Origin of the sequence: Sciscionella sediminilitoris, assembly GCF_000737195.2 — a bacterium.
Lineage (GTDB): Bacteria > Actinomycetota > Actinomycetes > Mycobacteriales > Pseudonocardiaceae > Sciscionella > Sciscionella sediminilitoris.
Window position 1 is genome coordinate 1 of record NZ_JALM01000076.1, and the last position, 57,671, is coordinate 57,671.

General features: G+C 70.2%; 49 protein-coding genes (1 of these 49 running past the window's edge). 13 read left to right on the forward strand and 36 right to left on the reverse strand.

Annotated features, from left to right (window positions below; genetic code table 11):
* The first annotated feature begins 180 nt into the window (after positions 1-180).
* The 3 genes from AD72_RS26225 (at position 181) to AD72_RS26235 (ending at position 3,424) form a co-directional block, all read left to right on the forward strand.
* On the forward strand, positions 181-663 hold the full coding sequence (locus AD72_RS26225) for a nucleoside deaminase (RefSeq protein ID WP_031469262.1): 483 nt from the start codon (positions 181-183) through the stop codon (positions 661-663).
* Between the two features lie 128 nt (positions 664-791).
* Entirely contained in the window at positions 792-2,234 is a 1,443-nt protein-coding gene (locus AD72_RS26230) for an NCS2 family permease (RefSeq protein WP_031469263.1), read from the forward strand.
* A gap of 56 nt (positions 2,235-2,290) precedes the next feature.
* Entirely contained in the window at positions 2,291-3,424 is a 1,134-nt protein-coding gene (locus AD72_RS26235) for a glycerate kinase (protein ID WP_031469264.1), read from the forward strand.
* Between the two features lie 14 nt (positions 3,425-3,438).
* Here AD72_RS26235 and AD72_RS26240 read toward each other — a convergent pair whose 3' ends face one another.
* The 9 genes from AD72_RS26240 to sbnB form a co-directional block, all read right to left on the reverse strand.
* A complete protein-coding gene (locus AD72_RS26240) occupies positions 3,439-3,954 on the reverse strand; it encodes a DinB family protein (protein WP_231644967.1) in 516 nt (171 codons plus the stop codon).
* A 19-nt stretch (positions 3,955-3,973) separates the two neighbouring features.
* Positions 3,974-4,906, reverse strand: a complete 933-nt coding sequence (locus AD72_RS26245; protein WP_031469266.1) for a daunorubicin resistance protein DrrA family ABC transporter ATP-binding protein — start codon at positions 4,904-4,906, stop codon at positions 3,974-3,976.
* 11 nt (positions 4,907-4,917) lie between these two features.
* Positions 4,918-5,112 carry an MbtH family protein gene (locus tag AD72_RS26250; RefSeq protein ID WP_031469267.1) on the reverse strand — a complete coding sequence of 65 codons (195 nt, stop codon included), beginning with the start codon at positions 5,110-5,112 and terminating at the stop codon, positions 4,918-4,920.
* Positions 5,113-5,147: 35 nt separating this feature from the next.
* Positions 5,148-6,401, reverse strand: a complete 1,254-nt coding sequence (locus AD72_RS26255; RefSeq protein ID WP_031469268.1) for a sensor histidine kinase — start codon at positions 6,399-6,401, stop codon at positions 5,148-5,150.
* 74 nt (positions 6,402-6,475) lie between these two features.
* Positions 6,476-7,300 carry an ABC transporter permease gene (locus AD72_RS26260; RefSeq protein WP_082469179.1) on the reverse strand — a complete coding sequence of 275 codons (825 nt, stop codon included), beginning with the start codon at positions 7,298-7,300 and terminating at the stop codon, positions 6,476-6,478.
* A complete protein-coding gene (locus AD72_RS26265; protein WP_051899038.1) occupies positions 7,297-14,070 on the reverse strand; it encodes an amino acid adenylation domain-containing protein in 6,774 nt (2,257 codons plus the stop codon). The genes AD72_RS26260 and AD72_RS26265 overlap by 4 nt, the downstream gene beginning before the upstream one ends.
* A gap of 11 nt (positions 14,071-14,081) precedes the next feature.
* Positions 14,082-21,521 carry a non-ribosomal peptide synthetase gene (locus AD72_RS26270; RefSeq protein WP_031469271.1) on the reverse strand — a complete coding sequence of 2,480 codons (7,440 nt, stop codon included), beginning with the start codon at positions 21,519-21,521 and terminating at the stop codon, positions 14,082-14,084.
* Positions 21,518-22,483 (reverse strand): 2,3-diaminopropionate biosynthesis protein SbnA, encoded by a 966-nt coding sequence (gene sbnA / locus AD72_RS26275; RefSeq protein WP_031469272.1) that lies wholly within the window; start codon positions 22,481-22,483, stop codon positions 21,518-21,520. The genes AD72_RS26270 and sbnA overlap by 4 nt, the downstream gene beginning before the upstream one ends.
* A 13-nt stretch (positions 22,484-22,496) precedes the next feature.
* Complete coding sequence (sbnB, locus tag AD72_RS26280) at positions 22,497-23,546, reverse strand: 2,3-diaminopropionate biosynthesis protein SbnB (RefSeq protein ID WP_031469273.1); 1,050 nt, start codon at positions 23,544-23,546, stop codon at positions 22,497-22,499.
* 138 nt (positions 23,547-23,684) lie between these two features.
* Here sbnB and AD72_RS26285 point away from each other — a divergent pair, with 138 nt between their 5' ends.
* Entirely contained in the window at positions 23,685-24,329 is a 645-nt protein-coding gene (locus AD72_RS26285; RefSeq protein WP_031469274.1) for a response regulator transcription factor, read from the forward strand.
* Here AD72_RS26285 and AD72_RS26290 read toward each other — a convergent pair.
* From AD72_RS26290 to AD72_RS26345, 12 genes are read right to left on the reverse strand one after another with little or no spacing between them, the layout of a single operon-like run.
* Entirely contained in the window at positions 24,318-25,475 is a 1,158-nt protein-coding gene (locus tag AD72_RS26290) for an acyl-CoA dehydrogenase family protein (RefSeq protein ID WP_031469275.1), read from the reverse strand. The two genes, AD72_RS26285 and AD72_RS26290, sit on opposite strands and share 12 nt — an antisense overlap.
* Entirely contained in the window at positions 25,476-26,105 is a 630-nt protein-coding gene (locus AD72_RS26295; RefSeq protein WP_037347389.1) for a hypothetical protein, read from the reverse strand. It lies immediately after the preceding gene.
* Positions 26,102-26,764, reverse strand: coding sequence for a hypothetical protein (locus tag AD72_RS26300; RefSeq protein ID WP_031469277.1), 663 nt, complete (start codon positions 26,762-26,764; stop codon positions 26,102-26,104). The genes AD72_RS26295 and AD72_RS26300 overlap by 4 nt, the downstream gene beginning before the upstream one ends.
* A 4-nt stretch (positions 26,765-26,768) precedes the next feature.
* Positions 26,769-27,053 (reverse strand): acyl carrier protein, encoded by a 285-nt coding sequence (locus AD72_RS26305; protein ID WP_031469278.1) that lies wholly within the window; start codon positions 27,051-27,053, stop codon positions 26,769-26,771.
* Between the two features lie 24 nt (positions 27,054-27,077).
* Complete coding sequence (lysA, locus tag AD72_RS26310) at positions 27,078-28,373, reverse strand: diaminopimelate decarboxylase (protein ID WP_051899039.1); 1,296 nt, start codon at positions 28,371-28,373, stop codon at positions 27,078-27,080.
* Positions 28,370-29,731 (reverse strand): preATP grasp domain-containing protein, encoded by a 1,362-nt coding sequence (locus tag AD72_RS26315; protein ID WP_031469280.1) that lies wholly within the window; start codon positions 29,729-29,731, stop codon positions 28,370-28,372. Before AD72_RS26315 ends, lysA begins: the two co-directional genes overlap by 4 nt.
* Positions 29,732-30,652 carry a 3-oxoacyl-[acyl-carrier-protein] synthase III C-terminal domain-containing protein gene (locus AD72_RS26320; RefSeq protein WP_031469281.1) on the reverse strand — a complete coding sequence of 307 codons (921 nt, stop codon included), beginning with the start codon at positions 30,650-30,652 and terminating at the stop codon, positions 29,732-29,734.
* Positions 30,649-32,292, reverse strand: coding sequence for a phytoene desaturase family protein (locus AD72_RS26325; RefSeq protein WP_031469282.1), 1,644 nt, complete (start codon positions 32,290-32,292; stop codon positions 30,649-30,651). The genes AD72_RS26320 and AD72_RS26325 overlap by 4 nt, the downstream gene beginning before the upstream one ends.
* A 15-nt stretch (positions 32,293-32,307) precedes the next feature.
* A complete protein-coding gene (gene fabG, locus AD72_RS26330) occupies positions 32,308-33,039 on the reverse strand; it encodes a 3-oxoacyl-ACP reductase FabG (RefSeq protein WP_031469283.1) in 732 nt (243 codons plus the stop codon).
* Positions 33,036-34,031: a beta-ketoacyl synthase N-terminal-like domain-containing protein gene (locus tag AD72_RS26335; RefSeq protein WP_031469284.1), complete on the reverse strand. Its 996-nt coding sequence runs from the start codon at positions 34,029-34,031 to the stop codon at positions 33,036-33,038. Before AD72_RS26335 ends, fabG begins: the two co-directional genes overlap by 4 nt.
* Positions 34,028-35,260: a beta-ketoacyl-[acyl-carrier-protein] synthase family protein gene (locus tag AD72_RS26340; protein WP_031469285.1), complete on the reverse strand. Its 1,233-nt coding sequence runs from the start codon at positions 35,258-35,260 to the stop codon at positions 34,028-34,030. Before AD72_RS26340 ends, AD72_RS26335 begins: the two co-directional genes overlap by 4 nt.
* Before the next feature lie 4 nt (positions 35,261-35,264).
* Entirely contained in the window at positions 35,265-35,516 is a 252-nt protein-coding gene (locus AD72_RS26345) for an acyl carrier protein (protein WP_031469286.1), read from the reverse strand.
* Positions 35,517-35,769: 253 nt separating this feature from the next.
* On the opposite strand from AD72_RS26345, the gene AD72_RS26350 reads away from it, so the two are divergent.
* Positions 35,770-36,543: an AfsR/SARP family transcriptional regulator gene (locus tag AD72_RS26350; RefSeq protein WP_031469287.1), complete on the forward strand. Its 774-nt coding sequence runs from the start codon at positions 35,770-35,772 to the stop codon at positions 36,541-36,543.
* A gap of 197 nt (positions 36,544-36,740) precedes the next feature.
* Complete coding sequence (locus tag AD72_RS26355) at positions 36,741-37,925, forward strand: sensor histidine kinase (protein ID WP_037347391.1); 1,185 nt, start codon at positions 36,741-36,743, stop codon at positions 37,923-37,925.
* 7 nt (positions 37,926-37,932) lie between these two features.
* Here AD72_RS26355 and AD72_RS26360 read toward each other — a convergent pair whose 3' ends face one another.
* Positions 37,933-38,538 (reverse strand): response regulator transcription factor, encoded by a 606-nt coding sequence (locus tag AD72_RS26360; protein WP_031469289.1) that lies wholly within the window; start codon positions 38,536-38,538, stop codon positions 37,933-37,935.
* Positions 38,539-38,723: 185 nt separating this feature from the next.
* Positions 38,724-39,395 (reverse strand): ATP-binding cassette domain-containing protein, encoded by a 672-nt coding sequence (locus AD72_RS26365; protein ID WP_051899040.1) that lies wholly within the window; start codon positions 39,393-39,395, stop codon positions 38,724-38,726.
* Positions 39,396-39,577: 182 nt separating this feature from the next.
* Here AD72_RS26365 and AD72_RS26370 point away from each other — a divergent pair, with 182 nt between their 5' ends.
* The 4 genes from AD72_RS26370 to AD72_RS26385 all read left to right on the forward strand — a co-directional run bounded on the left by AD72_RS26370 (position 39,578) and on the right by AD72_RS26385 (position 43,358).
* Positions 39,578-41,086 (forward strand): alpha/beta fold hydrolase, encoded by a 1,509-nt coding sequence (locus AD72_RS26370; RefSeq protein WP_031469291.1) that lies wholly within the window; start codon positions 39,578-39,580, stop codon positions 41,084-41,086.
* 73 nt (positions 41,087-41,159) lie between these two features.
* On the forward strand, positions 41,160-42,086 hold the full coding sequence (locus AD72_RS26375; RefSeq protein WP_197285083.1) for an ornithine cyclodeaminase family protein: 927 nt from the start codon (positions 41,160-41,162) through the stop codon (positions 42,084-42,086).
* A gap of 10 nt (positions 42,087-42,096) precedes the next feature.
* Positions 42,097-42,792, forward strand: a complete 696-nt coding sequence (locus AD72_RS26380; protein ID WP_051899041.1) for a GntR family transcriptional regulator — start codon at positions 42,097-42,099, stop codon at positions 42,790-42,792.
* Between the two features lie 107 nt (positions 42,793-42,899).
* Entirely contained in the window at positions 42,900-43,358 is a 459-nt protein-coding gene (locus AD72_RS26385) for a nuclear transport factor 2 family protein (RefSeq protein WP_031469294.1), read from the forward strand.
* Positions 43,359-43,380: 22 nt separating this feature from the next.
* On the opposite strand, the gene AD72_RS26390 is transcribed toward AD72_RS26385, so the two are convergent.
* Entirely contained in the window at positions 43,381-44,310 is a 930-nt protein-coding gene (locus AD72_RS26390; protein ID WP_031469295.1) for a proline dehydrogenase family protein, read from the reverse strand.
* Between the two features lie 12 nt (positions 44,311-44,322).
* Entirely contained in the window at positions 44,323-45,951 is a 1,629-nt protein-coding gene (gene pruA, locus AD72_RS26395) for an L-glutamate gamma-semialdehyde dehydrogenase (RefSeq protein ID WP_031469296.1), read from the reverse strand.
* A gap of 127 nt (positions 45,952-46,078) precedes the next feature.
* Here pruA and AD72_RS26400 point away from each other — a divergent pair, with 127 nt between their 5' ends.
* Positions 46,079-47,671: a PucR family transcriptional regulator gene (locus AD72_RS26400; protein WP_031469297.1), complete on the forward strand. Its 1,593-nt coding sequence runs from the start codon at positions 46,079-46,081 to the stop codon at positions 47,669-47,671.
* On the opposite strand, the gene AD72_RS26405 is transcribed toward AD72_RS26400, so the two are convergent.
* Entirely contained in the window at positions 47,668-48,453 is a 786-nt protein-coding gene (locus AD72_RS26405) for a transporter substrate-binding domain-containing protein (protein ID WP_031469298.1), read from the reverse strand. The genes AD72_RS26400 and AD72_RS26405 overlap by 4 nt on opposite strands.
* Positions 48,454-48,497: 44 nt before the next feature.
* Between AD72_RS26405 and AD72_RS26410 the strand changes: the two genes are divergently transcribed.
* Complete coding sequence (locus AD72_RS26410) at positions 48,498-48,719, forward strand: hypothetical protein (protein ID WP_031469299.1); 222 nt, start codon at positions 48,498-48,500, stop codon at positions 48,717-48,719.
* 1 nt (position 48,720) lies between these two features.
* On the opposite strand, the gene AD72_RS26415 is transcribed toward AD72_RS26410, so the two are convergent.
* Genes AD72_RS26415 through AD72_RS26445 form a run of 7 tightly spaced genes read right to left on the reverse strand, consistent with a single transcriptional unit; the run spans position 48,721 to position 53,938 of the window.
* Positions 48,721-49,464, reverse strand: coding sequence for a cysteine hydrolase family protein (locus AD72_RS26415; protein WP_037347394.1), 744 nt, complete (start codon positions 49,462-49,464; stop codon positions 48,721-48,723).
* A 3-nt stretch (positions 49,465-49,467) separates the two neighbouring features.
* The gene (locus AD72_RS26420) at positions 49,468-49,989 is read right to left on the reverse strand and encodes a flavin reductase family protein (protein ID WP_197285079.1); all 522 of its coding nucleotides are present in this window, start codon (positions 49,987-49,989) and stop codon (positions 49,468-49,470) included.
* A complete protein-coding gene (locus tag AD72_RS26425) occupies positions 49,986-50,342 on the reverse strand; it encodes a cupin domain-containing protein (RefSeq protein ID WP_031469302.1) in 357 nt (118 codons plus the stop codon). The genes AD72_RS26420 and AD72_RS26425 overlap by 4 nt, the downstream gene beginning before the upstream one ends.
* Positions 50,343-50,358: 16 nt before the next feature.
* Positions 50,359-51,792 (reverse strand): 4-hydroxyphenylacetate 3-hydroxylase family protein, encoded by a 1,434-nt coding sequence (locus AD72_RS26430; RefSeq protein ID WP_031469303.1) that lies wholly within the window; start codon positions 51,790-51,792, stop codon positions 50,359-50,361.
* Positions 51,792-52,466 (reverse strand): DUF2848 family protein, encoded by a 675-nt coding sequence (locus tag AD72_RS26435; protein WP_031469304.1) that lies wholly within the window; start codon positions 52,464-52,466, stop codon positions 51,792-51,794. The genes AD72_RS26430 and AD72_RS26435 overlap by 1 nt, the downstream gene beginning before the upstream one ends.
* 21 nt (positions 52,467-52,487) lie before the next feature.
* Positions 52,488-53,276 carry a carbon-nitrogen family hydrolase gene (locus tag AD72_RS26440; RefSeq protein WP_031469305.1) on the reverse strand — a complete coding sequence of 263 codons (789 nt, stop codon included), beginning with the start codon at positions 53,274-53,276 and terminating at the stop codon, positions 52,488-52,490.
* Positions 53,273-53,938 carry a GntR family transcriptional regulator gene (locus tag AD72_RS26445; RefSeq protein WP_031469306.1) on the reverse strand — a complete coding sequence of 222 codons (666 nt, stop codon included), beginning with the start codon at positions 53,936-53,938 and terminating at the stop codon, positions 53,273-53,275. The genes AD72_RS26440 and AD72_RS26445 overlap by 4 nt, the downstream gene beginning before the upstream one ends.
* Positions 53,939-54,013: 75 nt before the next feature.
* Here AD72_RS26445 and AD72_RS26450 point away from each other — a divergent pair, with 75 nt between their 5' ends.
* The gene (locus AD72_RS26450) at positions 54,014-54,568 is read left to right on the forward strand and encodes a glycerol-3-phosphate responsive antiterminator (protein WP_031469307.1); all 555 of its coding nucleotides are present in this window, start codon (positions 54,014-54,016) and stop codon (positions 54,566-54,568) included.
* Positions 54,569-54,605: 37 nt separating this feature from the next.
* Here AD72_RS26450 and AD72_RS26455 read toward each other — a convergent pair whose 3' ends face one another.
* The 3 genes in view from AD72_RS26455 to AD72_RS26465 are tightly spaced (at most 17 nt apart) and all read right to left on the reverse strand, a layout consistent with a single transcriptional unit that may run on beyond the window.
* Positions 54,606-55,979, reverse strand: coding sequence for an FGGY-family carbohydrate kinase (locus AD72_RS26455; RefSeq protein WP_031469308.1), 1,374 nt, complete (start codon positions 55,977-55,979; stop codon positions 54,606-54,608).
* Complete coding sequence (locus AD72_RS26460; RefSeq protein ID WP_031469309.1) at positions 55,980-57,422, reverse strand: FAD-binding oxidoreductase; 1,443 nt, start codon at positions 57,420-57,422, stop codon at positions 55,980-55,982.
* Positions 57,423-57,439: 17 nt separating this feature from the next.
* Positions 57,440-57,671, reverse strand: the 3' end of a protein-coding gene (locus AD72_RS26465; RefSeq protein WP_031469310.1) for an SDR family oxidoreductase. Its footprint extends 545 nt past the window's final position; only the last 232 of its 777 coding nucleotides appear in the window; the start codon falls outside the window, past its right edge; its stop codon occupies positions 57,440-57,442.

Genomic DNA, 57,671 nt, shown 5'->3' on the forward strand with positions numbered 1-57,671 from the left:
CACCCACATCCTCGAACGCCCCGACCCGCACGCACCGTACGGCGTCCGCGGAGTCGGCGAACCCCCGACCGTCTCGTCCACCCCGGCCATCGCGAACGCGATCCGCGCGGCGACCGGACTGGCCCTCGACCGCGTACCCATCAAACCCGAGCACATTCTCGAACTGTGAGGAGCCGATCCATGTTCACCGATACCAGCCGGGAAACCGAATGGCTCGCCGAGACGATCCGGCTCGCCACCGAAAGCGTCGAGAAAGGCGGCGGCCCGTTCGGGGCGCTGGTCGCGGACTCCGAACGGGTCATCGCCATCGGCACCAACCGGGTCACCGCGAACCTGGATCCGAGCGCGCACGCCGAGGTCACCGCGATCCGGGCCGCCTGCGCGGAACTCGGCAGCTTCGCCCTCTCCGGCTGCGTGCTGGTCTCCTCCTGTGAGCCCTGCCCGATGTGCCTGACCACCGCGCTGTGGGCCAGGGTGGACCGGGTGCTCTACGCCGGAGACCGGGAGGACGCGGCCCGGGCCGGTTTCGACGACCGCGCCTTCTACGAGCTGTTCGAGAAACCCCGGGACAGCTGGAACGTGCCGGTGCGCAAGGTGTCCACAGTGGACGGTTTCGCGCCGTTCTCCGCGTGGCTGAACCACTCCGAGCGCATCGAGTACTGATCATTCACAGGTGCTGACCGGAGCACCAATTGTGTTGGTAGGCAACAAAAACCGAATTCGTCCCGCACATCCGGCGCCGCAGCGGCGCTGGCTCGGTGCGACACGCCCACCGGCAAGGGGAAGGACGCATGACCCGAACCGAATCCGAGCTTCGTCTCGGTAGCCCACCACCACCGCGAACCCCGTTGTTCGAGCGGATTTTCGAGATCCGGGGCCGGGGAAGCACCGTCGGCAGGGAAATCCGCGGCGGCGTGACCACCTTCGTGGCGATCGTCTACATCGTACTGCTCAATCCGCTCATTCTCGGCGCTTCGGCGGACATCACCGGCGCCCGGTTGAGCACCGGCGAACTCACCACCGCGACCGCGCTCTCCGCCGCCGTGGTGACCGTCCTCATGGGACTGGTCGGGAACGCGCCGCTCGCCCTTGCCGCCGGGCTCGGGGTGAACGGGGTCGTCGCCTTCCAGATGGCCCCGGCCATGACCTGGCCGCAGGCCTTCGGACTGGTGATCCTGGAAGGCGTCTGCATCGTGGCCATGGTGCTCGGCGGGCTGCGCGAGCGGATCATGAACGCCATCCCGAAACCGCTCAAGACCGCGCTGACCGTGGGCATCGGTCTCTACATCGCGCTCGTCGGCCTGGTGAGCGCCGGTTTCGTGACCAGGACCCCGGATTCGGCGCATTCCACGGTCCCGGTCCGGCTCGGCATCAACGGGCACCTGGTCGGCTGGCCGATGGCGGTGTTCTGCTTCGGATTGCTGCTGATGATCGTGCTCACCGCGCGCAAGGTGCCCGGGGCGATCCTGATCAGCATCGTGGCGGCAACGGTCCTGGCGATCGTGCTCAACGAGGTGTTCCACGTCTCCGGGTGGCAGCTGGTGTCCCCGAAGGTGCCGGACAGCCTGGTCTCGGCACCGGATTTCAGCCTGCTCGGCCACATCGATCTGTTCGGCGGATTCGTCACCGCAGGGCCGATCGCGGCCACCGTCTTCCTGTTCACCCTCGTGCTCTCCGGCTTCTTCGACGCGATGGGCACGATCACCAGCGTCTCCGACGAGGCGGGTCTTGCCAGGGACGGCAGGATTCCGCGGATGAACCGGATCCTGTTCGTGGACGGGATCGGGGCCGTCGTCGGCGGGACCACCGGAGCCTCACCGAACACGGTGTTCCTGGAATCGGCCGCGGGTGTCGGCGAGGGCGCGCGCACCGGGCTCGCCAGCGTGGTCACCGGGCTGCTGTTCGCCGCGACACTGGCCTTCACCCCGCTGGCCAGCGTCGTCCCCGCCGAGGCGGCCGCACCGGCACTCGTGGTCATCGGCGCCATGATGATGGCCCAGTGCCGCAACATCCCGTGGCACGAATCGGACTACGTCATCCCGGTGTTCCTGACGATCGCGATCATCCCGTTCACCTACTCGATCACCAACGGGGTCGGTGCCGGGCTCATCGCGTTCGTGCTCATCAAGGTGTGCAAGGGGAAGTGGCGGGAAACGGGCTGGCTGCTGACCGTGCTCGCGGTGATCTTCGCCGTCTACTTCGGGGTCAACGGCGTGGAAGCGCTGTTCCGCTGACCGAGAAAGCCGGTAGGGTGATCTCCGCCCACGGACATCCAGGAGGAACGATACCGGTGGAGATCGAGAGCGCTCCCTCGTCCGCGCACGTATTGATCGCCCCGGACAAGTTCAAGGGCTCACTGACCGCGGCCGATGTGGCGGACGCGGTCGCCGGAGGAATCAGCGCGGCCGTTCCCTCCGTCCCGTTACGCCGCCTGCCCCTCGCCGACGGCGGGGACGGCACCGTGGCCGCCGCGCTCGCCGCCGGATTCGCGCGGGTCGAGGTCACCGTGCAGGGCCCGACGGGGGAACCGGTTCACGCGGAGTACGCGGTCGCCGGGGACACCGCCATCGTGGAACTGGCCGAGGCCTCCGGGCTGCGCCGGCTGCCCGGAGGGAACCCGGCCGCGCTGTCCGCCACCAGCGCGGGCACCGGGGAGCTGATCGCCGCGGCCCTGGACTCCGGGGCGCGGCGGATCGTGCTCGGAATCGGCGGCAGCGCGAACACCGACGGCGGGGCGGGCATGATCACCGCGCTCGGCGCCCGGCTGCTGGACGGCTCCGGTACCGCGCTGGCCCCGGGCGGTGGCGCGCTGCGCGAGCTCGACCGGATCGATCTGTCCGAAATGGACACCCGGCTGTCCGCGACGGAGTTCGTGCTCGCCAGCGATGTGGACAATCCGCTGCTCGGTGCGCAGGGCGCCGCCACGGTGTACGGCCCGCAGAAGGGCGCGGGACCCGAGGACATCCCGGTGCTCGAGGCCGGACTGCGCCGGTTCGCCGAACTGGCCGGTCCCGGCTGGGTGGACGCGCCGGGCGCCGGAGCCGCGGGCGGGGTCGGATTCGCGGCACTCGCCCTGCTCGGCGCGCGGATGCGGGCCGGATTCGACGTGCTGGCCGAACTGCTCGGCTTCGATGCGGCACTGGCCGGGGCACGGCTGGTGGTGACCGGGGAGGGCTCGCTGGACGAGCAGACCCTGTACGGCAAGGTTCCCTCCGGGGTGGCCACCCGCGCCCGGGCCGCCGGAATCCCGGTGGTGGCGGTGGCCGGACGCAGCCTGCTCGACCAGGAAACCCTGCACACGGCGGGAATCACGGCGGCCTATCCGCTCACCGCGATCGAACCGGATCCGGCCCGCTGCATCGCCGAAGCGGCCCCCCTGCTGACCGAGGCCGCCACCGCACTCGCCAAGGACTGGCTGAGCTGACCACTCTGCGCTGGCTACTCCCCGATCGTCTCGTCACTGAGTTCGCGGGCGATGTCCAGATGACCGACGTGCCGGACGTATTCCTGCAGCATGTGAAACAGCGTCCACACCAGGGTCGGGCGCTGATCCTCCGGCCCGAAACCGCCACCGCTGGCCGCGATCTCCTCCGGCGGGGTCGCGGCGATGATCTCCCTGGTGCGGGCCCAGCGCGTGCGGAGCTCGGCCAGCAGCGAGTCGAGCGATTCCTCCGCGGGCACCTGCCAGTTCCCGTCCGGGCCGTTCTCCGGCCACGGGTTTTCCGCCGGTGTCCCCAGGAATCGCCACTCGGTCCAGCGCCATTCCATGTGGATCAGATGCTTGAGCAGTTCGATCGGGCTCCACCCGGAGGGCAACCTGCTGCGCCGGGCCTCGGTTTCGGGCATTCCGTCGAACTTGCGGAGCACCGCCTCGTGGTAGAAGTCGAGGTATTCCACCAGAAGCCCGAAGGGATCGGCATTGGTCATCGCCGGTTCGGCCGGCGGTTCGATCATGCGCACCATGGCACCCAGCCTAGTGCTCGGTGAGTTCGAGGAACACGTCGTCGAGCGTCGGGCGGCGCACCGCGAAATCGGTCACCGGTATCCCCGCGGCCGCCAGTGCCCCGGAAACCGCCGCGATGCCGTCGATTCCGTCCTCGAGGTGCAGCGCGATCCGGCCCGCCCGTTCATCGGTGACCGGGACACCGGCGGACACCGTGGCCACCGCGCGCGCCGCGGCCGGGACATCGGCCGCCGCGGCGAGGGTGACCTCGATCCGGTCGCTGCCGACCTTGCGCTTGAGCTGTTCCGGGGTGCCCTCGGCGATCACCCGGCCACCGTCGATCACCGCGATCTGGTCGGCGAGTTCGTCGGCCTCGTCGAGATACTGGGTGGTGAGCAGGACCGTGACGCCCTCGGCGACCAGACCCCGGATGTTGGCCCACAACTGGATGCGGCTGGCCGGGTCGAGACCGGTGGTGGGTTCGTCCAGGAACAGCACCGCGGGTTCGGCGATCAGGCAGGTGGCCAGGTCGAGGCGGCGGCGCATGCCACCGGAATAGGTGCTCAGCCTGCGGTCGGCGGCCTCGGTGAGGGCGAACCGGTCGAGCAGTTCCGCGGCGCGCCGTTTCGCCCTGCGCCGCCCCAGATGCAGCAGGGTGCCGAGCAGGATCAGGTTCTCCCGGCCGGTGAGCATCTCGTCGACCGCGGCGTACTGCCCGGCGAGCCCGATCCGGCGGCGCACCAGCTTGGGTTCGCGGGCCACATCGTGCCCGGCGACCAGGGCGCGCCCACTGTCCGGGGCGAGCAGGGTGGCCAGGATACGCACCGTGGTGGTCTTCCCGGCCCCGTTCGGCCCGAGCACCCCGAGCACGGTGCCCGGCCGGGCCGCGAGGTCCACACCGCGCAGCGCCACGTGATTCCGGTAGGACTTGCCGAGCCCTGCCGTCTCGATCGCGAACTCCACTCCCGCCTCGCCTAGGAACGCAGGCTTGCCGGGCGCATGTCCGTCCAGTGCTCCTCGACGTACGCGAGCGCGCTGAGCCGGTCGGTGTCCTCGAGCGCGACGGTCCAGCCCGCCGGGTTCTCCGCGAAGGCGGGCCACAGCGAGTGCTGTCCCTCCGCGTTGACGAGTACCCGGAAGCTGCCCTGCTCGTCGTCGAATGGGTTCATGCACCCGAGTATGGGCGGGCGCGCTGACAGGGCGCTTACACCGCGGTCCGCTCGTCGAGCTCGCACGGGATGGCGATGGTCACCAGGGTCGGCCCGCCGACCGGGCTGACCACGGTGACGAACCCGTCGAAGGAACCGAGCCTGCGCTCGACGCCCGCGAGCCCGGTGCCGCGCGCGGGATCCGCGCCACCGCACCCGTTGTCGCCGACCTCGACGCGCAGCATGCCCTCCCGGTGGGACACCCGGATCTCGGCGCTGGTGGCGTGCGCGTGCTTGACGATATTGCTGAACGCCTCGCTCGCGGCGAAGTAGGCGGCCGATTCGATCGGCGGGGCGGCGCGCCCGGACAGCTCCGCGGTCACATCCACACGCAGCGGGCTTTCCATGACGAGCGCGCGGATCGCATCGGCGAGCCCGCGGTCGGCGAGCACCGGCGGATGGATACCGCGCACCAGGTCGCGCAGTTCGTCGAGCGCCTTGCGGGAGCTCGCCTTGACCTCGCTGAGCAGGGCCCGCACCGCTTCCGGGTTGCTCTCCAGCAGGTTCTCCGCCGCGTCGATGGTCATGCCCATGGCGACCAGCCGTGCCTGTGCCCCGTCGTGCAGATCGCGCTCGATCCGGCGCAGTTCGCTCGCCTGGCTGTCGGTGGCCTCGGTCCGGGTCCTGGTCAGGTGCTCCACCCGCCTGTTCAGCCGAGTGCGCTCGGAGGGACGCAGCATTCCCGCGGTGAGCGCGGCGTGCCCGCGGACGAACAGCGGGGCGACCGGTACACACACGGCGAGCTGCACGAGGCCGAACACCAGGGCGAGATACGGGGAGGCGGCGCTGTTCATCGGGATGAAGGCGTACCAGTTGTTCGTGCCGAGGTGGATGCCCTGCCACCACAGGGCGGCGAGCACGATGCCGAACAGCCCGTTGAGCGCGAGCGCGGCCGGTACGAATGCGGAAACCGCGCCGCTGACCGGGTTCACCACCGCCCAGCCGAGCTCGCGCCACATGGTCGCGTCCCCGATCCGCCAGTGCAGCCTGCGCAGTCCGGCGGCGACCCCGGGACCGAAATCGGGTTCCGGTTCCGGTTCCGGCGCGGAGACCCCGGACCAGTCGCGGGCGAGCCGCCGTCCGGTGCGGGCAAGCCCGCGGATCGCGCCGAAGGCGGAGGACAGCAGGGGAACTCCGACGCCGATGCAGCTGAACGTGGCCACCACGCACAGCCACAGCACGAGCAGCACTCCGTAGAGCGCGAGCCCGGACAGCGCGATCCCGCGCGCCACATAACCCGCCTTGGTCACCGGTTTCTCCCTCCTGCTGGTGTCACCCCATCATGGACTAGCGGCCGAGCCCGGCACAGTGGTACTGGTACCACTCATCGGCGCGCGTACCGGCGCAGGCTGATGCTCGCGGTGCAGCAGAAGATCACCCCGAGCGCGATGACCAGCACCTGTCCGGGATGGGCCGAGGCGAACCCGGCACCGGGCGGCACCGGGTTGCCCCACAGTCCGCGCACCAGGTCCGCGATCGCGCTCACCGGATTCCACGCCGCGATCGGGGCGAGCCAGCCGGGAAGGGCACCGACCGCGAGGAAGGCACTGGACAGGAACCCGAACAGCACCACGATCAGGCTGCCGATCGAGTCGATGGATTCGGGGCTGCGCACGATCATCCCGACGAGCACGCCCACCCACAGCAGCACATAGCAGAACACCGCGAGCAGGCCGAATCCGGCGAGGAAGGACCAGAATCCGGTGTGCACCCGCCAGCCGAGCCCGAACCCGACCGCAAGGATCAGCACCAGCCCGGCGAGCGAGGCGACCAGATCCGCGAGGGTGTGCCCGAGCAGCACCGCGGCACGGGAGATCGGCAGCGAGCGGAACCGGTCCACCAGCCCGCCGCGCAGGTCCATGGCCACGGCGACCGCGGTCGGCCCGATCCCGGCCAGGCCGAGCTGCGCGCACGCGCCCGCCATCAGATAGCCGACGTAGTCCTGGCTTCCGGGCAGCACCAGCGCGCCGCGGAACAGATACCCGATGCCGATCATCATCACCAGCGGGTTCATCACCAGCCCGACGAGCCGCCCGGGACCGCGGACCAGGTGGCGCAGCCGCCTCCCGGTCACCGCGAGCACCTCGGTGGCGGTGGCCAGCGGGGCGGGTGGCAGGGCAGGCAGGGCGGGCAGTGTTCCCGCGGTCATCGCAGTTCCTCCTCGATCGCCGCGCCGATCACCGCGAGGGGTTCGGCCCGCATGAGTTCCTCGTGCCCGGCATCCAGTGCGGTGCGGTGCACCCGGCCGGTGATCGCCTCGGTCCAGCGCGCGGCCAGTGGTTCCGCACCGCGCGCGGTGAACAGGTGCAGGTCCCCGTCGAAGCTCCCGGGTGTCCACCGCGCGCCGAGCCGGGCGTGCGCGGACATCGCGGTCACCATCCGTTCGAACCGTTCCTCGTCCAGGGCGGCGAGCGGCCCGGATCCGGCGCGGGCGAGTTCCCTGGCCCGCGCCCTGGTCAGGCCCGGTTCGGCCGGGCAGCCGATGGTTTCCAGGAACGAGGCGAGCATTTCGGCCTCCCCGGGGAGCGGATCCGCGGCATGGGGCGGGTAACTGTCCGCGATCCCGAGGTAGCCGACCTGTTCCCCCTCGGCCTGCAGGCGCACCGCGATCTCGTGCGCGAGCATCCCGCCGAGTGACCAGCCGAACAGGTGGTACGGGCCGTGCGGGCGCAGTTCCCGGATCAGCGGCAGGTACTGCCCGGCGAGTGCGGCGAGGCTGCGCGGCAGCGGGGCGCCCTCGGCCACGTAGGGGGACTGGATGCCGTGGATGCCGCGCCCGGGATCGAGGTGTTCGGTGAGCCCGAGGTAGGGCAGGCTGAGCCCGAGCCCGCTGTGCAGGCACAGCAGCGGCGGCAGCGGACCGTCCGCGCGGATCGGGAGCACGGTGGCGAACGGATCGGTGCCGGTGTCCGCGATCGCGCTCTCCGGTTCGGCGACCGCGGCCAGTTCGGCGACACTGCGATGCGTGAACAGGTCGGCGACCCGCAGCCGCAGCCCGGCCTTCGCGGCCCGGTCCACGACCTGGATGGAGCGGATGCTGTTACCGCCCTCGGCGAAGAAGTCCGTGGCCACATCCGCGGGTGCGCCGAGGACTTCACCGACGACCGCGCACAGCACCCGTTCGGCCTCGGTGCGCGGCGCGCGGGCGGCCCGGGCGCGGGGTGCGGGCGCGGGCAACCGGTCCCGGTCCACCTTGCCGCTCGGCCCGGTCGGGAACGCCTCGAGGCACACGATCACGTTGGGCACCATGAACTGCGGCAACCGCTCGGCCAGGTGCGCGCGCAGCTGTTCCTCGATGTCCTGTTCGGCGAGCACGTACCCGATCAGCCGGTCCCCCTGGGCGACCGCGACCGCCGCGCCCACGCCGGGATGGGCGGCGAGCGCGGCCTCCACCTCGGCGAGCTCGATCCGGAATCCGCGCACCTTGACCTGTTCGTCGGTGCGCCCCAGGAACTCCAGCTGTCCGTCCGGGCGCCAGCGCACCAGATCCCCGGTGCGATACATCCGCTGCCCCGGTTCGCCGAACGGGTCGGCGACGAACCGGTTCGCGGTCAGGCCCGGCCTGCCGTGATAGCCGAGTGCGAGCCCGCCGGAGAGGTAGAGCTCCCCGGTCACCCCGGCCGGTACCGGGCGCAGCAGTTCGTCCAGCACCCGCAACCGTTTGCCGCCGAGCGGGCGCCCGATCGGCGGCCTGCCGGGCCGGTCCGGATCGAGGTCATCGGAGATGGTGGCGCATACGGTCGCCTCGGTCGGACCGTAGAGGTTGAGCATCCGCCGCCCGGGCGCCCAGCGGCGCACCACGTCCTCCCCGCAGGCCTCCCCCGCCACCGCGAGCGCGACCCGTTCGGGAATCGTGCACTCGTCGGGCATTCCGGCGAGCACCACCGGGGGCAGCACCGCGAAACCGATGTTCTCGGTGTCCAGCAATTCCGCGAGCGGCGCGCCGAGCCGCTGCTGCTCGTCCAGCAGCACCAGGGTGTTGCCCGCGAACACCGAGTCCGCGAGTTCCCCGGCGAACGCGTCGAAGCTCAGCGCGGAGAACTGCAGCACGCGGTGGTTTTCCGCGCCATGGCGGGCGTTGCGGGCCGCGACGAGTTCGGCGAACCCGGCGTGCGGCAGCACGGTTCCCTTGGGGCGCCCGGTGGAACCCGAGGTGTAGATCAGGTACGCGGGCTGCTGCGGATGGATGGGCACCCGCGGGGCGCTCGCGGGATGCGCATCGAGCTCCAGCTCCTCGAACACCAGGTGCGCACCGGGCAGCCCGGCGGCCGCGTCGGCGAGGACGAGTGCCGGCGCGGCGTCGGCGAGCATGTACTCGATGCGCTCGGGCGGATAACCGGGATCGATGGGCAGAAAGGCCGCGCCCGCTTTCAGCACGGCGAGCACCGCGACCACCAGTCCGGGTTCACGGCCGAAGGCGATCCCTACGAAATCCCCCGCGCTCACCCCGTGCGCGCGCAGCAGATGCGCCAGCCGGTTCGCCCGGTCCTCGAGTTCCGCGTAGCTGAGCTCGCGGCCGTGTTTGCTGACCGCCGCCTTCCGCGGATTCCGGGCGAGCGCGCGGGCGAACAGGGCGGGCATGGTGTCCGGCTGTCCGGGTTCGGTTCCCGCCCAGTCGACGGTCAGCCGCGTGCGTTCGGCCGCGCCGAGCAGGTCGTAGCGGGCGTGCGGGCGGCGTGGTTCGGCGGCGACCGCGCGCAGCAGCCGGACGAACCGGTCCGCGATGGACTGGGCGCTGGCCTCGGTGAACAGGTCGGCGCTGTACTCCACGGCCCCGCGCAGGTGTTCGGGGAATTCGTCGAACAGCAGGGTCAGGTCGACCTTCGCGCTCGCCGAATCCACCAGTTCGATCTGCGGGTCCAGACCGGGAAGCCGGATGTCGGGGTGGTGATAGTTGGCGTAGGCGAGCCCGACCTGGAACAGCGCCTCGCGGGAGAGCGAGCGTTCCGGGTTGCACGCCTGCACCACCTGTTCGAAGGGCACATCCTGATTGGCGAAGGCGGCGAGATCGTGCTCGCGCACCCGGGCGAGCAGCGTGCCGAAGTCCGGGTCCCCGCTGGTGTCGGTGCGCAGCACGATGGTGTTCACGAACAGTCCGGCCAGCCCGTGCAGCCGTTCGTCGGGGCGCCCGGCGACGGCGGTGCCCATCGGGATGTCGGTGCCCGCGCCGAGTGCGCGCAGCAGCAGCGCGAATCCGGCCTGCACCACCATGAACAGGCTCGCGTTGTGTTCGCCCGCGAGTGCGCGCAGCGCGGTGCACAGTTCGGCGTCCACGGTGAACCACACCTTGCCACCGCGGTGCGTGGTGGCCGCGGGACGGGGGAAATCGGTGGGCAGCGCGAGTTCACCGGGCAGCTCGCGCAGTGTCTCGCGCCAGTAGTCCAGCTGCGCGGTGTAGTCCTGTTCGGCGTGCCAGAGCGCGTAGTCGGCGTACTGCAGGCCCAGCGGTTCCCATTCCGGTTCCCGTCCCGCGGCGCGCGCCCGGTAGGCGGTGGCGAGGTCGGTGGAGAGCACGTCGATCGACCAGCCGTCCACGGCGACGTGGTGCAGCACGAGCAGGAACACGTGCTCACGCGGGCCGAGCCGGTAACACCGCGCCCGCAACGGCAATCCGTTCTCCAGGTCGAATCCGGTGTCGGCCTGTTCGGCGAGCAGGGCGGGCAGTTCGGCGGCTGTGGTCTCGGTCAGCACCAGGTTCGGGCTGCCCGCCTCGGCGTCCAGGATCGCCTGATACGGGGAGCCGTCCACGGCCGGATACACGGTGCGCAGCACCTCGTGCCTGGCCACGACATCCCGCAGCGCGGCGCGTAGCGCGTCCTTGTCGAGCTCACCGTGCAACCGGACGGCGAGCGGGATCGTGTAGGTTCCGCCCGCGTCCCCGAGCTTGTTCATGAACCACAACCGTTGCTGTGCCGAGGAAAGCGGCAGCACATCGGGGCGCGGATGCCGGGGCTCGGGCACCGAGCGGGCCTTGTCCGCGCCCGCGATCCGCACCGCGAGCTCGGCCACGGTGCGCGCCTCGAACAGGGCGCGGATCGCCAGTTCCGCGTCCAGGCTCCTGCGCACCCGCGCCACGAGGGTGGTGGCCAGCAGCGAATGCCCGCCGAGCGCGAAGAAGTCCTCGTCGATACCGACCGATTCCCGGCCGAGTACTTCGGCGAACAACCCGCACAGGGTTTCCTCGAGCCGGTTGCGCGGACCGCGCCCGCCGCCGCTGTGCCACTGCTCGGGCCGGGGCAGCCGGGCCCGGTCGATCTTGCCGTTCGGGGTCATCGGGAATTCCCCGAGCACGAGCAGCGCGGAAGGCCGTAGCGCCGAGGGAAGGCGGGTTTCGGCGTGCGTGCGCAGTTCGGCTTCGGTGACCTCGCCGAGGGCGTACCCGGTCAGGCGCACATCCCCGTCGCCGTAGTCGTGCGCGATCGCGGCCGCGGCACGCACCCGATCGTGTTCGGCCAGCACCGCCTCCACCTCACCGAGTTCGATGCGGTGCCCGCGGATCTTGACCTGGTTGTCCGATCGCCCGTGATAGTCGAGTTGCCCGTCCGCGCCGATCGACACCACGTCCCCGGTGCGGTACATCCGCTGTCCCGGTGCGCCGAAGGGGTCGGCGAGGAACCGGCTCGCGGTCAGCCCCGGCCGGTGCAGATAACCGTGCGCCAGCCCGATTCCGGCGAGATACAGCTCTGCGCGCACACCGGGCGGAACCGGGCGCAGCGCCTCGTCGAGCACATAGGCGCGGGTTCCGGTGATCGGGGTGCCGATGGCGGGCGCGCCCGTCCGGGTGCCGTCCTGCGCGCCGGCGGTGGACCAGATCGTGGTCTCGGTCGGCCCGTACAGGTTCACCGGAACACATCCGGCGGCCCGCAGCGCGGCGGCGAGCGGTTCGTCCAGCGCCTCCCCGCCGACCAGGGCGCGCAGTCCGGCGAGCCGGTCCCCCGCGCAGTCCAGCAGGGAACGCCACAGGCTCGGGGTGGCCTGCATGATGGAGGCGCGGGCGGCCGCCTCGGCGAGCGTTTCGGGGTCCCGCACCGTCTCCGGTTCGGCGAGCACCACGGTGGCACCGGCGGCGAGCGGGCAGCACAGTTCGAGGTTGGCGATGTCGAAACCGAAGGTGGTCACCGCCAGCATCCGGTCACCGGGCCGCATCCCGAACCGCGCGGTCATGTCGTGCACCAGGTTCGCGAACGCCGCGTGCGGCACCACGACGCCCTTGGGCCGCCCGGTGGAACCCGAGGTGTAGATGACATAGGCGGGATCCTCGCCGCGGATGGTGATCTCCGGACGGGTCGCGGGCACCTCCCGGTCCGCGTCGAAGTCCGCGCCGGTGAGCACGAGCATCGGTTCGGCGTCGGCGAGCATCATCTCGATGCGCTCGGCCGGGTACTCCGGATCGATGGGCAGATAGGCCGCCCCGCTGCGCAGCACCCCGTAGGCGGCGATCAGCAGCTCGATTCCGCGCGGTGCGGTGATCGCCACCAGTTCGCCCGGCCCCGCCCCGTGCGCGCGCAGCCGGTGCGCGAGCCGGTTCACCCGCTCCTCGAATTCCCGGTAGGTCAGCGCTCCCTGCCCGCAGCGCACCGCGATCGCCTCGGGTTCCCCGCACACCAGATCGGGAACCAGTGCCCGACCGGGTTCGGCGTGCGCACCGCGCAGCATCGCGGGTTCGTCCCCGGCGTGCAGCCGCAGCCGGGCCAGCCGGATGTCCGGATCCGCGGCGAAGGCTTCGAGCAGCCGCCGCAGCCGGTCGAGCAGGTTTCCCGGTTCGGCGAGGGCGCCCGGGAGGTACTGCAGCCGCAGTTCGATCCGTTCCCCGGGCAGCACGGTGAGCCCGACCGGGAATCCCATCGCGGTGCGGATATCGGCATCCGCGACGCGCACCTCGCCCAGTCCTTCGGCGGCGCGCAGCGGGTAGCTCTGGAACGCGAGCACCGTGTCGAACAGTTCGCCGATCCCGGCCAGCCGCTGGATCTCGGCAAGCCCGAGGTGCCGGTGCCCTTCGAGGGCGGACTGCCCGGACTGCACCGCGGCGAGGGTTTCCGCGAGGGTGTCCCCCGGGCGCGGACGCACCCGGACCGGCAGCGTGTTCGCGAACATCCCGACCATGGACTCCACCCCGGCCAGTTCCCCGGAGCGCCCGGAGTGCACCGCGCCGAAGAGCACATCGGTGCTCCCGGTGAGCGCGCCGAGCAGAATCCCCCAGCAGCCCTGGAACACGGTGTTCATGGTGATCCCGAGCGCGCGGGCCCGTTCGGTGAGCGCCGCGCTCAGTTCCGCATCGAGCAGCTCGGTGCGCTGTTCGGGCAGGCCGCCCGCGGTGTCCGCGGCGGCGAGCCTTGTCGGTTCCCGCACCCCGTCGAGCGCGGTGCGCCAGGCCTGCCGTGCGGCCGCGGTGTCCTGACCGGCGAGCCAGGCGAGGTGGTCCCGGTACGGGCGCGCGGGCTCCAGCGGGGCACCCGCGTAGCACGCGGCGAGTTCGGCGAGCAGGATCGGCATCGACCAGCCGTCCGCGACCAGGTGGTGCACCGTCCACATGAGACGGTGCGTGTGTTCCCCGGTGCGCACCAGGGTGAACCGGGAAAGCGGCGGGTTCGCCGGATCGAACCGGGTGCGGCGGTCCCGTTCGGCGATGGCCTCGAGTTCCGCGGGGGCGGCGTCGAGCTCGGTCCAGTCGAGTTCCACCCGCTCGGGCACCACCTGCACCGCCTCACCCTGTTTGCGGTGCCGGAAACAGGCGCGCAGCGCGGGATGGCGGGCGTGCAGCGCCGCGGCCGCCTCGGCGAGCGCGGCGGTATCCAGTGCGCCCTCGAGGTCGAGCAGCACCTGGATCAGGTAGGGATCGGTACTGTCCCGGTCGAACTTCACCTGGAACAGCAAACCCTCTTGCAGGGGGGAAAGCGGCAGGAATTCGCTGCGTCCCATGGTCGGTCCTTTCAGTTCAGTCCCAGTTCGAGCTCATCGGCCTCGTCCTCGGCCAGGGTGAGCAGCGGCTGCTCGTCCTCCGGTGCCGCGTGGCCGGTCTCCCCTGCCGCGGTGGCCAGCGCCTCGGCGGTGCGGTGGGTGAACACATCCCGCACGGTCAGTTCGAGTCCTTCGGCGCGGGCCATGCCGACCACCCGGATCGAGGAGATCGAATCGCCGCCGAGGGTGAAGAAATCGTCCTCGGCACCGATGCCGGGCAGGCCGAGTACCTCGGCGAGGATCCGGCACAGCAGGTGTTCGCGTTCGGTCTCCGGTGCCCGCCCGGCGAACAGCTCGGCGAGGTCCGGATCCGGGGCGGGCAATGCCTTGCGGTCGAGTTTCCCGTGCGCGGTGAGGGGAAGCGCGTCGAGCGGCACCAGCTGGCTCGGCAGCAGGTGCTCCGGGAGCACCGACCGGGCCGCCGAACGCACCCGCACCGGATCGAGATCGGCGGGCGCGAGGTAACCGACGAGGCGGCTGCGGCCCTCACCGTCGGTGAACACGTGCGCCGCCGCGTCGCGCACCCCGTCCACCGTCCGCAGGCCCGCGGCGACCTCGCCGAGTTCGATGCGATGCCCGCGCACCTTCACCTGTTCATCGCGGCGGCGCAGGAATTCCAGCTGCCCGTCCGGGCGCACCCGCACCAGATCCCCGGTGCGATACATCCGCTGCCCCGGTCCGCCGAAGGGATCGGGGACGAAACTGGCCGCGGTGCGCCGCGGATCGTGCGTGTAGCCGCGGCCGACGCCGAGCCCGCCCACGTAGAGCTCCCCGGCGATCCCGCGCGGTACCGGGGCGAGTTCGTCCCCGAGCACGTAGAGCCGGGTGCCGGGCACGGTGGCCCCGATCGGCACGGTCTCCGGCGCCTCGGTGAGCACCGCATGGGTCACATCGTCCGAGCACTCGGTTGGGCCGTAGGCGTTCACCAGCGGAATCCCCGGATAGCGGGCGAGCCAGCGCGCGCACAGGTCCGCGGGCAGTTCCTCCCCGGTGACCACCAGATAGCGCAGCCCCAGCTCGGGTGCGGGAACCCCGGCGTCCCATTCGTCCAGCGCGGCGCGCAGCAGCGAGGGCACCAGTTCGAGGATCGTGGCGCGCACCGCGAACAGCGCACCCGGATCGGCAGCGGTCTCGGAATCCACGATGCGCAGCCGTCCGCCGACCACGAGCGGGGCGAGCATCTGCCACACCGAGATGTCGAAGGTGAGCGGGGCGTTGTGCACCACGGTGTCCCCGGCGCGCAGCCCGAGGTCGGCGATCTTGGCATGCAGGTGGTTGGCCATTCCGCCGCGCTGCACCATCGCGCCCTTGGGCCTGCCGGTCGATCCGGAGGTGAAGATGACGTAGGCCAGGTCCTGCGGCCCGCCGCGGGGATCGACGGCAGCTCCCGGTTCCGCGCTCAACGGCCGCACCTCGACCGGGTGCTCGGCTGCGATCCGTTCGGCGAGCTCCCGGTTCTGCGCACTCGCGAGCAAGGTAGATACCCGCGCGTCGGCGAGCATGCCCGCGGTGCGCGCGACCGGCGCCCCCGGATCGAGCGGGAGATAGGCCCCGCCCGCCGCGAGCACGCCGAGCACCGCGGCCACGAATCCGGCGCCGGGTTCGGCGAGCAGCGCGACGAGTTCGCCCTCGGGTACCGCGCGGGCGATCCCGCCGGCCTGGGCGAGGAGTTCGGCATAACCGGTCGCCCCGGTCTCGTCCACGATGGCGACCGCATCGGGTGCGCGTTCGGCGTGCGCGCGAACCGCGGTGAACACGTCGAGCTCGGTACTGCCCTCGGGGCCGTGCAGCACGCTGTCCCCGTCGAGCACGGGAACCGAGCCGATCGGCGCACCCGGATCGGCGAGCACCGCGCGCAGGATCCGTTCGAAACCGCGCAGGATCGGCTCGATGTCCACTCCGGGCAGGTGATCGAAGCGCACCCGCAGCCGCTGTCCGGGTTCCACCACGAGGCTGCACGGATAGTGCCGCGCGTCCCTGGCCCAGGCGCGCACCAGCGGATCCCCGCCGAGCTCACCGAACGGGAAGTTCTCGAAGACCACCGCGGTGTCGAACAGTTCCCCGGCCCCGGTGATCTCGGAGAGCCCGAGGTGCTGGTGTTCGCGCAGCGCCGACTGCTGCTCCTGCAGTTCGGTGAACAGTTCCGTGAACCGGCGGTGTGGTGGCAGGCCCGCGCGCACCGGGGTGGTGTTGAGGAACATGCCGACGATCTCCTCGGCCCCGGGCAGTTCCGGTGGCCGAACCGAGGCGGTCGCGCCGAACACCACATCGGTGCGCCCGGTCGCGCGGCCGAGCAGCACCGCCCAGCAGCCTTGCACCACGGTGTTCACGGTCAGCTCGGCCGAGCGGGCGAGTTCGCTCAACCGCGCGGTTTCCGCGGCGGTGAGTTCCAGGATGGCCGAGTGCGGAAGGGCCGGTTCCCGTGCGGCGCCCCGGTCGAGCAAGGTCGGCCCGTCCACTCCGTCGAGCAGCCCGCGCCAGGCTTCCCGTGCCGCCTCGGTGTCCTGCTCGGCGAGCCAGGCGAGGTAGTCCGCGTAGGGGCGCACCGGGGCCGGTTCGGTCTCCCCCGCGTACAGGGCGAGCAGTTCGCGGGCCAGCATCGGCATCGACCAGCCGTCGACCAGGATGTGGTGCGTGGTCCACACCAGGCGGCTGCGCCGGTCCCCGTTCTCGACCAGGGTGAACCGCACCAGCGGACCGGCGGCCAGGTCGAAGCGGCGCATCCGTTCGGTATCGGCGACCTCGTCCGGATCCCCCGCGGCGCGGCGGAAGGTCTCCGGCGCCTCGGCACGCACCACCTGCACGGGTTCCCCGGTGCGCCGGTGGTCGAACACGGTGCGCAGTACCGGATGGCGCTCCACCAGCGCGGCACAGGCCCGGCGCAACCGCTCCGGATCGGCGTCCTCCAGTTCGGCGAGCACCTGCAGGGTGTACACCTCGACACCCTCGCCCTCGTACTGGCTGTGGAACAGGATCCCTTGCTGCAGCGGCGAAAGCGGCAGCACATCCGCGATCCGGCCGTGCCGCTCGGCGAAACCGTCCACTTCGGACTGGTCGAGTTCGAGCAGCGGGAAATCCGACGGGGTGCGCCCGCTCTCGGTGAGCGCGGCGAGTTCGGTCAGCACCGCGAACCAGCTGTCCGCGAGTTCCCGTGCCGCCTGCTCGGTGAGGATCCCGCCCGCCCACACCCAGTCGGCGAGCAGCCGCGGCCCGTCCGCATCGTCCACGATCACCGGGGTCAGGCCGATTACGTGCCGCAGCGGCATGTCCGGATCGGTGACCGTGCCGACCATCGTCTCGGCATCCATCCGCCACGGCTGCCCGCTCGCGGTGAACCGGCCCAGGTAGTTGAACCCGAGTTCCGGGCGCGCGTCCGGGATCCGGCCCTGTAGGTGATGCAGCAGCCCGTAACCGATGCCGTGCTCGGGCAGCGCGCGCAGCCGCTCCTTGACCGCCTTGAGCGTGCCCGCCGGATCGGTGCCCGCGGCGAACCGCACCGGATAGACGCTGGTGAACCAGCCGACGGTGCGCGCGAGATCCTGCCCGGGGTGCAGCTGTTCGCGCCCGTGCCCCTCCAATTCCACGAAGGTATCGGTGCCCCGCCAGCGGGCGATCGCCAGCACCAGCCCGGCCAGCAGCACATCCGCGGTCTCCGCGTGGAAGGCGGCAGGCACGGTGGTGAGCAGGGCCGTGGTGGTCGCGCTCGGCAGTTCCCGGCGCAGCGTCCGCGCGGTGGCGTAGGTGTCCACCGCGGGATCGAGCGCCCGCGCCCCGATCGGAGCCTGCGCCTGCTCGATCTGCTCTGTCCACAGTGGAATCTCAGCGCTCCGGTCCTGCGCGGCGAGCAGCGCCGACCAGGCGCGGTAGGAGGTACCCACCGGCTCCAGTGGCCGCTCGGCGCAGGCCCGTTCCAGGTCCTCGAGCAGGATCCGCCAGGAGACCCCGTCCACGGCGAGGTGATGCACCACGATCAGCAGCCGGTCCCCGGTACGGGCGGCGACGAGCATCCGCCCGGTTTCCGGGTTCAACCGCGCGGCGAGCCGTTCGGGTGCGGGCGGTTCCGCGCTTTCCACGAGCAGTTCGGCCGCCGTGACCGAGCCGGGCGCGGGGATCTCCGGGTCCCAGTCCGGCCCACAGCGCATCCGCAGCGCATCGTGGCTGTCCAGGATCACCTGCAACGCACCACGAATCCGCGCACTGTCCACATCGGAGGGCAGCCGCAACCGCACGTACTGTCCGTACCCGGCGACGGTGTGCGGGGCGTGCACGGTGTCCGCACGCAGCTGGCGGGCGATCGGGGTGAGCGCGAATCCGCCGATTCCGTCCCCGCTGAGCGTGTCCTGGGTACTGGTACGCGCGACCGCGGCGATCGCCTCCGGAGTCTTCCTGGTGAACACCTCACGCGGGGTGAGCACCAGGCCGGATCGGCGCGCCCTGCTGGCCACCTGGATCGCCATGATCGAATCGCCGCCGAGGGCGAAGAAGTTGTCCCGCACCCCGATCCGGTCGAGCCCGAGCGTTTCCGCGATCGCCACACACACCACGCGTTCGGCTTCGGTGCGCGGGGCGAGCAGTACGTCGGCGGCGCTCGTCTCCGGCTGAGGGATCTCCGGCAGCGCCTTGCGGTCGAGCTTGCCGTGCGCGGTCAGCGGCAGTTCCTCGAGCGGCAGAATCCGCGCGGGCACCAGGTATTCCGGCAGCAAGGCGCCGAGCTCGGCGCGCACCGCCTCCGGATCGGCCCGGCCGGTGACGTAGCCGAGCAGGCTGCCCTTGCGCACGGCGGCGGCCGCCCCGGTGACCCGGGGCAGCGCACGCAGCCCGGCCTCTACCTCGCCGAGCTCGATCCGGTGCCCGCGCACCTTGACCTGATCGTCGCGGCGGCCGAGGAATTCCAGGCGTCCGTCCGCACGCCAACGCACCAGATCCCCGGTGCGGTACATCCGCTGGCCCGGTGCACCGGAGGACTCTGCTGCAAAAGGATCGGCGGTGAACGTGCTCGCGGTGCGCCCCGGATCGCCGAGATAACCGCGCCCGACCGCGATCCCGCCGACGTAGAGCTCACCGACCGCGCCGAACGGAACCCGGTGCAGGTCCTCGCCGAGCACGTAGAGCCGGGTGCCGCGCACCGCCTGCCCGATCGGGGCCCTGGTGCCGATATCCTCCCCCGCGCGCAGCACCGCGTGCGTCACATCGTCCGAGCACTCGGTCGGCCCGTAGGCGTTCAGCACGGGGATGTCCGGGAAATACGCCGACCACCGCGCGCACAGTCCGGCGGGCAGTTCCTCCCCGGTGACCGCGAGCCAGCGCAGCGCGGGCAGTTCCGGGACCTCCCCGGTGGCGTCCCACCAGTCGAGCGCGGCGCGCAGCAGCGAGGGGACCACTTCGAGCACCGTGGTTCGCTCCGCGGCGGCCGTGCCGAACAGGGCGGCCGGTTCCGCGGCGGTCTCCGGACCCACGACCTGGGTGCTCCCGCCGACCAGCAGCGCGCAGAGCAGCTGCCACACCGAGATGTCGAAGGTGACCGGCGCGTTCGCGATCACCCGGTCCTGCTCGGTCAGCCCGAGATCGGTGATCTTGGCCAGCAGATGGTTCACCATTCCCCTGCGGTGCACCATCGCGCCCTTGGGTTTCCCGGTCGATCCCGAGGTGAAGATGACATAGGCAAGGTCGGCCGGTTGCCCCTGCGGTGGCTGCGGTTCCCTGTCGGCGGTGACCGCGCCGTCCAGGCACACCTGGCGCAGTCCGGGCAGTCGCCGGGCGAGCTCGGCGTTCTCCTGCTCCACGAGCACGGTGGTGATTCCGTGGGTTTCGAGCAGGGCTGCCGAGCGTTCCAGCGGTGCGCGCACATCCAGGGGAATCCATGCCCCGCCCGCGCCGAGCACCCCGAGCATGGCGGCGGCGAACCGGGCGCCCGGCCGGACCAGGATCCCGGCGAGTTCCGGTTCCAGGCGCGCGGCGATCCGGTCCGCGTAGCCGAGGAGTTCCCGGTAACCGAACCGTTCGCGTTCGTCCCCGATCGCGGGCGCGTCCGGGGTGCGCTCGGCGATCGCCCGGACCCGTTCCAGCACCCCGAGATCCGCGTCCGTGGTGTCGGCGCCGCACTCGCCGAGCTCACGCAGCCGCGTGGTCTCCGCCTCGCCGAGCAGCGCCACCCCGGCCATCCTGGTTCCCGGTTCGGTGAGCGCGTCCAGGTAGCGGGCGAACCGGTCCAGGTGCGCCGTCACCTCCTCCGGCCGGTACAGCGCGGGGTTCCCGTTCACGTGCAGTTCCACCGCGCCGGGTTCGGGTTCGGTCACGGTGATCATCAGGTCGTCCACGATCCCGGTGGACAGATTGCGCACCACCGCCGTGCATTCGCCGAGCCGCACCGGTTCCGGGGCGGGCAGCACGTTCACGAACGGCCCGAAAGGGCGCTGTTCGTCCGCGCGCATCCCGAGTTCACGGCGCAGTGCGGCCATCGGATAGCGCTGATGGTGCAGCGCCTCGGCGAGCGCCTTGGAGGTCGCGGTGAGCAGTTCGGCGGCCGTGCTCTGGCGGGGCACCGGAATGCGCAGCGGCACGTAGTTGGCGATCATCCCGGGCACCGCCCGCATGCGCGCTCCCACCCGCGCTGCGACCGGGAGGGTCAGCAGTGCCTCCTGCCCACCGAGCAGCCGTTCGGTGTATCCGGCCGCCGCGGCGAGCACCACGGTCGCGAGGGTGGCCTTCGCCTTCTTCGCGGCCAGGTGCAGCCGCGCGCTGTCCTGTTCGGACAGTCGCCTGCTGCGGCGCAGCCGGCCGCCGGCCCGCGCGGCCGGTGCGCCGGAAAGGCTGCGCGATTCCGGGGCGTTCTCGAGTTTGCGTGCCCAGTAGGCACCGTCCCTGGCGAATCGCGGGGAACCGAGGTAGGCCTGTTCGGCGTCCACCAGGGTGCGCAGCGGGGGAAGCGTGCCCTCGGCGGTGCCCGCGTAGTGCGCCTGCAGCCGGGACCACCACAGCATATCGCTGTAACCGTCACCCAGGATGTGATGTCCGCAGGCGTAGCAGAGGTGCCGTTGCGGGCCGAGCCGGAACACGATCCAGCGCACCAGCCCGCCTTCGGAAAGCGAGAACGGCACCCGCATATCGGCCTCGATCCGGGACAGCGCGGCCGCTTCCGGATCGGCATCGAGACTGCAGTCCACAGTGGACAACGGGACCGCGCCCACCGGTTCGACGGTCTGCATGGGAACCCCGTCGAACTCGGCGAACCGGATACGGCAGTTGTCCGCCTCGGCGTAGAGCGCGGCGATCGCGGCGCGCAGCCGCTCGGTGTCCAGCGGTCCCCGGATGTCCAGGTAGCTGCCCATGGTGTAGGCCAGCGGCTGCTCGGCGAACCGTTCGTCGAAGTAGATATCGGACTGTGCCGCGGAAAGCGGGAAATACTCGGTCATCGACTCGTCCTGGATAATTCGGGAAGGATCGGCTCGGATCCGTAGACGTTCTGCACCCACTGCTCGGAGTAGACGGTGTCCAGGTAGCGCTCCCCCAGATCGGGCGCGATCGCCACCGCGGTGAGCCCGGCCGACTCGTGCTCGGCGAGCCAGCGTCTCGCCCCGGAGACCACGGTCCCGGTGGAACCGCCGAACAGGAAACCGCGGCCCGCCAGTTCCCGGCAGGCCGCGATCGTGTCCCTTTCCGGCACCAGCACCACATCGTGGATGTAGGACTCGTCGAGCAGCGCGGGCCGGACCGCGGTACCGAGCCCGGGGATCATCCGCCGCGCCGGCGGGTGCCCGAAGGTCACCGAGCCGACCGTGTCCACGGCCACCACCCGCACGTGCGGGGCCACCTCGGCGAAATACCGCGCGCAGCCCATCAGCGTCCCCGTGGTGCCCGCGCCGATGAACAGCACGTCCAGCTCCGGCACGTCGCGCAGGATCTCCCGCGCCGTCGTGCGGTGGTGCGCGCCCCAGTTCGCCTCGTTCGCGTACTGGTTGAGCCAGACGTAGCGCTCCGATTCCGCGCACAGCCGGTTGACCCGGTCGATGCGCGCGCCCAGCAGCCCCCGGTCGGGATGTGGCTCGGTGATCACCTGCACGGTGGCACCGAGGGTCTGCATCAGCTGCCGGGCGGCCAGCGTGCAGCGCGCATCGGTGACACACACGAAGCCATATCCGCGGCTCTTGGCGACCAGGGCGAGCGCGACACCGAGGTTGCCCGAGGAGCTTTCCACGATCGTCGAGCCCTCGCCGAGCAGGCCCGCACGTTCGGCGTCGGCCACCATCTCCGCGGCCGCCTTGAGTTTGATCGAACCGGCGAAGTTGAATCCCTCGCACTTGAGATACAGCCGCTGCCCGAGCTCGACATAGAGATCGGAGACGTTGAATTCCTGCGGAGCCGAGATGACCTGCACGCCGCGCTCCGCCTCAGGCTTCGCCGTAGCGGCTCAGCTCGGCGAAGAAATCGTCGATCGTGTGCAGCCGCCCGGATCCGGCGAGGGTGTCGTAGACGTGCCTGCCGACCGCGAGGTCCAGCACACCGAGCCCGAACGGGGAGAACACGAGCGGTTTGTCCGGGGCGGGTTCCACCTCGCCGGTGATCACCTGCGCCAGGGTGCCCGCGATGTGCTCGCGGTTGCCGGTGCGCTGTTCGAGCAGGTGCACCGAGGTGTCGGCCTTCAGGCAGTGCTCGACGTCGTCCACGATGTTGGTGGCCGAGGCGATCACGTCCGGGCCGAGGTCGCGCAGCGAGACGTGCAGCACCAGCGGCCCGTGCGCGAAGGGAGCCGGGTCGAGCACGTGCGGGGTACCGGCCACGGTCGCGAACACCACGAGATCGCTCGCCTCGATCAGGTCCCCGGCGCTCGGGTGCGTGACGGCCCGTTCCCCGGCCGATTCCAGATAGCCGCGGAAACCCTGTGCGTGCTCGGGATTCGTGTCATGGATCCCGACCTCGTCGAAGGACCAGCCGGTGCGCGCCAGGAAGGTGTGCACATAGCGGGCGATCAGTCCGGTCCCGACGATCCCGAGCCGTTTCGGGCGGGTCCGCCCCGCGCTGAGCCGGTCCGCGGCGAGCGCGGCCGAGGCCGCGGTGCGCACCGCGCTGATGATCGAGCTTTCCAGACAGGCGAAGGGATATCCGGTGACCGGATCGTTGAGCACCAGCACCGCGGAGGCCCGCGGCAGGCCATCGGCCACGTTCCCCGGGAAGCTGGAGATCCATTTGATGCCGTCCACCGCGTCCTGGCCACCGACCGAGGCGGGCAGCGCGATGATCCGTGAACTCGGCCGGTCCGGGAAGCGCAGGAAGTACGAGGGCGGGTTCACCGTCGCCCCCTCCTCGTGGCGCAGATAGGTCCGTTCGGCGAGCTCGACCAGCCGTGGCTCGTCCCCGTGCAGCACGGCGCGGACCTGCGCCCCGCCGATCACCGCGAAACTGGGTGCTTGACGTTCGGGCACCGCGGCGGCAGTGGACATGCAGGCTCCTCACGGCCGGTTCGTACTGGGTCGCCAGCCACCTTCGCGCAGCCCGCTGACACCACGCTGACCATCTCCTGAAAGCCGCGATTCGCTACATTCGACGGTGAACCCGCAACCGTGAGCAAGGAGCAGGCCGTGCGCATCGCCATCGCCGAGGACCAGTATCTGCTGCGCGACGGACTGGTGCGGCTGCTCGAATCGCAGGGTTTCGAGATCGTCGCCGCGGTGGGCAGCGGGCCCGAGATGCTCGCCGCGATGCGCGAACACGTCCCGGATGTGAGCATCGTGGATATCCGGCTTCCCCCCTCGCACACCGATGAGGGCCTGCGGGCCGCGCTCACCGCCCGTGCCGAGCGCCAGGGGTTCCCCGTGCTGCTGCTCTCCCAGTACGTGGAACAGCTCTACGCCTCCGAACTGCTCGCCGACGGGGCGGGTGCGGTGGGGTATCTGCTCAAGGACCGGGTGTTCAACTCCGAGCAGTTCGTCACCGCGCTGCGCCAGGTCGCGGGCGGGGGCACGGTGATGGACCCCGAGGTGGTCACGAAACTGCTCAACCGCAACGCATCCGATGCGCTGCTCGGCAGGCTCTCGGCGCGCGAGCTCGAGGTGCTCGAGCTGATGGCCGAGGGCCGCTCGAACAACTCGATCGCCGCGAGCCTCGTGGTCACCGAGAAGGCCGTCGCCAAGCACATCAACAGCATCCTCACCAAACTGGAGCTGCCGCCATCGGACGACGACAACCGCAGGGTGCGCGCGGTGCTCGCCTATCTACAGCGTTGACAACTTGCCCGCCATGAACCCGTTGAACACGTTGAGCAGCTGCATGTTCCGGGTGCCCTCCATGAACTCCACACCGCGGGCGTCCCTGGCGAACTTGTCCAGCAGCGGATGCTCGAAGCGGGCCGCCGGGCCGAAGAACTCGCACGCTCCCACGGTGACCTCCTCGGCCAACCGGCAGGCGCGCGCCTTCGCCGCCGAGGCGAGATGCCCGCCGCCCCTGCGCTCCACCGCGGCCGCCGCGTACCGCACGAGCTGACGCGCGCCGTGCACCCGCCGCCCGATCCGGTCCAGCCGTTCGCGTTCCTCGGCGCGCAAGGTGGCGCGGTGCGCCCACACGTACTCGTAGGCGGCGCGCGCGATCCCGAGCGCCACGGCGGCCACCGCGGGCCGCAGCCGGTTGAAGGTCTGCACGCAGGACCACATTCCGCGCCTTGTCGGGGAAAGGTGGCGGCCGAGCACCTGTTCCTCGCGCACGTGCACCGCGTCGAACTCGCAGGCGCTGATCCGCAGCGCGCGCAGCCCCTCGGTGTCGATCGGCTCGGCGCGGAATCCCGGTTCATCCGGATCGACGAGCACCGCGGTCACCCCGAGCGGCCCGGGACGGGTACGGGCGAAGGCCACCCCGATTCCCGCGCGCGCCGCGTTGCCGATGTAGGTCTTGGCGCCGTTGAACCGCAGGCCGATCCCGTCCCGGCTCGGCAGCAGCTGGGCGCGCATGGCGGCGGCGTCCGAACCGCTGCCCGGCTCGGTGAGCGCGAAGAAGGTCCAGGTCGGCCGCTCCAGCAACCGTCCGTAGTAACGGGTCTTCTGCTCGGTGTCCGCGAGCAGATCAATGAGCACCCCGGACATCGCGCCACCGGGAGAACCCAGCAGCAGGCCCGCGTCCCCGCAGGCCAGTTCCTCCATCACCACGACCCGCTCCAGTGCGCTCATCCCGGTGAACCGGTAGCCACCGACCCGCGCGGCAGGCGGACCGTACTCCGGCGGGATGAGCACGCTGCTCATGTACCGCACCCCGGGCAGGTCGAGGAATTCGCCGACCCGGTCCGGTTCGGCGTCCAGTTCCAGGGCATGGGCGCGGAAATCCACCGCCCACTCCCGCGCCTGCGCCTCGAGCGCGCGCAGCGATGCGTCCAGTTCGAACATTCAGCCGACCCTCCCCGGCTGGTAGGCCGCGGCGAGCAGCTCGGAAACCCGCGCCTTGCGCCCCTTGCCTTCGGTGGTGAACCCACTCGCCCCGAGCAGGCGCAGCAGTTCCCGGTCCGCACCAGTCAACTGTTCGTGCAGGTGCGCCCGGGTGGCAGCATCGAGCGGCTCCGGCCCGGCGAGCACGGCACGCACCTCCAGGTGTTCGATGAGCACCTCGGCGATACTGCTCTGCACGAGCTGACGGCGCAGCAGCACCGCCTCCCCGCTCTCCCGCGCGCCGAGATAACCGACGCAGTCGTCCAGCAACGCCTCGGAAAGACCGAGCCGGATCCCGAGAATCCCGGTGTACCAACGGCTTCGTTCCCGGTCCTCGCGCTCCCGATCGCCGGATGCGGGTGCGGGATGGCGCAGGCGGCACAGTGCGCCGTCCCGCGCCACGACCGTCTCGGTTCCCCTGGCCAGCCGGGCGCCGTCGAGCCACAGTTCGCTCGCCGTGTCCACCAGACCGGCGGGAACCACCGCGTAGCCCTGCGGGCCGAACGGAATCGCTCCTCCCGTCACCTCGGTGATCAGCGCGGTGAGCGCGGCTACGACATCCTCGGCGGGAGCGCGCGCGATGGTGGTCATGGTTCACTCCAGACACAACAGCTCAGGGCCCCGGAACCGGGCTCGATGGCGTGGGAGGCGACACGGCCGCGGGAGCGCGACCACAGTCCGGTGCACGGGAACGCGGGATCGGCACAGAGCACGGTGTCCGCGCCGAGCGCGGGATCCGTTCCGGCGGACGGAAACCGCCACAGTTCCAGCGGTGTCCCCGTGGTGCCGAGCACCAGTGCGAGCGCGGCGTCCCCGAGCGGTTCCGCGCACCGGTAGGGCAGCCGCGACTGGTCGAAGGCGAGCACCAGGGCCCGCTCACGCGCGTAGGCACTCGCGCAGCGCAGCGCGGTGAACGTGGCCGCCGGTCCCTGCTCGGTGATCGCGAACACGAACGGATCACCGGGAAGGGCTGCCTGTACGTAGGTGGAAAGCGAGTAGGAGGGATCCAGATCGGGTACCGCCGCGGCCAGCACCACGACCTCGAATTCCCGCTCCGGCAACGCATCGAACAGCGCCTCGGCCATCGCGGGATAGCCCGTGCCACGCTCGTCCCCGGTATCGGCGGCCCGGCCGTGCGCGGCCGCGAGGTCACCGAGGTAGCCGTGCACCCGGGGACTCACCGCGCCGAGTGGTTCGGGGAAACGCTTGCGGACGATCGCGTTCAGCCGCAGCCGCGGGGTATGGCGCACGCGATTACCCGGAAGCGGTCGCCGCGGCGTACTCGGCGGCCAGGAAGTCCGCGAGGGAACCGACGGTGTGGAAATTGCTCATCTCCAGCTCCTCGGTCTCCATCTCCACATCCAGGGATTCCTCGAGCAGCATCAGCAGTTCGAGTACCCCGGTCGAGTCCAGGCCGAGCTGGTCGAACAGTTCGGCCTCCTCGCCGATCCCGGCGCAGTCGGTGTCCAGCACCTCGGACAGTGCGCCGCGGATCCCTTCCACGATGCGGTTTCTGTCGATCGTCGTGTTCTCGCTCATCGGCGGTTCACCTCTCCTTGTCGATCAGTGGGTCTTGTCGATCAAAAGACGCTGTTTGCCGAGCAGATCCTCGACCCCGTCGGCTTCCCGGATCAGGTGCGCCCGCCCCTCGTGCACGAGCACCTCGGCGGGATGACCGTGACTGAGGAAATGCACCGGGGATGCGCTCGGCCCATAGGCCCCGGAGCGCAACACCCCGATCAGGTCCCCGGGCTCGACCGCGGGCAACGCCACCTTCTTGCCGATGGTGTCGTTCGGAGTACACAGTGGACCGGTCACGTTCCAGGGTTCGGTCGCGGCGTCCTCCGCGGCGCCGAGCACCCGCATGGGGAAGTTGCGCTTGACGAAGGAACCGATGCCGACCGCGGCCATGTGGTGATTGGTCCCGCCATCGGTGACCGCGAACCGTTCGCCGTTCGAGGTCTTCACGTATTCCACCCGGGTGACGTAGAGGCCCGCGGTCGCCGTCAGATAGCGGCCGAGTTCCATCACCAGCCGGGTACCGGGGTGGTCCGCGGCGAACTTCTCCAGCAGCGGGTTGAGCAGTCCGGCGAGCACATCCAGGTCGAGATCGGTCTCCTTCTCGAAGTAGGCGACCCCGAGCCCGCCACCGATGTCCACCAGTTCGAGCTCGAAGCGGTGGTGCCGGGCGAGCCGCTGCGCCAGATCGAGAATGCGGCGGGTGTTCTCGGCGATCGGTTCCTCGGCGAGGATCCGGGTGCCCATGTACACCTGCACGCCGATCAGCCGGACGTGCGCCCGTGTCAAGGGTTCCGCCTCGAACAGCTGCGCCGCGTCGATACCGAACTGGCGCGGTTTCCCGCCCATGGTCAGCCCGGAGCCCTTGACCGCGAAGTCCGGGTTCACCCGCAGGACCACGCGTGCGGTGACGCCGGATTCCGCGGCCAATGCCGAGATCCGGTCCAGTTCCCCGAAGGACTCGCAGATGATCGCGTGGATCCCGGTCTCCAGGCAGGCGCGCAGTTCCGCCTCGCTCTTGCCCGGGCCGAGGAACAGGATGTCCTCCGGGGCGACCCCGGCTCGCAGCGCGGTGTGCAGTTCGGCGAGCGAGGAAACCTCCGCGCGTGCGCCGTTCTCGTGCAGCAGCGCGCAGATCGAGATGTTCGGGTTCGCCTTGAGCGAGTAGAACACCTCGAGCCCCGGATACAGCGCGGTCCGCACAGCGCGCATCCGCGCGGCCAGTTCGGCGCCGTCGTAGACATAGCAGGGAGTACCGTGCTCGGCGGCGATCGCCGAGACCGGGATGCCCTGCACCGTGAACTCGGTCCGTGTCGATGATTCGCTCGTGAACTCGCTCATGAGGATGTCACCAGTTCCTTCGTGATCCGCGCCTGCACCTCGGCGTCGATGGCCTCGGCCGCCTGTTCGTCCTCGGCGATGAGCAGCCCGTAGAGCCGCCCCTCGAACGCCCCATCGCCCGCGGCGGCGTTCACCGTCGCGAAGTTGTTCAGCAGCAGCCCGGTACCGCGTTCCGGTTCGTAGAGCAGTTCGCCGAGCAGCGCGGCGATCCGGTCGAACGGAACCGGTTCGGTCGGCCGCACCCGGTAATGCCTGGCGATTCCGACCTGCTCCGGGCCGAGGAACAGCTCCTGCAACCGCACCTGATAGGTCGACATGTTGTTGCGCGCGTTGATCTCCAGCACCGGATACAGCCGCTGCCCGCACAGGATCGCGTCCACCCCGGCAACCCCGGTGTAGCCGTCCTCGGCGAGCGCCTTGGCCAGCGAGTCCGCACTGGCCCGCACGGTTTCGGTCTGTTCCGCGGAAAGCCGCGCGGGCATTCGGTGTCCTTTGTGGACGCCTGCCTCGGTGATCGCCTCCTTGACGAAGTCCAGCCGGGCCCGCCCGTCCGGCCGGACGGTGAACTGGTAGTTCAGATCCCGGCTCTTGTCCAGCCATTCCTCGATGACGAAACCGATCCGCTCGGTCCCGGCGCGCTGCGCCGAGCGGGTGATCATCCGGTGCAACCGGTCGAGCCTGCGCACCGAGTCGACCACCGCGATACCCTTTCCGGACACCCCGAGCGCCTCCTTGACCACCACCCGCTGCCCCTGTTCGAGCAGCGCACCCGCCTCGGCGACCGCGGCGTCCAGTTCCCCCAGCGTCGAGACCGCCCAGCCACGCGGCGCCGCGATGCCGAGCCGATCGGTGAGCCTGCGGCTGTACACCTTGCTGTTCACCGCCTCGCAGATGCGCGCGTCCGGTGCGGCGAGGGCCAGCCCGGTCGCGGCCGCGAGCTGCTCCTCCACAGTGGACACTCCGTGCGGCGCGAGGCGGGCATCGAGCGCGCCCAGTTCCGCGAGCAGCCGCGGATCGGCGAGCGCGTCCTCGGTGACCGTGCGCGCCGGATCCTGCGTCTCCGGCACGTGCACCCGGGCGAGGCTGATCCCGAGCCCGCGCAGATAGTCCAGATAACCGGGATCGGGTCGTGCCTTGAGCACCACGTGATCGGTCTCCCCGGCCAGCAGCAGGGCGAACTCGTCCATCCGGTTCACCACGGCGAGCCCCGAGGCCGAGGAGACCCGGGGCAGCCCGACCGCTCCCCGTGCCCAGTACTGTTCGACCTCGAAATTGCCGAGGAACACGAACGGAATTCCCGGCGCGCCACAGGCCTGTTTCACGCGTTCGGTGAACACACTGCTCTCCCTGCCAGTCATCTAGTGCCGCACCACCATCGCCGCGAAGGTGGATCCGAGCCCCACCGAGGTCAACAGATACCGCCCGCCCTCGCGTAACCGGCCCGTTTCGGCGGCGGTGTGGTAGTTCAGGAACGGATCCGCGCAGAAGCAGTGCCCGGTGCGCGCCACGTTGTCCAGGAAGATCCGGTCCTTGTCCAGGCCGAGCTCGCGAGCCGCGCGCACCCAGGAGATCCGGTTCACGTTGTGCGGCAACACCAGCTCGATCTCGTCCAGCGCGGTGCCCGCACGGTCCGCCGCCTCCGCGATCACCTCGGCGAGCGTGGGAACGTAGCGCGCACGGAATTCCGCGGCCGCCTCCTCGGACATGGCGTATTCCGCGTCGGCACGCCCGAAACTGCGGCTCGCGTAGCCGAGCACCGTATCGCCGCGATCCCCCGCGCCGACCAGTACCGCCGCGCTGGCCTCGCCCATCACCGCCACATCGGGGATCATCGTGACCGCGGGGGTGAACGCCTTCTCCCCCAGCAGCACGAGCGCGAGCGCGTCCGGGTCGCCGTCCTCGGCGAGCAGCCGCCCGCACAGGTCGATGGCGAGCAGCCCCGAGGCGCAGGCCTGTTCGGTGACCGCGAACCGGGGCAGCGCACCGAGCCCGAGCGGGTCGAGCACCTCGGCGAGCACACCGTCCGGATAGGGCGCGGCGAACGCGACGGTGCGGGCCCGCACCACGTAGCGGACCCTGGTCAGCAGCGCGGGATCGAGCCCGGCGGCCGCGGCCCGCAGCAGCCCGGCTTCTCCGTGGTCGCTGCGGCAGATCCCGGAAAGCCCGTAGAGCCGCACGAAACGGCGCACCTTGGCCGGTTCGAGCCCGAGTGGCACGGCCAGCGTCTCCAGCGCGACCGAGGGCGGGAAATACGCGGCGACCGAGACGATCGCGGTCACGGCGCACCGACCCTGGCCAGGCCGCGGGCACTGCGCCGGGCCGCTCCCCTGCTGACCGCGAGCGGATCCCAGTCCGCGCCACGCACCGGCAGCAGGTCCGGGTTCCCGAACACCGCGCCCGCGTGCGCCTCCGGGAGCAGCGCGCGCCCGAGAATCGCCGAGGCACAGGCGATCCCGCTCACCGCCGCCGAACCGATCCCGGTCCCGTAGCGGGTGTTACCCCCGGCCAGGTACAGCCCGTGCACCGGGGTGACCACATCGGGGCGGCCACCGGGAAATCCCCAGCGCGCCAGGCCGTAGGCCGCGCCGCCGGTTGAGCGGGTGTACCGCTCCTGGGTCAGCGGAGTCGCCGTCTCCTGGTGGGTCAGCCTGCCGCGGAACGGTCCGATCGCGGCCTCGGCCAGCTCCAGCAGCGAGTCGGTGAGCCGCCGCTTCGCCTTCTGGTATCCGGGATCCCTGCGATACCGGGCCCCCTCGGCCGGTCCCGCGGACATCCCCCACGGTTCGGGGCCGCGCGGACAGACGGTGACGATCTGGAAGTTCGTGTGCCCCGGCGGGCAGACTCGCGGCGAGTGCGGATCCTTGGCCGAGGTGAACGAGCAGAACGCGAACGGCGGGGTCCAGTCCGGGCGCTCCAGATTCGCGTAGGCGGCCTCGATATCGGCATCGGGCCAGTACCAGATGTTGGCCCGAGGCACCTCGATCTCCTTGTCCAGGGCCAGATACAGCGTTGCGGTCGGCAAACGCATGCTCGCCTGCCGCGTCCTGCGCACCTGCATCGGTGGATAGCGGCCGTCCAGCAGTTCCAGCACGGTACGCCGGAAGTCCGCATTGGACACGACGAGCGGGGCACGCAGGGCTTCGCCCCCGGCGAGCCGCACCCCGCGCACCGTGCCGTCCTCGACGTCCACTGTGCGCACTCGCGCGCGGGTGCGCAGGGTGCCGCCGTGCGATTCCAGGAATTCCACGAGCGCGGCCACGAGCACCTGCCCGCCGCCCTCCGGGTAGAAGCTGCCACGCAGATAGTCGTCGATCATCCCGGCATGTACCCCGAGCAGCACCTCGCTCGGCGCGGCGCCGTAGTTTCCCGATTCCGCGGCCAGCACGGCGCGGGCGCGGGTGGACAGTCCACAGTGGCCGAACAGTCGCGCGAGGGTTCGGGTCGCCCAGTCGCGCGCGAGGCGGTCGTCCCCGTCCCGGTCGAGCAGGCGGTCCCGGTTGGCCGAGGCGACCGCCGAGCAGATCCGCGCGTACTCCCGCAAGCCGCGTTCCTCGGCAGGGAAGGTGGCGCACAGCCGATCCAGATACCGGTCCCAGCCCTCGGGAACGTCGAAGGTCAGCCCCGGGAGCACGATCCGGTCGAAGCCGTCCCGGTCCAGCCGGGCGAACGGGACCCGGCCGTCCAGACCGAGCCCGTGCAGGATCGCGGGAAGCAGTCCACCGGGGCCGCAGTCACCGAGATAGTGCATGCCGACGTCGAACTCGTAGCGCCTGCGCCTGCGGAACACGTGCCCGTTCCCGCCCGCCACATCGTGCTGTTCGAGCACGAGCACCCGCCGCCCGCTCGCCGCGAGATACGCCGCGCACACCAGCCCGCCCATTCCGGAGCCGATGACGATCGCGTCCCATTCCTGGCTCATATCCCGACAAATCCTTCAGACCGTGAGCCCGCCGGTGATTTCCAGGACGCTTCCGTTGATGTACCCGGCCTTGTCCGAGACCAGGAACGACACCAGATCGGCGACCTCCTCCGCGGTGCCGAAACGGCGCATCGGGACCGAGGCACGCAGTTTCTCCCGCGCGGGCTCGGCCATCTCGGCGAGCATGTCCGTCTCGATCAGCCCCGGTGCCACCACGTTCGCCCGCACCCCGTAGCGGCCGACCTCCTTGGCGAGCGCCTTGGTGAACCCGATGACCCCGCTCTTGGCCGCGGAGTAGTTGGCCTGCGTCGGGTTCCCGTACACCCCGGAGACCGAGGACAGGGTGACGACCGAACCGGCTTTGCGCTTGATCATGTCGAACACCACCGGCTGGCACACGGTGAACACCCCGTCCAGATCGGTGCGCAGCACATCGCCCCATTCGGCGGCGGACATCAGGGCCACCGGCCGGTCCCTGGTGATTCCCGCCGAGGTGACCAGTGCCCGCACCGAGCCCAGCTCGGACTTGGTCCGCTCCAGCCACGCCCCGACCGCCTCCGGATCGGTCACATCCGCGCGCACCGCGAGCCCGCCGGTCTCCGCGGCGAGCTCGGCCGCGGCCTCCTCGGCGCCGCGATACCCGAAACTCACCGCGAATCCGTCCGCGGACAGCGCGCGTACCACGGCCGCACCGATCCCCCGCGATCCGCCACTGACCATCGCCACGGGTTTCCCGGCCGCGCTCATCGGGCACCCGCCAGGGCCGGTTCGTGCATCCGCAGCAGCAAGGCGCTCGCGGTTCCGTCCTCCTCGCTCCCGGTGATCAGGCCGTACCCGGCCCTCGCGGAGGCGAGCATCCCGGCCAGTTCGAAAAGCCCAGCCGCCGAACCGGTGTCCCCGATCCGGGCGCGCACATCCGTTCCGGGGGCGCATTCCCCGGTGAGTGCCGTATCCCGCAGCCCGGGGGCGCGGACATCGGCGGCGCGCAGGCCGGTCCGTTCGAGCAGCAGCCCGACCGCCGCGCGCAGCGCCGACTCCGGATCGGCCCCGGTGCGCGATTCCACGGCCACCAGGCTGGCCAGTGACCGTGCACCACGTTCCAGGATCGCTTCCTCGGGTTCCACCGCGAGCATCACCGCACCCTCACCGATCTCGTCGGCGCGCTGGCCGTACGCGGCGCCCTGGAGTGCGGTGCGCGCGGCGGAGTGTTCCTCGACCGCACCGCACAGCACCCGGTCCGCGCGCCCGGCGACCAGCAGCCGGCACGCGTAGTTCAGCGCGAGCACCCCGCTGTTGCGGCCCGCGGCGATCGTCGCGTTCGGACCGGTGATCCGGTGCCAGATGGCCACCTGGCCCGCCGCGCAGTTCATCACCGCGCCCGGCACCAGCGCGGGCTCGATGTGGTCCGGCCGGTCCCCGGTCAGCGAGGCGCGGGTGAGCCCCATCATGCTTTCCGCGCTGCCCATCGTGGTGCCGAGCACCACCCCGGTGCGCTCGCCGGGAGTTTCCTCGCCGAACTCGGCGAGCAGCCCTCGGGTGGCCACCACGGCGAGCCCGGTGATCCGGTTCATCGCACGGGTTCCCTTCGCCCCGAGAAGTTCGCGCACCTCGAAACCGGGCACGGTGGTGCCCGGTCCGGCGGTGGATTCGAGCCCCTCGGCGAAGGCGGCGTTGCCCAGGCCGAACGGGGAGACCACCGACCATGCCGAGATGGCGAGCGGTCCGGCGATCGCGCTCACCTGCGTTCTCCTTCGCTGTCGTACCTGCCGAAGATGACGACCGAGTTGTTGCCGCCGAAGGCCCAGCCGTTGTTCTGCACGATGCGCAGCCGCGCCTCGACCGACTCGTTCGGCACGCAGTCGATCGCGCACTCCGGATCGGTCTGCTCGTGGTTGATCGTCGGCGGGATGAACCCTTCGGTGATCGCGACCGCGCAGCCGATCGCGGCCAGCGCGCTCGCGGCGCCCATGGAGTGGCCGAGCATGGACTTCATCGAGACGACCGGCGGGGTGCGCTCGCCGTAGAGATCACGGATAGCCCTGGTCTCGGCGAGGTCGTTGGCCTTGGTCCCGGTGCCGTGCGCGGAGATCAGGTCCACCTCGCCGGGCTTGGTACCCGCGTCCTCGAGCGCGAGCTCCATGCAGCGGGTGATCCCGGGCTGATGCGGGGCGACCGGATGGTGCGCATCGCAGGAGAGTCCGTACCCCAGCACCTCGGCGTAGATCGGCGCGCCGCGGTCGATCGCGGACTCCAGGCTCTCCATCAGCAGCATGCCCGCGCCCTCACCGGTGAGGATGCCCATCCGGTTCGCATCGAAGGGGCGGCAGCAGTCCGGCGCGATACTGCGCAACCGGTAGAAGGAGGTGAAGGTCTTGCGGCACACCGCGTCCGCGCCGCCGCAGAGGGCGAACTCCGCCTGGCCGAAGCGGATCGCGTCGAAGCCGTTGCCGATCGCGTAGTTGCCCGCCGAACACGCGGTCGCGATGGTGCTCGGTTCCACATCGGTGAGCGCGAGCTCGTGCGCGATCGCGTTGGCCAGCCGGGCCGCCCCGGTCCGCCCGGCGATCCGGGAATCCAGTGCTTTCCCGGCGAGCTCCATCCCCACCAGGGTGTCCAGATCCTGGGACTCACCGTCGGTGGTGCCGACCGAGATCACCCCGCGCCGGGCCCGCAGTACGGATTCGGACAGCCGCGCGTCCTCGACGGCCAGCCGGGAGGCGGCCACCGAGAACTGGCTCGCCCGGCCGAGGCCGTCGAGTTCGAGCTCCCGGATGTAGCGCTCCGGTTCGAAACCCTCGACCTCGGTTCCGTTGGCGTGCGCGAATCCCTCGGTGTCGAATGTCCTGATTGGACGGACGCCGCTGCGGCCCGCGCGCAGTGCCGAGCCGAACCGCTCGACCCCGATCCCGATACTCGAGACGACCCCGCGGCCGGTGATCACGACCCTGCGCGGGCGATCGGTGTTCATCGGCTCACCAGCCCGCCGATTCCGCGACCACCTCGTAGGCGCTGCGCACATCCACGATACGGGCGAACTGCTCCTGGCTGATCTCCACGCCGAACTCCTTCTCGAGTGCAGCGAGCACATCGATGAGGGCGAGCGAGTCCGCCGCGTGGTCGTCGTGGAAGTTGCTGGTCTCGGTCACATCCTCGGGTTCGAGCTCGAGGTGCTCGCAGACGATGTCCTTGATGCGATCGATCCGCTCGGTCACTGTCGCGGTCATCGCCGCCTCCATTCGGCTCCGGGGTGCGCGCTGTTGACGCCGCTATTGATCACCGACACGCTAGGCAGCCACGTTGACCGTGCGCTGACCGCTCGCTGACACCCCCGGCCATGAAAATCTCACATCGGCGCAGGGAAAATCTCATCGCTTGCTCGTGTCCGGAACACGGTCCCGCTGCCCCGGTCGTGGGTAGCGTCGATGACGACGACCGGCTACCCCCGGAAAAACGAAACCTGACTGGGGTTTGAGACGAATGAAGGTTCAGCTACTCGGACCGGTGTCCTTGGCAACCGAGGACGAGGTCTGTGACATCGGCTCGGCACGCGTGCGGACCGTGCTCGCGCTGCTCGCGCTGCGCCCGGGAGCGGCGCTGTCCGCGGACGCGCTCGTCGACGAGCTGTGGCCGGACAAGGCCATGGGCAACGCCCGCAATGCGCTGCAGGCCAACATCGCCCGGCTGCGCAAGCTCCTCGAATCGGTCGCCGGCCCCGGCGCCGAATCGCTCGTGCGCACCACGAGCGTCGGGTACCAGCTCGACATTCCGGAGGAATCGGTCGACGCGCACCGGTTCCTCGCGCTGGCCGCGGAGGGTTCGCGCCGGCTCGAGGAGGATCCGGCGCACGCCGTCACCCTTTTGGAGTCGGCGCTGCGGCTGTGGTCCGGACCGGCGCTGCTCGATGTCCCCTGCGGACCCAGGTGCCGGGGCGAGGCCACCCGATTGGACGAGCGGCGGCTGACCGCCCGCGAGGAACTCATCACCGCGAAGCTGGCCACCGGCGGGGACCGGGTCGTCGTCTCCGAGCTCAAACAGCTCGTCGCCGAGCATCCGGAGCGGGAGAAGTTCAGTGAGCAGCTGATGATCGCGCTCTACCGGGACGGGCGCCAGGCCGAGGCGATCGACGCCTTTCACGAGGCCCGCCGCTGGCTGGGCGATGAGCTCGGCCTCGAACCGGGACACGCGCTGCGTGATCTGTACGGCTTGATCCTGCGCCAGGACCAGTTGAGTATGTCCGGCAGCGGCGCGTGACCGCTCGCGTCCCGCGGGCGGGACACCCGGACGCGTATCAGTCCTAAGAGGACACTGAGAGGATTGGGCCAGAGGTGGTCAACCACTAGGCCAACCGGATGATTGCCCGGTGCGCCGCTGGTTCCCGTGACGCACCGTGAACTACGGTGCGGGCATGCACGTCGGTACAACCACTGGGGCACAGGCAGATCGATTCCGTGTCGCGCCGTAACCAGAATCTCCTCGCCGGGCCCGGGCACCGACCAGCGCACACCGATGACGAAGGCACGCGCGCGTTACGTCTCGCGCCGAAGCTCGCCAATCTCGTCGTCGGCATCGTGTTCTGCTGTGTCGGGCTGCTCGCGTTCGTCATGGTGTGCGCACAGGGACTGGGGCCGCTCGCCGTCTTCGGCGCGCTGACCTGCCTGATCGCCCTGTTCGTGATGCAGCTCGGGCTGTTCGGCTCGCGCGCGGGCCGGTGCGGATCCGGCTATCTGGCGATCCAGGCCGTACTGGCCTATCTGCCGATGCTCGCCTTCGGCAAGGCCTGGCTCGGGATGCCCGGATTCCTCGCGGGCACCGCGCTGCTGACGCTGCCCCCGATCCGGGCCGCCGCGGTGTTCGTGCTGATCGTGGCGAGCACCGGGCTGTTGCAGTGGCTGTTCACCGGGTTCACCGTGGACATCGCCTATACCTGTGTGGTCACCGTGATCACCGCGCTCGTGGTGTACGGATCCACCCGGCTGGCCAAGCTCGTCGCCGAGGTGCACGCGAACCGGGCCCGGCTGGTCGAGACCGCGATCGCCGAGGAACGCGGCCGGTTCGCCCGCGATCTGCACGACTTGCTCGGCTCCAGCCTGTCCTCCATCACGGTGAAGAGCGAGCTCGCCTATCGCATCGCGCAACAGAATCCGGCGCGCGCCCAGACCGAGTTCGCCGAGGTGCTCGACACATCCCGGCAGGCGCTCGCCGATGTGCGCGCGGTCGCCCGCGGGGCACGCGAGCTGTCCCTGGACCGCGAGGCGCAGACCGTGCGTTCACTGCTCTCCGCCGCGGATGTGACCGCATACGTGGAAATCGACTGCGCCGCTCTGCCACCCGCGGTGTCCGGGGTACTCGCGACCGTGCTGCGCGAGGGTGTCACGAACGTGCTCCGGCACAGCGCGGCCGGACGGTGCGCGATCACCGTGCGCAGGCAGGAATCCACCGCGACGATCGAGATCGTGAACGACGGGGTGCGCGGGGAGACCGGCCGGGACGAGACGGGAACGGGCCTGACGAATCTGTCCGTCCGGGTCGCCGAGTTCGGCGGAACACTGCACACCGAGACCTTGCCGGGCAACAGGTTCCGGCTCCTGGTCGCGGTACCGGTACGGGAACACGCGGTGACCGAGGCCGCTTAGCCGGCGATCACAGCCAGCCGTCCTCGGTGGCGATCCGGATCGCGTCGACCCGGTTGCGCGCACTCAGTTTGCTGGTCGCCGCGGTCAGATAGTTGCGCACGGTTCCCGGGGAGAGGTACAGCTTCGCGGCGATCTCCACCACTTCGGCACCGTCCGCCGCGCACCGCAGCACTTCCAGTTCCCGGGCGCTGAGCGGGCATTCCGGGCTGTCCCAGGCCGCCAGGGCGAGGTCGTTGTCGATGACTCGCCGTCCCGCTGCGACCCCGCGCACCGCCTCGGCCAGTTCCCGGGACGGCGCGTCCTTGAGCACGAAACCGCCTACCTTGGCCGAAAGCGCCCTCCGCAACAGGCCCGGCCTGCCGAGACTGGTCAGGATCAGGGTGCGGATACCGGGCAGCTCACCGTGCAGCAGGTCGGTGGCGGTGATTCCGTCCGTGCCCGGCAGATCGACGTCGATCACCGCCACATCCGGCTGGTACTTCCGGGCTGCGGGCAGAATCTCGTTGCCGCCCGCGACCTCGGCGACCACCTCGATATCCGCTTCCATGTTCAGCAACGCGACGAGCGCGCCGCGGACCATGTGCATATCCTCCGCGAGTAGCACTCTGATCACTTCGTGGCCTTCTCCAGCTCCCGTTCCCCGCCGAAAAGCCTACCGAATTGGATTCGGCACTCGCGCACCGAGTCATCCGATGACCCGGCACACTGCGATACGGAGAACACCGCCCGATACCGGGAATGCCTTGACGGACAAGGCCTTGCCCGGCACAGCGGACGCGCCGCAAGTGGCCAGTGAATTCACTCTCGGAACACGCGCTGCCACCCGCTTTCCATATCCACGACATTATCCGCGTATTCCGACAGATTCCGATCGCCGGTCGCGAATATTACGGTTTTTCCACCCGAGCGGAGGAAGTCCATCACCCCGATGGCGGTTGTGGAGGTGAACAACCGCTCCGGTTCATCGACCAGGACGAGTTTTCCGCCGCACACCATCGCCCGGGCGAGGCTTAGCATCCCGCGCTGCGCGGGCGCCAGGCCGGTCGCACCGCGCGCCGCGAACCCGGCCAGACCACAGCGTTCGAGTACCTGTCCGACGAAACCCGGATCGGGTTCGGCACCGGCGAGACGCGCGGGCGCGACCACATTGCCCCAGACCGAGAGCGCGGGCGCGAGCGCCGGATTCGCCCCGCAGTACCCGATCTGCGTGCGCCGCAGCGCGGTACGGCGGGCCGGGGAGAGCGCACCGATCCGCAGCCCGTCCACCAGAACCGCGCCGCTGACCGGTGCATCGATGCCCGCGATGCACCGCAGCAGGCTCGTCTTGCCCCGGCCGCGGCCACCGAACAGCGCCGTCGCGGCCCCCTGTTCGAGCGTCACCGTCACCCCGGCCGAGGCCGTGGTGGCCCGCACCCGGTCGAGCCGCACGAAATCCGCGCCTGCCCTGGTCCTGGTCATCGTGGCGGTCATCGCAGCCTCCTCGCATCCGGTACACCCCGAACGCTAGGCGGCGCGCGCGCCGGATCCCATGGTGCGAGGTCCCGACTCCGGGTGGTTCTACTACCACCCGGAGTGCGGCGGGGGCACGCACCACCTCGATTCCGGGGGCGAACCGCAGCGACATCCGCCCGGCGCACCGGCAGGCTGAACCGGTGATCAGCTTCGCCCTGCGCGCCGGAGCGGCGCTCGCCGCGAGCGCTCTCGGCCTCGCCACCCTCGTCCCGCCCGCCAAGGCCGCATCCGGCGGTATCGACTGGGGTCGCTGCGAATCCGGTTCACCCGCCGGGTATCAGTGTGCGCGCGTCCCGGTGCCGTTGTCCTACCGGGATCCGGACGGACCGCGGATCAGCCTCGCTCTCGGCCGGCTGCCCGCCACAGACCAGGAGCACAAGCTCGGCACCGTGTTCACCAATCCGGGAGGACCGGGCAACCCCGGCCGATTCGCCCCGGCACTGACCCCCGAGCTGCATCAGCGTTTCGACATCGTCGGTTTCGATCCGCGCGGGGTGGGCGCCAGTACCCCGCTGCGTTGCTTCACCGATCCGCGCCAGGCCGAGGAGTTCGCCGGAGTCATCGGGGACTTTCCGCGCACCGCAACCGAACGCGCGCGGCACAAGGCTGCGGTGGCACGGCTGACCGGCCTGTGCGAGCGCAACGCCGGTCCCCTTGCCAAGCATCTGTCCACCGCGAACACCGCCCGGGATCTGGACCGGCTGCGCGCGGCGATCGGCGAGCCGAAACTGCGCTATTACGGCCTGTCGTACGGCACCTACCTCGGCGAGGTGTACGCCAACCTGTTCCCGAACCGGGTCGGCGCGCTCGCCCTGGACGCCGTCGACGATCCGGTGAACTGGACCAGCGGTTATCACCCCGCTCAGGCCCGGATCCCGATGAGCACCCGGCTCGGCGGGTACCGGGACGCGCAACGCGCACTCGATTCCTTCTTCGCCGCCTGCGCCGCGGACACCCGCTGCACGTTCCGCGGTGGTGATCCGCGGGCCCGCTACGAGCGCATCCTGGACCGGCTCGAGACCGGTCCGGTGACCATCACCGATCCGGGAACCGGTGCGCCGCAACGGGTGCGCTATCAGGACGCGATCGCCAGGGTGCACGCGGCGCTCACCGATTCGGCGCACTCCCCCGGGCTCGCCCGATTCCTCGCCGCGCTCGAACATCCGTTGCCGGATCGTGGCGCCGCCCGGACCGGTGTGCCGACACCCGCCGACTCGATGCTCGGCGGCGGCGCCACCCTGTGCGCCGATGCGGCCAATCCGCGCGATCCGGATGTGTGGCCGCGCTACGCCGCCGCGGCGGACCGGGAGGCCCGCGGGTTCGGTTCCTACGACACCTACAAGACCTTGCCGTGCGCCACCTGGGATGTGGCCGATGCCGACCGCTATCCCGGTCCGTGGAACCGGAGCACCGCGCCCATCCTGTTGCTCGCCAACCGCAAGGGCGATCCGGAGACCCCGTATGCGGGCGCGGAGCGGACCGCGCGGCTGCTGGGCAGGGCCCGGTTGCTGGCCCTGGACGATTTCGGGCACGGCGCGCGCGGGAAGAGCCGCTGCATCGATGCCGCGCTCACTGCCTACCTTGGCTCGGGCACGCTGCCCGCACGCGGAACCGTGTGCCGCCCGGACCGTACTCCCTTCGACGGCTGAATCGCACCGGACGGCTGACGGTAGTGTGTAATATATTACCCACTACCGATCGAGCATTGGGGATTCGATGACAATGCGGTCCATCGACGCCGAGGAACTCCGGGCGACGGTATCCATGGCCGAAGCCGTGGACGCCGTGCGCGAAGCCCTGCGCGGGCATGCCGCGGGCGAATTCGAGCAACCGACCCGGACCGCGCTCGCGGACGGCGGATTCCTGGTCATGACCGCCCGGCACCGGCCGAGTGAGACCGTCATGGTCAAGACGCTGAGCCTGAACCCCGAGCGCGAACCGGTCATCACCGGCACGGTGGTCTGGGCCGAATCCGCCGACCCGCGCAACCTGGTCGCGGATGCCATCTCGGTGACCACGCTGCGCACCGGCGCGATCGTGGGCGTGGCCACCGATGCGCTCGCCCCGCGCGCCGCGGACCGGATGACCCTGATCGGCGCGGGCGCGCAGGCCGCCGACCAGTTCCGCGCGGTTCAGGCCGTCCGGCCGTTGCGCGAATTCACCGTCGTGGCACGCGATCCCGCGCGCGGCGAAGCCCTGCTCGACCGGCTCGGCGGAGAGCTGGACGGGATCACCACCGAGGTTCGCACCGATATCGAGGACGCGATCGCCGATACCGACATCGTGTGCTGTTCCACCTCGGCGCACACCCCGCTGTTCCGCGCCGCGGCCCTGCCCGAACGGGTGCACGTGAACGCCATCGGCTCGTACCGCCCGAGCATGCGCGAACTGCCGACGGAACTGCTCGGCGGGGCTCGGGTGGTCGTCGACGAACGCGCCGCGATCTACGAGGAGTCCGGGGAGATCCTGCACGCGCTGGAAACCGGGGCCATCCGGGAAACCGGCCTCACCGAGCTCGGTGAGCTGCTCGGCGCGAGCGAACCCGTCCCGGAGAACGGGCGCACCGTGTTCAAGTCCGTCGGAATCGCCGTGCAGGACTGGGCGATCGCGAAACTGCTCGCCGCGAAGTTCCTGGCCGGACAGGAATGAGCGGGCGGCGATGAGCGGAGATCCTGCCGAGCAGGGCGGCCTTCTCGGCAGGCTGCCCGAGTACGCGAGCCTGCGCGAACAGGCGCTGCGGGTGATCCGCACCGGACTGATCGCCGGGCGCATCAAACAGGGCGAGATCTATTCGGCGAGTGCACTGGCCGCCGAACTCGGCGTGTCCACGAGCCCGGTACGCGAGGCACTGCTCACCCTGACCAACGAGGGCCTCATGGAGGCGGTGCGCAACCGCGGTTTCCGGGTGGTGCCCACCAGCGAACGGGATCTCGAGGAGGTCTACGAGCTGCGGCTGATGCTCGAGGTGCCCGGGATGCGTCAAGTCGCGGAACGCCGGGAACACGGCGAGCTGGCGCGATTCGCCGCGCTCGCCGAGCAGAACAAGCAGGCCGCCGCGGCCGGAGACGTGCACGAATTCCTTGACACGGACCAGGAATTCCACCTCGGCCTGCTCGCGCTCACCGGGAACCGCCGGCTGGTCGATACAGTGCGCGCACTGCGCATGCAGGCGCGGCTCTACGGGGTCGGCAGCCTCGCCGCGCACCACCGGCTCGAGGGGTCGGCACAGGAACACGCGGACATCCTGGACGCGATCGCCGCGGGCGACGGCGCGGCGACCGAACGACTGATGCGCCGCCATCTCGCGCACACCAGGGGAACCTGGGCCACCGGAGACCCGCTCGACCAGGACTGACCGGGCCGGGTGCGCGCCCCGTGACCAACCGCACCCTTCCCCCGTGCGCGGACGTTCTCTAAGCTGACCGGAGAACGATCGTTCTCTGTGCTGTGAAGGAGATTCCCATGACGAGCAAGCCACCGCTTCCGCCGTTCGACCTGACGTCCGCACGGCAGAAGGTGCAGGCGGCCGAGGACGCGTGGAACACCCGCGATCCGGAGCGGGTCTCGCTGGCATACACCGAGGATTCGGTGTGGCGCAACAGGGATGTTTTCCTCACCGGGCGCGCCGAGATCGCGGAATTCCTCCGGGCGAAGTGGGACCGGGAGCGGGATTACGCGCTGCGCAAGGAACTCTGGGCCTACACCGAGGACCGGATCGCGGTGCGCTACCAGTACGAGTGCCGCGATGCCGAGGGGCAGTGGTGGCGCAGCTACGGCAACGAGCTCTGGGAGTTCACCGCGGACGGCCTGATGTCCCGGCGCGAATCGAGCATCAACGATGTGCCGATCACCGAGCAGGAGCGGCGGATCTTCGGCCCGCGCGGCGAAGACGAACGTGGCGAGCCCATTCCGCTGCGGTGAACGGAACGGGCCCGCCGTGCGGTCAGGAGCGGGTCGCCAGGGACCGCAGGAAGAACCCGACGTTCGCCGGGCGCTCGGCGAGCCTGCGCATGAAGTAGCCGTACCAGGCCTGGCCGTAGGGCACGTAGACGCGCATGGTCTCGCCGCGCCCGGCGATCGCGGACTGCTCGGCTGGCCGGATTCCGTAGAGCATCTGGAATTCGTGGTCCGCCGCGCCGCGCCCGTTGCGCAGGGCCAGCTCGCGCGCGATCGCGACCATCCGCGGATCGTGCGAGGCGACCATCGGGTATCCCTCGCCCGCCATGAGCACCCGCAGGCAGCGCACATAGGAGGAGTCCACCTCGGCCTTGTCCTGATACGCGACCGATTCCGGTTCGGCGTAGGCGCCCTTGCACAACCGCACCCGGGAACCGGGACCGGAGAGCTCACGGCAGTCGGACTCGGTGCGCCGCAGATAGGCCTGCAGCACCGCGCCCACCCAGGGGAAGTCCACCCGCAGCTCGCGCAGGATGCCGAGGGTGGAGTCGGTCGTGGTGTGGTCCTCCATGTCCAGGGTGACCGTGGTGCCCGCGGCCGCCGCTGCCTCGCAGATCCGCCTGGCGTTCTCCAGCGCGATCTTCTCCCCGTCGGCAGGCAGGAACTGCCCGACCGCGGAGAGTTTCACCGAGACCTCGGCCCCGGCGGCGAGACCGCGCTCCGCGAGCAGGCCGAGCACCTGCTCGTAGGCCTGCACGGTCTCGGTCGCCTGCCGCGCCTCGCTGGTGTCCTCGCCGAGGTGGTCGAGTGTCACGTGCCGACCGCTGGTGACGATGGCACGCACCGCCTCCAGCGCGTCGGTGACCTCGGCACCGGCCACGAACCGGCGCACCACCGGTTTGGTCAGCGGGGTGGACTCCACGAGGGTGCGCGCGGTCGGCGAACCGGCCACGGCGAGCAACAGCGAGCGCAGCATCTCGACTCCCCTCTAGCTTTCCTGGTGCGGGTAACCGACGGTGGTCGGCGCCACGAAGGTTTCCTTGATCGCCCGGGGACTCGTCCAGCGCATCAGGTTGAACAGCGAACCCGCCTTGTCGTTGGTGCCCGAACCGCGGGCGCCGCCGAAGGGCTGCTGGCCGACGACCGAACCGGTCGGCTTGTCGTTGATGTAGAAGTTGCCCGCGGCGAACCGCAGTTCCTGCTGCGCCTGCTGCACGGCCGCCCGGTCGTTCGCGATGATCGAACCGGTGAGCGCGTAGTTGCTCGTCCGGTCCACGAGCGCGGGCATCCGGTCGAATTCGGCGTCCGGGTAGACGTACACGGCCAGCACCGGGCCGAAGAACTCGGTGCTGAACACCTCGTGCCCCGGGTCCTCGCCGAGCAGCACGGTCGGGCGCACGAAGTAGCCCTCGGAGTCGTCGGTGGTCCCCCCGGCGAGCACCTGGATCGAGGAGTCCTCGCGTGCCGAACGCAGCACGGCGTCGAGCTTGTCGAAGGAGCGCCGGTCGATCACCGCACCGGTGAAGTTGGTGAAGTCGGTGACATCGCCGACCGGGAGCGCGTCCACCTCGGCGATCAGGTCGTCCCGCAGCCGCTCCCACACCGAGGCGGGAATGTAGGCGCGGGAGGCGGCCGAGCACTTCTGTCCGGAGTACTCGTACGCGCCCTTGATCAGCGCGGTGCGCAACAGGTCCACATCCGCGGACGGGTGGGCGAGCACGAAGTCCTTGCCACCGGTCTCTCCGACGATCCGCGGGTAGCCGCGGTAGTTCGCGATGTTCGTGCCGACCTGGCCCCACAGGTGCTGGAAGGTCTTGGTGGAACCGGTGAAGTGCACCCCGGCGAGTTCCGGATGCGGGATGGCGACATCCGAGACGGCGAGCCCGTCCCCGGTGACCAGGTTGATCACGCCCGGGGGCATCCCGGCCTCCTCGAGCAGCCGCATGGTGAGCACCGCGGCGAAGGTCTGGGTCGGCGCGGGCTTCCACACCACGGTGTTGCCCATCAGCGCGGGCGCGGTCGGCAGATTGCCCGCGATGGCGGTGAAGTTGAACGGGGTCACCGCGTACACGAAGCCCTCGAGCGGGCGCTGCTCCATGCGATTCCACTGGCCGCGCGGGCTGTACGGCTGCTCCTCCTGGATGCGCCTGCCGAACGCGACGTTGAACCGCCAGAAGTCGATGAGCTCGCACGCGGCGTCGATCTCCGCCTGGATCGCGGTCTTCGACTGGCCGAGCATGGTCGCGGCGTTCAGCGTGGCGCGCCACGGACCGGCGAGCAGGTCGGCGGCGCGCAGGATGATCGCGGCGCGCTCGTCGAAGGAGGTCTCCCGCCAGGCCGGCGCGGCGGCGAGCGCGGCGTCCACCGCGGCCTTCGCGTCCTCGTGCGTGGCGTTGCGCAGGGTGCCGAGCACCGAACGGTGGTTGTGCGGCTGGACGACCTCGACCTGTTCGCCGCCACCCATCCGGCGCTGTCCGCCGATGGTGCAGGCCAGCTCCTCGGGCTGTTTGGTCAGCTCGGCCAGTTTGGCTTCGAGCTCGATCCGCTCGGCGCTGCCGGGGCGGTGGTCGAGGACGGGCTCGTTCACCGGGGTGGGCACATTGGTCACGGCATCCACTTCTTGGACTCCTGCGAGGTCGGAGGGACGAGGATGGCCTCACCGTAAGTGCGCGACCCGCCTGCAATGTTGGTTCGGTCAGCTATATTTACCGAAGCATCGTTGTCCGATCGAACAAGGAGTCGCGGTGGAGTTCCCCAACCTCATCCCACTGCGGCAGGTGCTGCTCACCCTCGGTGAGTCACTGCTCGAACTGAGCACCGCACCGGACGGCGTGGAGGTCGGGGTGCGCGATGTGGTGATCGCCGATCCCGAGGACGAACCCCGGCCGCGCGCGGGCGATCTGGTGCTGCTCATCGGGGCACGGGGCAGGGCGGCCATCCCGGTGCTGCGCGCGGCCGCCCGTTCGCGTGCCACCGCGATCGCGGTCAAGGGCGTCACCGCACCGCTGCGGGATGCCGCGAGTGATGCCGGGATCGCGCTGCTCGCGGTCCATCCGGCGGTCAGCTGGGCCCAGCTGACCGCGGTGGCACGGGCGGCACTGGACGATGCCCGGGTGCTCTCCGAAAGCGAGTCCGGGGTGGTGCTCGGCGACCTGTTCGCCCTCGCGCAGACGATCGCCACGCTCACCGGGGGCATCGTGAGCATCGAGGACACCGCCAGCCGGGTGCTGGCCTACTCGCGCTCCTCCGGCGAGGTCGACGAACTGCGCAGGCTGTCCATTCTCGGCCAGCAGGGACCCGAGGAATACCTGGCGCTGCTGCGGAAATGGGGCGTGTTCGACCGGCTGCGCTCCAGCGAGGAGGTGGTGCGGATCGAGGAACGCCCGGAATCGGGTATCCGGCGCCGCCTCGCGGTCGGCATCTTCGCCGGACGGCAGCCGCTCGGCACGATCTGGGTCCAGGAAGGCGGGCAAGCACTGCACGAACGGGCCGAGCGGGCGCTGCTCGGTGCGGCCCGGGTCACCGCGCTGCACCTGGTCCGGCGCCGCGGGGAACGCAGCGCGCACAACGCCCTGCGCGAGGGGCTGCTGAACGGGCTGCTCGAGGGTCGCCTCGATGTGGGCTCGGTGGCCTCGGAAATCGGCGCGGATCCGGCGAAACCCGCGGCGGTCGCCGCGTTCGCGCTGCTCGACGAGGACGAGGCGGACCGGTCCGCGCACGAACTGCGCAGGTTGGAGATGACCAGCCTGATCGCCGTGCACGCGGCCGCCTACCGGCGAAGCGCGCTGGCCACCACCATCGGCGCGCGGGTCTACGTGCTGCTCCCCGATCTCCCCGAACAGGAGAGCGGGGCGAGCGTGCTCGGGCTCGCCAGGGAGATCGTCACCGCGGGCAGCAAGCACGCGGGGTTCACGGTGCGCGCCGCGGTCGGTTCCCCGGTCCCCCGGCTCGAAGGCGCGGCGGAGTCCAGGCAGGAGGCCGACCGGGTGCTGGACGCGGCACCCGAGGGTCCTGCGGTCGCCACCATCGAGGAGGTGCGCTCCGCGGTGCTGCTCGCCGAAACCCTGGCCGAAGTCCGCGCCAACGAACGGATCCGCGATCCCCGGATCACCGCGCTGCTCGCGCACGATCGGGAGAACGGCGGGGAACTGGCCGCATCACTGCTGGCCTATCTGGACTCCTTCGGGGATGTGCGCAGCGCGGCCACCGAACTCGGCGTGCACCCGAACACCCTTCGCTACCGGGTGCGCCGGGCGGGAACCGTGGCCGGTCTCGACCTCGGCGACGCCAGGGAACGGCTCGTCGCCCAGCTGCAGCTACGACTGCTCGGCCGTTAACCGATCCACGGCTTGGCGATGCGGTCGAAGGTGCCGTCCCCGCGCACCAGGTGCAGCCACTGATTCACCCATTCCTGGAACACCACATCCCCGCGCGGGGTCAGATACGCCTTCTCGGAGAAGGTGAACGGCTTGTCCGGGTGCACCGGGCACAGCTGCGGATGCTGCTTGTGCTGCCAGCGGGTCTCGGCGGCATCGGTGATCATCAGGTCGGCGCGCCCGGCGAGGATCTCGTCGAAGATCGTGTTGTTGTCCGCATGCGGCACGATCGTTGCCTTCCCGAGGTGTTCGCGGGCGAAGGATTCGTTGGTGCCACCCGGATTCACCACCACGCGCACCCCGGGACGGTCGATCTGCTCGAGCGTGCCGTACTTTCCGGCGTCCGGGCAGCGGGTGATCGGGGTCTTGCCGTCCCGCAGATAGGGATCGCTGAAGAAGGCCTCCTTGGCGCGGTCCAGGGTGATCGAGACCCCGCCCATGGCCAGATCGCATTTCCCGGAGCGCACATCGGCGGTGAGATCCTTCCAGGTGCTCGGCACCAGCCGCAGCCGAACCCCGAGCCGGTGGGCCATGTCCCCGGCGAGCTCGATGTCCATTCCGCTCCACCGCCCGGTTCCCGGGTCCCGTTTGGTGAACGGGAGGTAGTCCCCGGTGCTGCACACCCGCAGCTCGCCGCGTTCACCGACCCGGTCGAGCGCGCTCTTCCCGTCCGCCGCGTTCGCCACCGTGGAACCGAGGGCGAGCATGATCGCGAACCCGATCGCGAACACTGTCCTGCGCATCTGGCACCTGCCTTTCCGAATCGGGCCTACCTTAACCGGCGAGCGTGTTCCAGGGTCTGCGCACGACCCAGTTCTGCCAGTGGCCGCACCGCAGCACCCCGGGCAACGGCGAGCCGGACTGCCACGGGTCCGGGGATCCGGATCCCGGTGCGGTCGCGGACTCCGGTGGCGGCGGGGACTATCTGTCCGACGAATCGATGCACCGGGCGAACCGGAAGGCGATCGTGGACGAGACCGTCTCGATGATTCCCGCGGTGGCCGGCTGACTCAGCCGCGCGCGGCCCGGTGGGCGCGATCCCCGGTTGTCAGTGCCTCGCCGATCTCCGAGCTCGTCATGACCCTGGCAAAGCCCCGGCGCAGGGTGCGCAGGCTCGCCTCCTGCGCGAGCGCGTTGTCCGTTGCGTTCACATCGGAGCCGAACACGATGTGGTACCCGAGGAAGTAGCCGGTGCGCGCGGTCGACTCGCAGCAGAAGTTCGTCAGGGTGCCGCAGATGATCAGTGTCCGGATTCCCCGGTTGCGCAGCGCGTAGTCGAGATCGGTTCCGGCGAACGAGTCGAAATTGTGTTTCGTGGCGATGACCCGTTCCCCTTCGGCGGGGACGAATTCCCGGTACAGCTTCGCGCCCGGTTTTCCCTCGGCGATCGCGCCGTCCCTGATCGGCGGCCAGTACTCGTAGAAATCGTGCGCCACATCCGGGGCGACCGTGTGCTCGGTGTAGTACACCGGTGATCCCGCGGCACGGCAGGTTTCGATGAGCCGCGCGATCCTCGGCACCTGGCGGTACGCCTCCGGGACGAACATCGGATTGCCCGGGTTGACGAAATCCTCCTGCATATCCACCACGATGAGCGCGGTTTCCGCGGGGCGGATCTCGAACGCCCAGTGCTTGTCCACCGTGTATTCCCGCTCGGCCCGTTCGATGAATTCGGCCTCGGAATCGAGCAGCTCCTCCGCGCTCCTGCCGTAGGTGGAAAGGAATCGGCTGACCTGGTCCACGTTGACCTCCAATTCTCAAGCGAACCAGTGGATGGGCTCTTCGTCGCGCCCGCGGTAATCCCCCATCCGGCCGCCCAAGTAGGCGAGCGGTTCGCCTTCGCGGTCGCAGACCCGCCGCACCGCGCCGATGAACACATCGTGGTCGCCCGCGACGAACTGCCGTTCGGTGACGCATTCCAGGTGTGCGAGGGCATCCGGCACCACGGGCACCTCGTGTTCGCCGAACCGCAGCGGCAGACCGGCGAAGTGATCGGCTCCCCTGCGCGCGAAGCGCAGCGCGATCTCGTCCTGGCGCGCGGACAGGATGCTCACGCCGAACCGGCCCGAGGCGCGCACCGCCTCGGTGGTGCGCGCCCCGCTGCCCAGGCACACCAGCAGCAGCGGCGGTTCGAGCGAGACCGAGGTCAGCGAGTTCACCGTCATTCCGTGCGGCTCACCGTCGAGCAGCGTGGTGACCACGGCGACCCCGGTGGCAAACCGGCCCATGGTGCGCCGCATGGTCAGCGGATCGAGCGCTTCGCCCGTCACCACGGTCACCCGTCCTCCCCGGTGCGGTAGCGCACTTCGAAGGTGGTGACCCCCTCTTCGCTGCGCCACGGCCCGTGCCGCATTCCCGGCGGACGGCAGGCGTACATGCCCGCGGTGAAGGTCTGGTTCAGTTCGAGATCGGTGAACGAACCCTCGAGAATGTAGACCTCCTCCCAGAAGTCGTGCTGCTGCACGCCCATCGGGGTGGAGTCCGCGCCCGGTTCGTAGCGCAGGATCCGGGTTGCCACGCCGCTTTCCTTGTCACCGGCGAGGATCCGCTCCTTGATCTTGGGGTCGTCCCCCGGGCAGACGGTGTACCCGATCCGCTCGACGGGGAAGAATTCGTATTTTGGCTTCGCCACGGGGAACCTCTCTCGTTCAGTCGGCGCTTTCGAGGCTGTATCCGGAAAGGAAGGAATCGAGTTCGGCGAGTGGTTCGCTGAAGTCGTAGTTGCGGAACGCGTACCCCTTCACCACGAACGGCGCACCCGCATAGAACATCTCGTACTGGTGGTGGCGCCCGGCGAATTCGCTGCCGATCGCGTCCCAGGCGAGTTTGAACAGTTTGAGCCGCTCCTCGGCGGGCACGTTCGGCGAGTACATGTACCGGTCGATATCGGCCCTGGTCTCGGGGTTGCGCAGATCCGCGACGCTGGAGGGCACCTGCAGCACCCCGCCGCCGACCAGATCCCGCAGAATGGCCAGCACCCGAGGGTAGATCTCGGCCTGCAGGCCCATCGCCCCGTACACCGCGCGCGCACCGGGGCGCCACAGACCCTGATCATCGGGTTCGGCGGTGTACTCGGCGGCGAGCATCGCCGATTCCACGGTGGAGGCGAGCCCGGCCAGCTCGCCCAGTTTCTCGACCACACCGGGGAATTTGTCGACCCCGTTGACCGCGGCGACCTTGCGCGCGATACCGAGCAGGAACTGCAGCTTGACGGTGAACCGGATCTGCGCCTGCCAGTTGCCGAACACGTGTGCACCGGTGTCGAAGAACTGCCGCCGCAACCCGTCGACATCCTTGTAGACGAACACTCGCTCCCAGGGGATGAACACGTCATCGAATACCAGCAGCGCGTCGGTCTCGTCGTAGCGAGTGCTCAGCGGGTAGTCGTAGGAGCTCGTCGCCGAGGGGGCGTAGGCGCGCCGGCAGTAGAGTTTCAGGCCCTCGGCGCCCACCGGGACCGCGAAGCTCACCGCGAACTGCGCGTCCTCCTTGGTCAGCGGTTTGATGCAGGACACCAGGATCTCGTCGGCGACCGCGCCTCCGGTGGCGAGCATCTGCGCGCCGCGGATGACGATGCCGTCCGCGCGTTCCTCGGCGACTCCGGCCTGCACGAGCTCGCCGTCCCAGTCGTGCGCGGTGCTCGCCCGCGACACCTGCGGCGGGATGATCGCATAGGAGAGGTAGAGCTGTTCCTGCGCCACTTTCCGTTGGTAGGCGAGGACGTTCGCGCCGTAGTCGCGGTCCTCACGGGTGAACACATCCGGGTGCGCGGCGAAGGCGGACAGGAAGGCGGCCACGTGGTCCGGGCTGCGTCCGACCCAGCCGTGGGTGTGCCGGGCCCAGGCCTGCGCGGCTTCCCGGAACGCGAGGAGTTCGTCGCGGCTGCGCGGGATCCGGTAGATCGGGTGCTCGGTCTCCCCCGCCTCCCGCGCCCGCCGCGCACCGAGGTCGATCAGCTCGGCGATCGTGTTCGCGATCGGCGCGAAGGCCTCGTGCTTGGCGATTCCCCGAACCCGTTCGCCGTCCAGGTACACCTGCCGGTCGTCGTCGAGCGCGGCGAGATACTCGTTTCCGGTGCGCATTACTCACTCCCTCGCTGTACGAGATAGCTGTGCCGCAGCGATTCCCCGCTCGGCAAGGTCAGTTCGAGTTCCCAGGTCTCCCCCGGCACGAAGGCGCCGTGCAGCAGCGGAAGGGTTCCGCAGAACACCACGAGGTCGCCCTCGATCCGGCCGAGTGCTTCGAACAGCAACTCCAGCAGCTCGCCCGGTTTCCGCATGACCGCCAGCGTTCCGTCCTGATAGGACAGTCCGTCCACCTCGGCGCGCGCCCGTACCGCGTCCCAGTCGAAGCCGCCGATCGGGTCCGGGAGGGCGAACACCGTCTCGCCGAACGGTTTCGGGCAGACCGCCTTGGATTTGCCGATATCCGTGCGCTCCAGATCGCGGTCGGTGTGATCGGAGCCGACACCGAGGTAGTACCGGTCCGCGTGCCGGATCAGTACCGGCTCCACCTCGCCGGAGGTGTTCGCCTCGCTGACCGGCACATTCGCCGAGGTGGTCAGCAGCTCCGGAGCCAGGTCGAAGAACACCGGGATGGATTCCGGCGCAGGGACCCCGATCTCGGCGAGTTCGGCGATGTGCGCTCGCGCTGCGGCCTCGTCGCGCGCGGTGTATCCGGCCACGATCAGCCGGCCGGGCCGCACCTCGAACGGTTCCGAACCGATCGGGCGCAGCCGGAAACTGGATGCACTCATACGTGCGGATCTCCTCACTTCTCAGTCGGCCGCGATCGGCCTGCGATCGGCGAGCACCGGGAATTCCTTGCGATAGCCGGCGATGGCGCTCGGCTCGAACTCGGCGTGCAGTTCGGACTCCTCCGCGCCCGCCTCGGCGAGCAGTGTTCCGTCCGGGCCGACGATCCTGCTGTGCCCGGCGAGCCGCACCCCGCCCTGCTGGGTGCCCGCCGCGTTGCAGGCGAGCACCAGGAACTGCCCCTCGACCGCGCGGGCCGCGGTGAACAGCCGCCAGTGTTCGAGCCGTGCCGCGGGCCAGGCGGCAGGCACGACGACCAGCTCCGCGCCGAGTTCGGTCAGCCGTTCCCACAGGGCCGGGAACCGCAGGTCATAGCACGTCGTCGCGGCGATCCTGGCGAATCCGGTCTCCGTGACCGAGACCGCATCGCCGGGGGTGAGCAGCTGTGCTTCTCTCGACTGGTAGCCGAACACGTGGGTCTTGCGGTAGCTGTGCAGTCGCGTGCCGTCCGGGCCGAACAGCAGCGCGGTGTTGTACAGCCTGCCGTGCTCGTCTCGCTCGAGCACGCTGCCCAGATGCAGATGGGCGCCGAGTTCGCGGGCCATCTCGGCACCGAAGGCGGACAGCGCGCCGTCCGCGGGTTCGGCGAGTCCGGCGTAGGAGTCGAAGGCGAAGTAACCGGGCGCCCACAGCTCGGGCAGCACGATCAGTTCGGCGCCGCGCAGCTTCCGCAGGCGCTCGCCGACACGGTCGATCCGGGCGCGCACCGGTTCCTCCGGCGGGCTGGCCAGTTGCAGCAGCGCGAGTTTCATCGCCGTACCCCCGGATCCGGGATGCTCAGCGCGGCGAGGGTGCGCTCCAGGTGCCGGTCGAGCGCACCGGTGACCTCGGCGACCGAGCCGGAGCGCAGCCCGTCCACGATCGCGGCGTGCTCGGTGAGCACCCCCCGTGCCCGGTCGGTGGAACCGGCGACCGCGCGCAGACCCATGCGCAACTGCCGCTCACGCAGCGATTCGTAGAAGTCCACGAGCACCGGATTGCCCGCGGCGATCACGATCGTGCGGTGGAAGGTGCGGTCGCATTCGATGAACTCGACCGGATCCGCGAGCAGTTTCTCCTGCTCGCCCAGCAGCCGCTCCAGCTCGCCGAGCACGGTGTCCGGGGCCTCGGCGACCCGGCGCACCGACCAGTCCTCGATCAGCGAGCGCGCCTGCATCACCGAGCGCAGTTCGGCATCCGAGATCGGCGGTACGAAGGCGCCCTTCTTGGGCACGATCTGCAGCAGCCCTTCGGCCTCGAGGCGCAGCAGGGCCTCGCGCACCGGGGTGCGGGATATTCCGGAGGCCTCGGCCACCTGTCCCTCGGTCAGGAACACGCCCTCGGATCGCGGCACCGAGGCGACCCGGTCGCGCAACCAGCGATACGCGATCTCCTGCGCGTTCTCGGTGCGCTTCCCCGCTTGCGTACCAGTCATAGGCAACATGTATACATGAACTATGGAAGGCGGGCAAGGCCGGAATTCCCTACGGTGATGCGATAATCGACGGTGATGGACGAACTGCTCCGGGACAATCCGGTAATCGCGAGCGTGAAGGACGACGCGGGCCTGCGCGCCGTGGCGGAGTCCGAGTGCCCGGTCGTTTTCCTGCTCTACGGTTCGGTACTCGATCTGGCCGGGCTCGTCCGGCAGCTCACCGAGCACGGCAAGACCGTGCTGGTGAACGTGGACATGATCGAGGGACTGGTGAGCAAGGAGATCGCCGTGCGCTTCGTGCACGAGCAGACCGGGGCGGCCGGGATCCTGAGCACGAAGGCGAACATCGTCCGGGCCGCGCGGGAGCGGGGAATGCTCGCCGTGCACCGCTTCTTCCTCGTCGACTCGTTCTCCTACCACAGCCTCGGCAGGCAGATCGCCGTCTCCAAACCGGACTACATCGAGATACTTCCGGGATGCGTGCCGCGGGTCATCGGCTGGCTGCGCGCGGACACCACGGTGCCGATCATCGCGGGCGGTCTGGTCTGCGACAAGGACGATGTACTCGCCGCGCTCGGGGCGGGCGCGACCGCGATCGCTTCGTCCAATGTGGACGTCTGGGCGATGTAGCGGTGCGCCCGGCATGAGCCGAGTTCGGCGCGCGGTGTCAGCCCAGTGCGACGCAGCGCCGGAACACCGGATCGGTGTGCGCGGTGATCTCCCGGTAGACCTCGTACTGGCGCCGGTAGAACTCGTGGCGCCCCGGATCCGGGGTGACTTCCTTCCGTGGCGCGGCCATCGCCCGTTGCGCCTCGGTGAAATCGGCGAACGTCCCGATCCCCACCCCGGCGCACATCGCCGCGCCGAGCCCGGCCGCGCTCGCCGTGTCCTGGCGGACGACCGGTTTCCCGAACACATCGGCGAGGATCCCGGTCAGCATGGCCGAATCAGCCCCGCCACCGGAGACCAGCAACCGGGAGAATCCGGCGCCGAGCCCGGTGGCCATGGCCTCGATGTTCCCCCGCATGGTCAGCGCGATGCCTTCGAGCACCGAACGGTAGAGGTGGAACGGCCCCTGCCTGCCGTCGAATCCGAGGAAGGCGCCCCTGCGGTAGGGCTGCTCGGCCGGGGCCAGCCAGTCGAGCACGGTCATCAGCCCGTCCGAACCGGGCGGGACCTCCGCGGCACCCGCGTTGAGCCGTTCCTCCCCGATGCCGAGCAGGTCCCGTAGCCAGCTCACCGTCCACATGCCGCGCCGGATGCCATGGCTCTCGTACAGGTATTCGTGGGGCACGGCGGCGAAATTGGTCCAGAACCCGTCCGCGTCCCGGATATCGCGGGTGCCCGTGGTCATCGCGGCGATGTAGGTGCCGAGCGAGAGCAGCACCGCGTCCGCGCCGCGCAGCCCGCAGCCCAGGGCCTCGACCGCCTTGTCGTTGGCCGTGGCCACCACCGGGGTTCCCGCGCGCAGGCCGGTGTGCGCGGCCGCTTCCGCGGTGACCGTGCCGAGCACCGCGCCGGGAAGGGCGAGCTCGAACAGCATCCGCGCGGGGATCTCCTCCTGGCCCGGCGCCCAGCACCAGCGGCCGGTGTCGATCGGCCAGTTCCCCTGGTAATTGGCGGCGGTGTCCCGGAATCGGCCGGTCAGCCGCGCGGTCAGATATCCGGAGGAGGTCGTCACGTAGCGGACCCGCGGATCGGTGTGCTCATAGGGCCGGGACAGCCGCTCGTCCATCCAGCTCAGCACCGGCGCGGCGAGGGTGCCGTCGGCGCGCAGCATGGCCCGGCAGAACCGGATGGTGCACAGCCCGACCGCCTCGATCTCGGCCGGATCACCCGCGAACCCGGCGAGGGCCTCGCGGGTGGCGGCGCCGATCGAGTCCCAGAGGTCGTCGTCCGGATGCTCCACCACGCCCGGACGCGGGGTGTCGTTGGGACGCAAGGCTTTCCGGCCCCAAGCGTGCAGCCTTCCCCGATCGTCGAAGACACCGACCTTGGTGCTCTGCGAGCCGTTGTCGATGCCGAGCAGGTAACCGGTCATCTAGCGGCCCACCGGAAAGATCGTGCCCGCGTTCATGATCCCGTTCGGATCGAAGGCCTGCTTGAGCCTGCTCAGCATGGGATAGGCGCTGCCGTGCTCACGCTCGGTCCACTCGGCGCGGTACTTCCCGATTCCGTGGTGGTGCACCATGGAACCGCCAAGTGCCAGGGTTTCCTCGACGATGATCGCGTTGATCGGTTTGTGGTACTTCTCGAGCTCGGCACGCGGATCGCAGTCGATCCGGTAGTCGTACACGAAGTACATGTTCGTGCCGTTCTGGTAGCTGTGCGAGGAGTGCCCGCCGAGCAGCGTGATGTCGTCCGCGTGCGGGAACTCGGTGCGGATCCGTTCCAGCACCCGATCGTAGATCCGCCCGATCGTGGACCAGTCCGCGGAGACCTCGGTGGTGTAGCCGAGCGCGTGCTCGGTGCGCATCGCCTCCCGCTCCGCCTCGATCTTGTCCGGTCCCCAGTTGAGATTGCCGAACCATTCCTCGATCAGCGCGGGATCGACCTTCTCGGGTGAGTGCCCGGACACGATCCGGTCGATCTCGACGCTCGTGGCCTCGGCGATCGCCTTGGGCCCCTCGGCGACGAACACGGCGACGCACTTGCCCCGCGCGAAGTGGGCGAAGTGCTGGGCGGCGTCCTGTTCGGAGTAGACCCGCGCGACCGAGGGCCGGAACCCGGCGGTGACCACCTCGCGCAGGATCGCGATCCCGGTGTGCACGTCCTCGAGCAGATAGCCGTGGAACCGGCTGTTCTCCGGCTGGTACGGGAAGACCTTCACGGTGACCTCGGTGACGAAGCACAGCGCGCCCTCGTTGCCCAGCACGATCGAGCGGATGTCCGGACCGGCCGCGCGCCGGGGCACGCTCTTGATCCGGCTCACCGTGCCGTCCGGGAACACCGCCTCCAGACCCGCGACCATGTCCTCGATTCCGCCGTACAGCGTGGAGAACTGCCCGATCGAGCGGGTGGCCACCAGTCCGCCGTACTGCGCGAGCGGTTTGGACTGCGGGGAATGCCCGGTGGTCAGGCCCTGTTCACGCAGCCGCTCCTCGAGCACCCGCAGCGGCACTCCACATTGGACGGTCGCCTGCATGTTCACTGGGTCGATGTCGAGCACCGCGTCCATCTCCGAGCCGTCGAGCACGATGCTGCCCGGCACACTGGTCTCCAGCCCGCCCTCGGTCCCGGTGCGCCCGGTGCGCGGAACAACGTTGATGCGGTGTTCATCGGCGAACGCGAGCACCGCGGCGACCGTCGCGGTGTCCCGCGCGCGCACGATCGCGAGCGGGAACGGTCCGTCGTAGATGCCGTGCGCCGCGGGGTATTTCTTGAACCGGTCCACGCTCGCCTCGCGCAGCAGGTGTTCCTCGGTGTCCACCTGTCCTGCTCCGGCGATCGCGCGCAGCCGGTCCGGAATCTCGTTCTCCTGCACAGTTCTCCCTTTCTGGTTCAGCGGGTCAGATAGCCGCCGTCGACGGTGAGCACATGCCCGTTCACGTAGTCGGAGGCCGCGCTCGCGAGGAACACCGTGGCCCCCATCAGATCGGCGACCTCTCCCCAGCGCCCGGCCGGGATGTGGTCCAGCACGCGCTGGTTGGTCGCCGGGTCCGCGCGGGTCTGTTCGGTGATCGCGGTGGCGAAGTAGCCGGGCGCGATCGCGTTGCACTGGACGTTGTGCCCG

Bases quoted from the DNA above. Each gene is read 5' to 3' on its own strand.
- AD72_RS26225 (WP_031469262.1), top strand. From the start codon at position 181: ATGTTCACCGATACCAGCCGGGAAACCGAATGGCTCGCCGAGACGATC.
- AD72_RS26230 (WP_031469263.1), top strand. From the start codon at position 792: ATGACCCGAACCGAATCCGAGCTTCGTCTCGGTAGCCCACCACCACCG.
- AD72_RS26240 (WP_231644967.1), bottom strand. From the start codon at position 3,954: ATGATCGAACCGCCGGCCGAACCGGCGATGACCAATGCCGATCCCTTC.
- AD72_RS26250 (WP_031469267.1), bottom strand. From the start codon at position 5,112: ATGAACCCATTCGACGACGAGCAGGGCAGCTTCCGGGTACTCGTCAAC.
- AD72_RS26260 (WP_082469179.1), bottom strand. From the start codon at position 7,300: ATGACCGCGGGAACACTGCCCGCCCTGCCTGCCCTGCCACCCGCCCCG.
- AD72_RS26265 (WP_051899038.1), bottom strand. From the start codon at position 14,070: ATGGGACGCAGCGAATTCCTGCCGCTTTCCCCCCTGCAAGAGGGTTTG.
- AD72_RS26270 (WP_031469271.1), bottom strand. From the start codon at position 21,521: ATGACCGAGTATTTCCCGCTTTCCGCGGCACAGTCCGATATCTACTTC.
- sbnB (WP_031469273.1), bottom strand. From the start codon at position 23,546: ATGTCCACTGCCGCCGCGGTGCCCGAACGTCAAGCACCCAGTTTCGCG.
- AD72_RS26290 (WP_031469275.1), bottom strand. From the start codon at position 25,475: ATGTTCGAACTGGACGCATCGCTGCGCGCGCTCGAGGCGCAGGCGCGG.
- AD72_RS26295 (WP_037347389.1), bottom strand. From the start codon at position 26,105: ATGACCACCATCGCGCGCGCTCCCGCCGAGGATGTCGTAGCCGCGCTC.
- AD72_RS26305 (WP_031469278.1), bottom strand. From the start codon at position 27,053: ATGAGCGAGAACACGACGATCGACAGAAACCGCATCGTGGAAGGGATC.
- lysA (WP_051899039.1), bottom strand. From the start codon at position 28,373: ATGAGCGAGTTCACGAGCGAATCATCGACACGGACCGAGTTCACGGTG.
- AD72_RS26315 (WP_031469280.1), bottom strand. From the start codon at position 29,731: ATGACTGGCAGGGAGAGCAGTGTGTTCACCGAACGCGTGAAACAGGCC.
- AD72_RS26325 (WP_031469282.1), bottom strand. From the start codon at position 32,292: ATGAGCCAGGAATGGGACGCGATCGTCATCGGCTCCGGAATGGGCGGG.
- fabG (WP_031469283.1), bottom strand. From the start codon at position 33,039: ATGAGCGCGGCCGGGAAACCCGTGGCGATGGTCAGTGGCGGATCGCGG.
- AD72_RS26340 (WP_031469285.1), bottom strand. From the start codon at position 35,260: ATGAACACCGATCGCCCGCGCAGGGTCGTGATCACCGGCCGCGGGGTC.
- AD72_RS26345 (WP_031469286.1), bottom strand. From the start codon at position 35,516: ATGACCGCGACAGTGACCGAGCGGATCGATCGCATCAAGGACATCGTC.
- AD72_RS26350 (WP_031469287.1), top strand. From the start codon at position 35,770: ATGAAGGTTCAGCTACTCGGACCGGTGTCCTTGGCAACCGAGGACGAG.
- AD72_RS26365 (WP_051899040.1), bottom strand. From the start codon at position 39,395: ATGACCGCCACGATGACCAGGACCAGGGCAGGCGCGGATTTCGTGCGG.
- AD72_RS26375 (WP_197285083.1), top strand. From the start codon at position 41,160: ATGCGGTCCATCGACGCCGAGGAACTCCGGGCGACGGTATCCATGGCC.
- AD72_RS26380 (WP_051899041.1), top strand. From the start codon at position 42,097: ATGAGCGGAGATCCTGCCGAGCAGGGCGGCCTTCTCGGCAGGCTGCCC.
- AD72_RS26385 (WP_031469294.1), top strand. From the start codon at position 42,900: ATGACGAGCAAGCCACCGCTTCCGCCGTTCGACCTGACGTCCGCACGG.
- AD72_RS26390 (WP_031469295.1), bottom strand. From the start codon at position 44,310: ATGCTGCGCTCGCTGTTGCTCGCCGTGGCCGGTTCGCCGACCGCGCGC.
- AD72_RS26405 (WP_031469298.1), bottom strand. From the start codon at position 48,453: ATGCGCAGGACAGTGTTCGCGATCGGGTTCGCGATCATGCTCGCCCTC.
- AD72_RS26430 (WP_031469303.1), bottom strand. From the start codon at position 51,792: ATGCGCACCGGAAACGAGTATCTCGCCGCGCTCGACGACGACCGGCAG.
- AD72_RS26435 (WP_031469304.1), bottom strand. From the start codon at position 52,466: ATGAGTGCATCCAGTTTCCGGCTGCGCCCGATCGGTTCGGAACCGTTC.
- AD72_RS26440 (WP_031469305.1), bottom strand. From the start codon at position 53,276: ATGAAACTCGCGCTGCTGCAACTGGCCAGCCCGCCGGAGGAACCGGTG.
- AD72_RS26445 (WP_031469306.1), bottom strand. From the start codon at position 53,938: ATGACTGGTACGCAAGCGGGGAAGCGCACCGAGAACGCGCAGGAGATC.
- AD72_RS26450 (WP_031469307.1), top strand. From the start codon at position 54,014: ATGGACGAACTGCTCCGGGACAATCCGGTAATCGCGAGCGTGAAGGAC.
- AD72_RS26455 (WP_031469308.1), bottom strand. From the start codon at position 55,979: ATGACCGGTTACCTGCTCGGCATCGACAACGGCTCGCAGAGCACCAAG.